A 56676-nucleotide genomic window follows, 5' to 3' on the forward strand; every position below is an offset into this window, starting at 1 on the left:
CCCGGTTTGGCGGGCGCGGCGTCCTCTATGCCTGCTTACTTAATGGACCTGCTGTCCACCAGCTCCTTGAGCTGCGCGGTGAACGCGTCCAGACTCATGACACCCAGATCACCGTCGACCCGGTGACGGACGGCCACCTGATGACTCTCGGCCTCCTTGTCGCCCAGAACCAGCATATAGGGAGCCTTTTCAAGCTGCGCCTCACGGATCTTCTTGCCGATTTTCTCGTTGCGCAGATCCAGCTCCACCCGGAAGCCCTGTGCGCCCAGCGCGGCGGCCACCTTCTTCGCGTACTCATCCGCACGCTCTGTGATGGTCAAAATTTTGACCTGTACGGGGCTGAGCCAAGTGGGGAACGCGCCGGCAAAATGCTCGGTAATGACGCCGATAAACCGCTCAATCGAACCAAACACCACGCGATGAATCATAACAGGGCAGTGCTTTTCGCCGTCGGTTCCGGTGTATTCCAGATTGAAACGGCCGGGCAGCTGATAGTCCAGCTGGATGGTACCGCACTGCCATGTCCGGCCCAGCGAATCCTGAATGTGGAAGTCCAGCTTCGGCCCGTAGAACGCGCCATCGCCCTCGTTGACCTCATAGGTCTTTCCGATGCTTGTGATGGCGTCTGCCAGCGCGGCTGTTGCGATATCCCAGTCTTCCTTGGAACCGATGTGATCATCCGGCATGGTGGAAAGCTCAATCTTGTAGGGCAGGCCGAAGAGCTTGTAAACCTCGTCGAATAGCTGGGCAATGCGGATAACCTCGCTCTTGATCTGGTCCTTGGCCAGCAAAATGTGAGCATCGTCCTGTGTGAAGCAGCGGACGCGGAACATACCGTGGAGCGCGCCGGACAACTCGTGGCGGTGAACCAGACCCAGCTCACCGTACCGCAGGGGCAGTTCCTTATAGGAGTGGGGCTCCAGATCATAAACCAGAATGCTGCCGGGGCAGTTCATGGGTTTGATGGCGAAGTCCTCTTCGTCGATGACGGTGGTGTACATATTCTGCTTGTAGTGATCCCAGTGACCGGAGGTCTCCCACAGGGTCCGCTTCATGATCTGCGGGGTAGAGATTTCCAGATAACCCCACTTCTTATGAACCTGACGCCAGTAATCAATCAGGGTATTTTTCAGCACCATGCCCTTGGGCAGGTAGAACGGGAAGCCGGGAGCCTCGTCCCGGAAAGCAAACAGGCCCAGTTCCTTGCCAAGCTTGCGGTGATCCCGCTTCTTGGCCTCTTCAATACGCTCCAGATAGGCGTCCAGCTCCTCCTTCTTGGGGAAGGCAATGCCATAGATGCGCTGAAGCGTCTGGCGGTTGGAATCGCCGCGCCAATAGGCGGCATTGCAGGCAGTCAGCTTGATGCCGTTGCCCTTGATGCGGCCGGTGGAGTCCAGATGGGGGCCGGCGCACAGGTCTGTGAACTCGCCCTGCTTATAAAAGGAGATGGTGACGCCCTCCGGAAGATCGTTAATCAGCTCCACCTTATACGGTTCGCCCTGATCCTGCATAAACTTGATGGCCTCGGACCGGGGCAGCTCGAACCGCTCCAGCTTCAGCTTCTCCTTGCAGATCTTCCGCATCTCGGCCTCTACTTCCTCCAGCACCTCCGGGGTAAAGGGGAAGGGGGAGTCCATATCATAGTAGAAGCCCTCGTCAATCGAGGGGCCGATGGCCAGCTTCACCTCCGGGTGCAGGCGCTTCATGGCCTGGGCCAGGACGTGGGAGCAAGTGTGCCAATAAGTTTTGCGGAATGCCGCGTTTTCAAACGTATACTGATTCTCTTCGGACATTTCTGTTCCTCCTTATATTGGGGGTGAGACGGGCGCGGCCCTCGAACAGTCGGAGATTTTTGGCAGCAAAAATCTCACCCCTGAAAAATCAGGGGTGAGATACGAATTCGTATTCCACGGTTCCACCCTGCTTGCGCCTCTTTTGAGACGCCGCTCGTGTCCTCTGTAACGGGAGGTCCCGTCCCGTTCTACTCAGGTCTCCCCTTTCGGCGGGCAGCTCCAAGGCGGTACCGCTTCGGTTCCGGCAAGAGCCGCTTGCAGCAAGCGCGGCCCCTCTCTGGTGTCTTTCCCGAACAGTGTCCTTTTCCAAGCCTTTTTGTGTGATTACTGTTAAGTGTAGCACCTTGGCGCAAGGCTGTCAAGAGCCGCAGCGCTGTTAATTTTTTGTCACGGACAGAACCGTCAGCCGCTGGCCGTCCACGCAAAATTTCACCTCTGTCCCGGCAAACCCGAAACCGTATACCCGCGACCGGTCATCCTGGTAAGCGGGCCGCGGGTCCTCAGCCAAAACACCCAGCAGCGCCGACCGGCTCTCCTCCGGCAGGACCTCCAGAAACTCCGCCGGGCAGTCCACCGTCAGTCTCCGCTCCGGCGCGGCGGGGGCGAAGCCGCCTTTTGCCTCAGGGTGCGCGTCAACATAGGGGAGGTACGGCTTGATGTCCAGAATCGGCGTACCGTCCATCAGGTCGGCTCCCGCCACCCGAAGAACCATCCCCAGCTCCCGGTCCTCCTCCACTTCCAGCAGCTTTACGCAGGAAAGACCGATGGGATTCGGCCGGAAGGGCGACCGGGTGGCGAACACGCCCATGCGGGCATTTCCGCCCAGCCGGGGAGGGCGTACCGTAGGGGACCACGCGGACCGCACGGCGCCGGAAAACTGCCAGATCAGCCACAGATGGGAAAAGCCCTCAATCCCCCTTAGAGCGTCCGGGTTCCGGTACTCCGGCTCGAAAATCACGCGGCTCTCCAGTTCCTCAACCAGGCCGCTCTGCCGGGGGATACCAAATTTTGTCTGAAAGTCGCTGTGAATACGGGCAATAAATTTCACAGAAAAGCCGTCGTCCATAGGACCACTTCCCCTTCATTCGTAAATTGTTTTTTCCCAATAGAGTATAGCGGACCCACGCCGGTTTTTCAATGGCTTTATCGCCGGTCCCGCCAGCTCAGCAGCCGTCCTGTCTCAATGGCCGTCAGTGCCCGGATGCCGTCAAAGTCCACATAGGGACTATACACCGCCTCTAAGGCATCGCGGGCAGTCTTCGCGTCTCGCAGGGCGGCCACAGCCTCCTCCCGCAGGGCGGCGGCCATCCGCCGCAGGAACCGCTCCCTCCCCGGCTCCCCCGTGTGGGTCAGCGCGTCCAGTCGGATGCGGCGGAATGGTTTTTTTCCGTATTCCATGCCGGGCCGGGAGGTGACGAAGCCCAGTCCCAGCCCGGGGATCAGCAAATGCTCCAGCCGCTCCGGCTCCTCCGGGGACGGACAGGCGATCACATCCCAGCCTCGGTCCACGGCATCCTTTCGCAGCCGTTCCAGCAGCGGCCCCGCCAGCTCCCAGCGGTCCGCCAGTTCATAAATTTTAGGACACAGGGAGTCTGCGCAGTCGAACCGCCAGACCGTCCCCCGGCAGGTAATTCCACCGAGAAACCGATAGGCTGTGCGGCCCGGCTCGCCGCCTTTTCTCCGCAGTTCCCGGGCGATGATGCCGTCCAGCCTCCGATTCGCCCGCTGAAAATTGAAAGCATTCTGATTTGCTGCCACCGTCTCCAGTTCCACTTGCCGCGCCGCCTTCAGGCAGCGATACGCGCGGGCGTTGGCATCCCGCTGCTTTTCTGTCAGCCCGATAATCTCATCCCGCGAAGCTTTTGCCGCCATCAGATCGTAAAACCGGCTCAGGTCCACAATCCGGTCCACCGCCGCCGGATAGTTCGGCTCCAGCACATGGGGCGCCGTCCCGTCCACGGCGGCGCAGGCCATGTCCGGCAGTGTCAAGCCATCCAGCGAGTCCGGGTCGCCGCTGCACCGCAGATACTCCACCCGCTCCCCCGCCTCCTCCATGGCCTTTCCCAGAGAGCTGAGAAACATGGTCTTTCCAACGCCGGGTCCGCCCTTCAAAATCATCAGGTCATATGTATGCTCTCCGGCCAGCCGGCCGAAAAGGCTTTGAAATCCATCTCCACTGTTGGCACCCAGAAAGAAATTAGTCACACTAGCCATGTCGTCTCCTCCAAATCTGTTCTCACCCACAGATTATGCGGAAACAGCCTGACCCGACACAAAATCAGCATGCGTCATTTGGTCGGAACGGAAAAGCAGATGCATGGACATGAAAAAGCCGAAGACCAGTGACCCGGACTTCGGCCGAGGCAGACGAAAAAGTCCTGCGGACCTGTTCGTCTGCCTGAACAATGCAACCATTCATTTTGCGAGCGGCACTTTAAAAACCCGTCTTACAAAAACAATCCAATCTCCGCCCTGCGGGTATAATTCGCCTCCAGCATGGCCTTGTGGGAAAGGAACGCCGGGTCGTCGAAATATTTCGCACCGGTGGGACACTTGACCACACATGCCTGGCACTTGATGCACACGCCCGGGACGCTGGCAACATCCGCCGGGTCGATGGACCCCACAGGGCAGACGGCGGCGCACAGCCCGCACTTTGTACACTTATCCAGATCGGTCAGCGGCTTTGCCTTCAGAAATTTTGCGGGTTGGCCGTCAACGCCCAAGGGCGTATAATAGGGTGCGGCAGGATCACCGGGGACCTGAATAGGGGTGGAAAGCTCCGTCAAAGTCTGTACCTTTTCAGCGACCTTCTCCGCAAAGCCCTCGGCCCGGACAATGTCCTCCGCGTCGGGCCGTCCGGGAGCCAGTTTGGAAGCAAAGGCATGCTGCCCCACGAAGGCGGCGGCAGCCACGGTATGGAACCCGTGGGACTCCAGCTCCGCACACAGCTCCGCCAGAGAGTTGTCAAAGCTCCGGTTGCCAAACAGCACCACCGGCACCGCCAGCGCGCCATTGCCCGTCAGTTTCGTCTGGAAATAGGGCAGCATCTTGTTTGGAACGCGCCCCGCATAGGTGGGCGTTCCAATCACCAGCAGATCCGTTGCTGTAAAGGAACGTTCCTTCTCGCGTTCTGCGGGCGCTGAAATATTCACCGTTTCCAGCGGCTTTCCAATCTTTCGAGCCAAGGTCTCAGCCACGGCCATTACCACCTTCTCGGTGGTGCCTGTTGCGCTGTAACAGACTGCCCAGACTTTTTCAATCTCCATATCCGCTTTCCCTCTATTTCTCTTTTTAGCCCGCTCTCAGAGCGAGAAATCCTCTTCCGTCAACCGCGCTGTCTCAAGGACCGCAGGCCGGGGCGGCACCCGCTTCAGCGGGTCATACCGAAAGCTGCGGCAGCAGCTCTCCACGGGCACGATTCCCCGCTTCACACAGGCCACCTCCCGCTCGTTGATCTGCGCGCCACGCTGACAGTAAGCGCACCGCGGGTCGATGCCTTTACGAAACAGCACGAAAGTCACCTTCCTTTACAATCCTTACAGAGTGTATATCTTTACCTGTTCGTTCTCTACCGTGGCCTGAATCTGGGAAACGGGATGCTCGTAGCTGTCGATCATCTGCGCAGCCATGGGATCCTCCAGCTCCTTCTGGATGGTGCGGCGCAGGTTCCGGGCACCGTAGGTCAGGGAATAGGACTTGTGGGTAAGATACGCCAGCAGTTCGTCGCCATAGGTCAGGGTCACGCCCTTCTCCTTCAAGGAAGCAGACAGCTCCTTCAGCATGATGCGGGCAATGGACTGGAAGTTCTCCTCGCTGAGCCGGTTAAAGCAAATCACCTCGTCCACGCGGTTAATGAACTCGGGACGAAGGAACTGCTCCAGACCCTTCATTGCCTTAGCCTTGTCCTGCTGCCCGGCGGTGCGGTCAAAGCCCACCATTCCCTCCTTGGTTGCGCTGCCGGCATTGGAGGTCATGACGATGACGGTGTTTTCAAAGTTGACCTTCCGGCCGTGGGAGTCCGTGATTTCACCGTCGTCCAGAATCTGCAAAAGAATATTCAGCACATCCGGGTGAGCCTTTTCAATCTCGTCGAACAGGATCACCGCGTAGGGCTTCCTGCGGATTTTCTCCGTCAACTGCCCCGCTTCGTCATAGCCCACGTAGCCGGGGGGAGACCCTACAATGCGTGAGACGGAGTGCTTTTCCATAAACTCGGACATATCCAGCCGGATCAAGGCGTCCGGCGTGTTGAACAGGTCCGTCGCCAGCTGCTTGACCAGCTCCGTCTTTCCAACGCCGGTGGGACCGACAAAGATGAAGCTGACGGGCTTGTGTTTGGGGCTGATGCCTACCCGGTTGCGCCGCACTGCGGCGGTGACGGCCTCCACGGCCTCGTCCTGACCCACGATGTGGGCTTTCAGGCGAGTATTCAGTTGGCTCAGGCGCTGGAATTCCTGTTCCCGGATGCGGGAAGCGGGAATTCTTGTCCACAGCTCGATAACATGCGCCAGATTCTCCATCGCAAGCTGAGGGTCGCCCTTTTCCACAAGGCCCCGCAGCTCGGTGTTCAGCTGAGCCCGCTTGCTCTTTAAAAACGCCATTCGCGCATAGTCCGGCTCCGCGCCGTCCTCTGCGGCCAGCTCCTCCAGCATGGCGTTTTCCTTTTCATAGTCGTCCAGCTCCCGCTGAATCTCCATGCGGCGGGAGATATCCGGGTCCTTCAGATTCAGATCGGAGCACGCTTCGTCAATCAGGTCAATGGCCTTGTCCGGGAGGAAGCGGTCGGTGATATACCGCTCGGAGAGCAGCACCGCCTGACGCAGGATGCCGTCGGAGAGCTTCACACCGTGGAACGCCTCATACTTTGAAGCCAGTCCCTTCAAGATCTGAATGGAGTCCTCAATAGACGGCTCGTTCACCGTCACCGGCTGAAAGCGCCGCTCCAGAGCGGTGTCCTTCTCAATGGACTTGCGGTACTCGGTAAAGGTGGTTGCGCCGATGACCTGAATCTCGCCCCGGGAGAGGGCGGGTTTCAGAATATTGGCGGCGTTCATGCTGCCCTCGGCGTCTCCTGCACCTACGATGGTGTGAACCTCGTCGATCATGAGGATGATGTTACCCAGCCGCTTCACCTCGTCGATGAGACCCTTCATCCGGGACTCGAACTGGCCCCGGAACTGGGTGCCCGCAACCAGAGCGGTCAGATCCAGCAGATAGACCTCCTTCTCCCGCAGCTTGAAGGGCACCTTTCCCTCGGAAATACGCTGGGCAAGCCCCTCGGCGATGGCAGTCTTGCCAACACCGGGCTCGCCGATCAGGCAGGGATTATTCTTCTGGCGGCGGTTCAGGATCTGAATTACCCGTTCGATCTCCTGTCCCCGGCCGATCACTGGGTCCAGCTTGCCGACCTTTGCCCGCTCCGTCAGGTTCAGGCAATAGCTCTCCAGATACTTACGTTTTTTATCGCCCTTGTGCTCCTTGTCCCGGTCCGCCCGGGCGGAACTGCCCTGGGACTGTTCGTCACTCCGGGAGGAAGAGTCTCCGTTGAACAGACGATTCAGGAACGGAAAGGTAGCGGTCTTGCCCTCTTCCTCATCCGGGTCGGAATTATTGTCCTCCTTAGACAAATCCTCCACGTTCTCCACGCCGTCAAATGCCTGCAGCATTTCGTTGTTCAGCGTATCCAGATCGTCATCGGAAATTCCCATCCGCTTCATCATATCATCCACCTGAGGAAGGCCCAGTTCCTTGGCGCACTTCAGGCACAGGCCCTCGTTCACGGTGTTGTCACCATCCAGCCGGGAAATAAAAACCACGGCCACATTTTTTTTGCATCTTGAGCAAAGTTTCGCTTGCATCGTATACCTCCAGAATTACAGTGGGCGTTGGGAACGCCGTGCCGGACGCTCCGGCTGTGCGGGAAAGCGCGCGGAATCAATAGAAAATCAAGTCCAACGGACTATGGCTTGTAAAAAAGCTCAGCAAATGGGTCTGTGCCACGGTTTCCGTGTTGAAAGAGATATGCAGACAGCGCAGCAGCCAAATTCCCAGAAACACCAGCAGCGCCCCCTGGATAAGTCCCACCAGCGCGCCGCCCAGTCCATTCAGAAAATGGATGCCCGGCAGCTTCATCGCAAGATCCAGCGCCTTCGCCACCAGATGGAGCAGCAGCATCAGCACCACAAAGGACAGAGTAAACAAAAGGATGTACACGAAGGATTCCATCACGCTGTCCACCACCGCCATGGCGAGGGAGACACCGGTTTCCTGAACCTTTTCCTCCGCCCTGTCCGCAAGGGACTTTGTCAGCGTGTCATCCCATCCCATCAGCTTCAGCAGTTCCCCCGCCTGCAGACGGGTCTGGGCGCCGTCCTTTGAGGAATCTCCGGATGAAACCGCCGCGCCTCCGTATGTGGATGCCGTCTGATCCTTCGAGGTGTCCGAGCCGGCCTGTGGCTTCACCGGGGTCACGCTGTCTCCGCTCTCTGCGGACGAGCCGTCTGTCTGAGAAGACGCACCGCCGCTGATCGCGTCATCCACCCTTTGTGTAATGGTGGTCTCAATGACCGGCCGGAGCAGCTTCGTGGTCATCGGGGTCAGCTCTCGCGCAGCAAACGTAGCTCCTGTCAATGCGAGAATCACCATCAGCAATCCCACAACCGCCCGGAACAGGCCGCGCCACGCGCCGTAGACCAGGAACCCAAACAGCACAGCCGCGACAATACAGTCTATTATAACAGCTGTTTTCATGTTTGCCTACCTCCCCGGTCGTAAATAATTTGTGAATTCATCTGAAATATCGTCCAAAAGTGCACATTCATGGCAGAAATCTTACTGCGTGTTCCGCCGCCAGCAGCAGGGCGGACCCGTCGTTTCCTACCAGCGCCTCCCGGGCGTAGTCCGTGCCGGTGAGGGAGGCATACTGCTCCAGCTGGGGCGTGTAGATCACCAGCTTGTCGGCATACAGCACCGCAATGTATCGCCCGGAGGCGGAGATGCTCAAAATCTCGTCGCTGACAGGCAGCGCGGCGATCTCCTGACCGTCGGTTCCTACCGTTACCAGACGGCCCACGCTGCCAGACCGATAGCGGTTCAGCAGCAGCACCGCGTAGTTCTCTCCATGAAGATCATACTCCCGCAGAAAAGACCCGTTATAAGAATATGTAGCCGACAGTTCCCGGGCAGACGAGCTGAAATACAGCCCATCGTCGCAGACCATGGCAAGACTTTGGCCCACCGTCCCCATGTCATAGCACATACCGTCGCCCACGGTCCAGGACGTCACCGGATCGGTGGCCGTCAGGGCATAGAGCACCTCGCTGGAGGCGAACGCCCCGCCGGACTGGCCCAGCGTTACCGCCGCGAGATACTTTCCGTCGTTGGTTACATAGGCATTGGAAACAAAGCGCTCCGACGAATTGAAGGTAAACAGTGGATTCCCCGCCGCGTCATAGGCGTAGACGGACGCCTTGTAGTTCTGCTTCCGGGCGGTCACCGCCAGCTCGCCGCCGCTGTTCAGCGTGGCGGCGATATACGGCTCCGTCTCGTCGGCGCTCTGCTGGTAGACGAGGCCCTTCTCGTCCAGTACGTACAGTTCCGTACCGCCCACGTCGTAGGCCACGGCCCGGTCCCCCGCCACGCTCAGCGCCGGCGCCACCATTTTCACAGAGGCAGACCAAACCGTTCCTCCGTTTCCGTCCACCAAGGACAGCGACGTATCCGAGAGGACCGCCAGCGTATTCCCCAGCTTTGCAAAGCGGTTGGTGGAAGATGCGTCGTAGACGTACCCCGTAGTCCCGTCGCCCTCGCTTTTGCCATAGGCAAAATAGCGCCGCAGGATGTCCAGCCCCGTGCCGTCCCTCCAGGCGGCGGCCAAAACCACCCCCAGAACCGCCAGCAGCAACAGGAAAAAGATCAGGAAGCTCCGCAGACGATGGCGCTTCAGAGGGAGGTTCTCCTCATCGTTGTCATTCCAGATGTCATTCGTTCTATCAGCCATTGAGCCGTTCATCCTCATACCAAAGTCTTGTCAGGTACAGCCCTCCCGGCGGTGCGGTGGGTCCCGCAGCGCTGCGGTCCCGGCTCGCCAGGATTGCGGGAATATCCTCCGGGGCAAATTTGCCCTCCGCCGCGTACAGCACCGTCCCGGTGATGGCACGCACCATATTATACAAAAAACCGTCTGCGCAGACCTTCAATTCCAAAAGGTCCCCGCTGCGGGACACATCGCAGTAATAGATCGTACGGACAGTGGACTTCGTCTCCGTCCCCACGCTCCGCACCGCCGCGAAATCGTGGGTCCCCACGAACATCCCTGCGGCGCGGTTCAGAAATTCCTCGTCCAGCTTCTTCGGGTAAAAGTACGCCCGATTCACATAGAACGGATTTTTAAAAACAGAATTGTAGATCCGGTAGGTATATTCCTTTTTGACGCAGGACCCAATGGCGTTAAAATCGGGGTCCACCTCCAGCGCCTCCTTCACGGCAATGTCCTCCGGCGTGTGGGTGTTGACGGCAAAGGGCAGTCGGTCCGTGGGGATGCGGCTGTCTGTGCGGAAATTCGCCACATACCGCTCGGCGTGAACGCCCGCGTCGGTGCGGCCGCAGCCGGTGAGATGGATCGGGCCGCCGCAGACCTCCGCCAGGGCTTTTTCCAGCGTTCCGCAGACGGAAACGGCGTTTTTCTGCACCTGCCACCCATGGTAGGAGGTGCCGTTGTACATCAGTTTCAGGGCAATATTTCGCATGGTAGTTCTCCTTCATCGGGCCGGAGCAAATCGGGCAGGCAAGCAACGCCGCACCGCCTCCCGGCGGGCGGAATCGTTTATGTCATGCAATGAATCCGCTTTCACGCCACAGCAGGGGGCATGAGCTTTAGCATCACATCCCCGCTATATTTCGTGATAGAGGCGGACTCCAGCTGAAATTCATAGGACCATCCGTCGTTGCCGATGCAAACAAAGGTGAGGGTCACCTCGTCCCCATTTCGGCACACCAGCGCGTTATCCCATTCCTGGGGGCCGTACAGATACCTCCCCGCCTCGTCCTCCACGGCGCTGAGTTGTTTCATCAGCTTACCGTTGCGGTAAAGCCGGAACGACGGGCTCCCAACGGCCACGGGCTTGCCTCCCTCCACCACAGAAAGGCGGCAGTCCGCGTTCATTCGCATCAGGCCCACTCCCGGCGCCGGAAGGGATTTACGCACATAGGTCATGCCGCCCTCTTTCAGATCAGCCCGAAGAGAAGCGGTCATAAAGCGTGTGTTGGGGTAGTCTCCCAGCCGCTCTTTCACGAAGGCGCCGTCCGCCTCCACCGTAACCGTCAGGGAGACACTTTGATCCCCTGCGCCCTGCTGCGCCGAAAGCGGCAGTGTCAGAAGAGTGGTATAGACGCCGGAATCACTCCGGGTCAGCGGGAGGGAGGACGACGCCCCACCCTGCGTCACCAGCAGTGTCACCGCCGCGCCGGGAAGGTCATCCCATAGCTCCAAGGACACGTCCGCCGATGCCGTCCCGCCAGCCTTATCAACGCCGGTTGGCGTCAGATCGAAGGACTTTGTCAAACGGGCGGAGCTTTCCACAGCACTTGGCGCAGACGTCCCCTGCTGCGCCGAGGAAGCCGGAACCGTCTGATCGGGAGCGCTCTGCTGCAAAGTCCTCAGTCTGCTTCCCTGCCAGATGACCACTCCCACCAGCGCGACGCACAGCGTCAGCACGATGGCCAGCACCCAAAGTGGCAGTTTCTTCGCTTTCATACAGCAGACCTCCCTTTCCCCGCCCCGGCGTTTTTCTTAAAACCCGAACCGCCCCAGCACAATGACGCCCGCGGTAATGACCGCACCACAGGCCAGCGCCCAATAATCTCTTGCCGCGTATTTAAGAGGATTCAGCTTTGTCCGCCCCTCGCCGCCGTGGTAACAGCGGCACTCCATAGCGACTGCCAGCTCGTCCGCCCGGCGGAACGCGCTGATGAACAGCGGCACCAGAATGGGAATGAGAGCTTTTGCCTTATGAAACAGGTTCCCGCTTTCAAAGTCCGCGCCCCGGGCCTTTTGAGCGGACATGATCTTGTCCGTCTCCTCGATCAGCGTCGGGATAAACCGCAGCGCAATGGACATCATCATCGCCAGCTCGTGGACCGGCACGCGGAGCTTTTTCAGTCCTCCCATCAGCTGTTCCAGCCCGTCTGTAAGCCGGATGGGACTGGTGGTGTAGGTCAGGAGGAACGTGCCCATAATCAGCAGCATGATGCGCAGCACCATCCGCACCGCCATCTCCAACCCCTGCCGGGAGATGTGAAGCACGCCTAGTTGATAAAGATAGTCGCCCGGGGTAAAGAATAAATTTAAAATGCCGGTGAACAGAATAATGAGCAGCACCGGTTTCAATCCCCGCACCAGCGCTCTTGCCCCCACTTTGGAGATGCGGGCACAGGTGAGAAACACGGCGGCCATGATCCCGTAAGTCAGCACGGAATCCGCACAGAACAGCCCCACGATATAGAGGACTACCAGCAGCAGCTTCGTTCTGGGGTCCAGTCGGTGGGCAATGGTATCGCCGGGAAAATACTGGCCAAGCGTGATATCCTTCAGCATCCCGCAGCCCCCTTCCGAAGCGTCAGGAGCTGCCGCTCCAAATCCTCGGCGGTGTAAACCGCGGGGTCCACATCAAGGCCCCGCTCCTTCAGAGCTATGGCGACGCGGGTGATCTGTGGCACGTCCAGTCCGGCGGAGAGCAACTCGTCCGCGCGGCTGAAGACCTCTCTCGGCGTCCCCTGCATCAGCACATGGGCGGATTTCAGAACCAGAATGCGATCCACATTCCCGGCCACTTCCTCCATACTGTGGCTGACCATAATGACCGTGCCGTTTTTATTCCGATGATAGTCACGGATGTTGGCCAGAAGGTTTTCCCGGCCCGCCGGATCCAATCCCGCCGTGGGCTCGTCCAGAATCAGCACCCTCGGTTCCATGGCCAGCACGCCCGCCAGGGCCACCCGCCGCTTTTGTCCGCCGGAGAGTTCAAAGGGCGATTTTTCCAGTTGGTCATCCCGGATACCCACAAGGCGCGCAGCCTCCCGAACGCAGCGGTCCAACTCGTCTCCTGTCTTTCCCATGTTGGCGGGACCGAAGGCGATGTCCTTATAGACCGTCTCCTCGAAAAGCTGATATTCCGGATACTGAAACACCAGTCCCACCCGGAACCGCACGTTCCGAATTTTCTTCGGCTCTGCCCAGATATTCTTTCCCTCCAGCAGGATCTTCCCGGAGGTGGGCTTCAAAAGGCCGTTCAGATGCTGAATCAGGGTGGATTTTCCAGAGCCGGTGTGACCGATAATCCCCAGAAATTCTCCGTCCGCCACGTCAAAGCTCATATCCTCCACGGCACTGCGCTCAAAGGGCGTGCCGATCCCGTAGGTATGTGTCAGGTGTACGACCTTTAAAATCGGTTCCAATGAATGATTCCCTTCCTGTCTCGTTTATCGAAGTGCCGCTGCCACCGCGTCCGCGCACTCGTCCACGGTGAGGGCGTCCAACGGCAGGTCCAGCCCGTCCCTGCGCAGGCGGTCCAGCAGATCCACGGTGTCAGGCACCGTCAGGCCAAGACTGCGCAGCTCCTCCACCTGAGCAAAAATTTCTCTGGGTGCGCCGTCCATGGCAATTTTTCCGTCGTCCATAACGACAACGCGGTCGGCGTCCTCCGCCTCGTTCATGTGGTGGGTGATGAGTATCACGGTGATGCCCTTTTCCCGATTCAGCCGGTGGGCAGTGGACAGAACCTCTCGCCGCCCCGTGGGGTCCAGCATAGCGGTGGCCTCGTCCAGAACGATACAGTCCGGCTCCATGGCGATGACGCCCGCGATGGCGATGCGTTGCTTCTGTCCGCCGGAGAGCAGATGCGGCGCGTGCTGGGCAAACTCCGCCATACCCACCGCTCCCAGTGCAAGGTCTACCCGCTGGCGAATTTCCGCCGTGGGGACGCCCAGATTCTCCGGAGCAAAAGCCACGTCCTCCTCCACCACATTGGACACGATCTGGTTATCCGGGTTCTGAAACACCATCCCCACCCTGCGGCGGATGTCCAGCAGACAGGACTCGTCGGCGGTGTTCATTCCCTCCACGCACACGCTGCCCGTAGAGGGCAGCAGGATCGCGTTAAAGGTCTTGGAAAGAGTGGATTTCCCGGACCCGTTATGGCCCAAAATCACCACGAAGGACCCTTTTTCAATTTTCAGATCCACGCCCCGCAAGGCCACCGTGGCTTGCTCCCCCTCCTCCACCGCCGGATAGAGGTATTGGAGGTTCTCCGTTTGAAGAATCGTTGACATCACTCTTTACTTCCCGTCGCTTATTCGCTGAACCAACGTCCCGTCGCACCGCAGGGCAGATATAATCCGGTCCGCGTCACCGGCAGGCCCAGCTCGTCCCAAGCGCACTTACCGCCGTACTTTTCCTTCACCAAAATACCCAGCAGATACCCCAGCACCGACGGGGCAAGGCCGGTGGTATAAGAGTTGATGAGCACGAACAGCGGCTTATCGGACAGAACGCCCGCGCAGAGTTTCACAAACTCATACAGGTTTTCCTCCAGCTTCCAGACCTCGCCGCCGGGACCCCGGCCATAGCTGGGGGGGTCCATGATAATGGCGTCATAGGTATTCCCCCGCCGGATTTCCCGCTCCACGAATTTCCCGCAGTCATCCACGATCCAGCGGATAGGCGCGTCCGTAAGCCCCGAGAGTTTCGCGTTCTCCTTCGCCCAGGCCACCATTCCCTTTGCCGCGTCCACATGGCACACGCTGGCCCCGGCCTTGGCGCAGGCCACCGTTGCCCCACCCGTATAGGCAAACAGATTCAAGACCCGGACAGGTCTTCCGGCGTTTTTGATCTTTTCCATGGCAAAGTCCCAGTTGACGGCCTGCTCTGGGAACAGGCCCGTGTGCTTGAAGTTCATGGGCTTTACCTGAAAAGTCAGCTCTCCGTAGCGCATCTTCCAGCTCTCCGGAAGCTGTCCCTTTTCCCAATGTCCGCCGCCGGTCTGAGAACGGAAATACCGTCCGTTGGCCCGCTTCCAGCCGGGATCGCCGTGATCCGTCTCCCAGATGGCCTGGGGGTCCGGGCGCACCAGGAGCTGCGAGGCCCAGCGCTCCAGTTTTTCGCCGCCGCCGCAGTCCAGCAATTCATAATCCCGCCAGTTCTCCGCGATCCACATGATGGTTCCTCCGTTTTCTCGTGATAATAAATCAATCGTAACATTATACTTCAAAAGGCGCCGCCCCGTCAATCAAGGATTTCGGGGGCCGCTTGCCGCAATTGTGCCGTTTCCCCCCTGCTGAATACCGTTTTTTTATCATTCATGGAAGTATACCACAAAAAACCACTTGACTTTTTAAAAAGCCATGCTAGAATGACAGCAATATGAAAAGGCAGTGACGGAGAGGGCGGGGACGCGGACCTTACAGAGAGCCGGCGGTTGGTGTGAGCCGGTGGGAAAACGCCTCCAATGCCTATGGCTCCCGAGCCGAAAGAGCGAACCCGTATTGGGATAGGTCTTTCCGTGTCGCCGCGTTAAGGCAGAGGGCTTGTTGGAGCCTGTGAGGAGGCGTGTCTTTGTACACGCAATTTGAGTGGTACCGCGGAAGTTATGTGACTTTCGTCTCAAAGGATGCTTTGAGGCGGAGGTCTTTTTCTTTTGCCTCAGAGTGTCAAACGGAAAGGAGTTCAAAATCATGAGCAATCAGAAAATCGAAACCATCTGTGTCCAGGGCGGCTACACTCCCGGCAACGGCGAGCCCCGTCAGATCCCCATCGTGCAGTCTACCACCTTCAAGTACAACACCTCCGAGGACATGGGTAAGCTGTTCGACCTGGAGGCCAACGGCTATTTTTACACCCGCCTCCAAAATCCCACCAACGACTATGTGGCGGCGAAGATCGCCGCGCTGGAGGGCGGTACGGCAGCGATGCTCACCTCTTCCGGTCAGGCGGCCAACTTCTTCGCCCTGTTTAATATCGCCTCCTGCGGCGACCACATCGTGGCCTCCTCCAGCATTTACGGCGGCACCTTCAACCTGATCTCCGTCACCATGGCGAAGATGGGCGTTGAATGCACCTTTGTCGCCCCGGACTGCACGGATGCGGAGCTGAGCGCCGCCTTCCGGCCCAACACCAAGTGCGTCTTCGGCGAGACCATCGCAAACCCCGCCCTCACGGTGCTGGACATTGAAAAATTTGCGCAGGCGGCCCATGGCCACGGCGTACCCCTGATCGTGGATAACACGTTCCCGACCCCCATCAACTGCCGCCCCTTTGAATGGGGCGCGGACATCGTCACCCACTCCACCACCAAATATATGGACGGCCACGGCGTCGCCGTAGGCGGGGCCATCGTGGACTCCGGCAAATTCGACTGGCTGGCTCACGCCGAGAAGTTTCCCGGCCTGTGCACGCCGGATGACAGCTACCACGGAATCACCTACGCGGAGAAGTTCGGCAAAGAGGGCGCGTTTATCACGAAATGCACCGCTCAGCTGATGAGGGACTTCGGCTCCATCCAGTCCCCCCAGCACGCATTCTACCTGAATCTGGGTCTGGAGAGCCTCCATGTCCGTATGGCCCGCCACTGCGAGAACGGTCAGGCCGTGGCGGAATTTCTGGCGGCGCACCCGAAGGTCGCGTCCGTCAGCTACTGCGGCCTAAGCGGCGACAAGTATCACGCCGCGGCGGAGAAATACCTGCCCCACGGGTCCTGCGGCGTGGTTTCCTTCGAGTTGAAGGGTGGGCGCGAGGCCGCCGGAGCGTTCATGAAACATCTGAAGCTGGCCGCCATCGAGACACACGTGGCGGACGCCCGGACCTGCTGTCTCAACCCCGCCAGCTCCACCCACCGCCAGATGTCCGACGAGCAGCTGAAGGCCGCCGGCATCCCCGCTGGTCTTGTCCGGCTGAGCTGCGGCCTTGAGAGCAAGGCCGACCTGATCGGTGACATCTCTCAGGCGCTGGATCTGGTGAGGGACTGACGCGGTCGGGCGCTCATCCATTCAAAATTGTCCGCTTTCCAACGGATGATTCGTATGAGTGCCGGTCTGCCGATTTTCCCACCACGGCGCTGTGAAAGGAGAAGCCAGCTTTGCCTATCAAAATTCCAAATCAGCTGCCAGCCACAGGTACGCTGACCCGCGAAAACATTTTCGTTATGACCGAGACCCGCGCCATGACTCAGGATATCCGTCCTCTGCAAATTCTCCTGCTGAACCTGATGCCCACCAAGGCCGACACAGAAACGCAGCTGGCCCGGGTTCTGGGTAACACGCCGCTTCAAATCGAGCTGGAGCTGATTGCTCCAACCGGCCACGTGTCCAAAAACACTTCACAAGAGCACATGCTGGCTTTTTACAAAACCTTTGAAGAGGTAAAGGACCGAACCTTTGACGGACTGGTCATCACCGGCGCACCCGTGGAAAATCTGCCCTTTGAAGAGGTGGACTACTGGCCCGAGCTGTGCGAGATCATGGAGTGGAGCAAGACCCACGTTCACTCCACCCTCCACATCTGCTGGGGCGCACAGGCAGGACTTTACTATCATTACGGTATCCCGAAGCGAGCTCTTCCGGAAAAGCTGTTCGGCGTATTTCTCCACACGGTGGAAGATCCCAACTTCATCCTCTTCCGCGGCTTTGACGACCAATTCTGGGTTCCTCATTCCCGCCACACCACGGTGTACCGGGAGGATATTGAGGCTGTGCCGGAGCTCAAGATTCTGGCCGCTTCACAGGAGGCGGGGGTCTACGCCGTGAAGACCGATGGAGGCCATCAGATCTTTTTGATGGGCCATGCGGAGTATGACTGGGACACCCTGAAGATGGAGTATGACCGGGATGTGGCCGCCGGAGCCGCCATCCGGCTGCCGAAGCACTACTTTCCAAACGATGACCCCACCCAAACGCCGGTGGTCACCTGGCGCTCCTGCGGGAATCTGCTGTATTCCAACTGGCTGAACTACAACGTATACCAGACCGTTCCCTACGATATCCGGGACATCCGGCTGGGCAAGCGAACGGAGGAACCGTGAAACCGCCTGTCGGAAGCTCTTTTTGCAGACAAAAACTGTCCCGCCGCATATTCATGCGGCGGGACGGTTTCTTTATTTGACGACCACATTCTCCTCGCCCAGCGTCTCTCTGGCCTCCTGTAAAAGCGCCTGATGGAGCAGCAGCTGAGCACCGAACACCTTTCGGGTGTCCGCCATCACCAGCTTCACCGGCGTACTGCCGGGAAACATTTGAAACACCAGCTTCATGTGACGCAGCTCCGGGCTGTCCTTTCCGGGAAACTTCAAGTAGAGGACGCTGCCCTCCGCCAGCTTCTTTTCGCCTGCTTCCGGAACCGGGGCCGGCAGCGGCGCGCCGCCGCCCAGAGGAACCGCGGAATCGCACATGATCTGAGGGGCCTTTTCATCCCGGACGGAGAGCTTTCCCTTCACCACCACCGCCTGATTTTCCTGCAGACACGCGCCGCAGGCATCCAGCGTCCGGGAAAAGCACAAAAGCTCGATGGCGGCGGTGTCGTCCTCCACCGTGACATAGGCCATTAAGGTATTGTTTTTCGTGGTCTTCGTCTTGCTGGAGGTCACGACCCCGGCGATTGTCACCCGCTGCCCGTCGGCAAATTGGGTAGGGCCGCCCTCCTGCCCGAAATCATTCAGAATGGAGGCGATAGCGGGTGCGTTCAGCCGCTTTACCTCGGCCCGATACTGGTCCATGGGATGACCCGAGAGGTAGAGTCCGGTGGTCTCCTTCTCCATATTCATCAGCTCCTGCTGGGAAAACTCCGGGATGTCCGGAAGGTCCGCCTCCCTAGGCGGCTCCTGCTCCGCCGTGTCACCTGCCGCCATGGAGAAGAAGTCGATCTGCCCTTCCACGTTCTGGCGGCTGGCGCTGGCAACCGAGTCCATTACCGTCTCGAAAACCTTGATGAGCTGGGACCTCTTTGCTCCAAAGCCGTCAAACGCACCGGAGCGGATCAGGTTTTCCATCGCCCGCTTGTTCATCTCGCCGCCGTTCATCCGCACGCAGAAGTCGTTGAGGGAGGAAAAAGGTCGATCTTCCCGATCCCGCATCACGGCCTGGATAAACCCGCGCCCGATGTTCTTGACGGCAGCCAGTCCAAACCGGATACCGTCTTCCTCCACCGTGAAGGTATCGCAGGAACGGTTGATATCCGGCGGAAGCAGCTTAATGCCCCAGTCGCGGCACTCCGTGATGTATCCCGCGATCTTGGCGGAGTTATCCAGTACGCTGGTGAGCAGCGCCGCCATATACTCCTTTGTAAAATGGCGCTTAAAGTAGGCGGTCTGATAGGCCACCACGGCGTAGGCAACGGAGTGTGCCTTGTTGAACGCATAGTTGGCAAAGTCATAGATGTCCTGATAGATGGCCTCGGCCGTCGCCTCTGGGATGCCATTTGCAACGCAGCCGGAGATGCCGCGCTCCGTATCGCCGCGGATAAACGCGTCCTTTTCCCTCGCGATCTGAGAGGCCTTTTTTTTGGAGATGGCCCGGCGCACCATGTCCGCCTGGCCCAGAGAATACCCCGCCAGCCGGCGGAAGATCTCGATGACCTGCTCCTGATACAAAATGCACCCATAGGTAATGGACAGGATCGGCTCCAGAGACGGGTGAAGATAGGAGATCAGCTTCGGATTTTGGGCGCAGGCGATGAACTTAGGGATGGAGTCCATGGGGCCGGGGCGGTACAGTGCGATGATGGAGGAGATATCCTCCATGCTGCGGGGCTTCAGCCCCACGCACACGCCGGTCATTCCGGTGGATTCCATTTGGAACACACCGATGGTCTTCCCCTGGCCCAGCATCTCGTACGTGGGCGCGTCGTCCTCCGGTATGTCCTCCAGCCGGAAGCCGGGCCGCTCCGCCTGCACCATTTTCACCGCGTCATCCAGCACCGTCAGGTTCCGCAGGCCCAGGAAATCCATTTTCAAAAGGCCCAGTTCCTCCAGCGTGGTCATAATATACTGGCAGACCACCGCGTCGTCGTTTTTCGCCAGCGGTACATATTCGTACACCGGCTTTTTTGTGATAACGACGCCTGCGGCGTGGGTGGAGGCGTTGCGGGGCATTCCCTCAAGCTTACGGGCCGTGTCAATCAGGGTCTTCACGTTTTCGTCGCCCTCGTAGAGATCGCTGAGGGGCTTTGAAAGCCGCAGCGCGTCGCTGAGGGTAATATGCTGGGTGTTGGGTACCTGCTTGGCGATGGCGTCCACCTCCGCGTAGGGCAGCCCCATCACCCGGCCGACGTCCCGGATGACGCCTCGGGCCGCCATGGTACCGAAGGTCACGATCTGGGCCACGTGGTCGTCTCCGTACTTCCGGCGAACGTAGTCCACCACCTCGCCCCGGCGGACGTCGCCAAAATCCATGTCAATATCCGGCATACTGACTCGCTCCGGATTCAGGAACCGTTCAAAATAGAGGCCGAACCGCATCGGCTCCACATCCGTGATATACAGGCAGTAGCTCACCATGCTTCCGGCGGCGCTACCGCGCCCCGGGCCCACGGGAATGCCCGTGCTTCTGGCGTAGCGCACGAAGTCGGAGACAATGAGAAAATAGTCCGTAAAGCCCATCTTCCCGATCATTTCCAGCTCATAGGTGAGCTGTTTCCGATATTCCGGATGCGCATCCCCATACCGCTCCCCAAAGCCCCGGTCGCACAGCTCTTTCAGATAGGTATAGGCGTCGTAGCCCTCAGGCAGCTTGAATTCCGGCAGCTGATATTTGCCGAAGACAAACTCCACGTTGCATCGCTCCGCGATTTTCCCGGTGTTGTCCACCGCGTCCTCGTAGCCCTCGAACAGGGTGCGCATCTCCTCCTCGGAACGGAGGTAGAAATTTCGCGGTTCGTAGCGCATCCGGTTTTCGTCCGCCAAGAGCTTTCCCGTCTGGATGCACAGCAGCACGTCGTGGGCCTCCGCGTCCTCTTTGCGGAGGTAGTGGGCGTCATTGGTGCAGACCATGGGAAGGCCCGTCTCCTGATGAAGCTTCAAAATTCCCCGGTTCACCTTCTGCTGGTCGGGAATACCGTGGTCCTGAAGCTCCAGATAGAAGCGGTCCGGCCCGAAAATGTCCGCCAGTTCCAGCGCCACGGTTTTGGCGGTTTCATATTCCCCGCTGCGCAGCCGCCGGGGAATTTCCCCCGCCAGACAGGCAGACAGAGCAATCAGCCCCCGATGGTGTTCCCGCAACAGCTCCATATCCACCCGGGGCTTGATGTAAAATCCATCGGTCCACGCCGTGGAAACCATGTATGTGAGGTTTCGATACCCCTCCTCGTTTTCACATAGCAGCACCAGATGGCGGCTCTCTGCGTCGAACTCGTGCTGCTTGTGAAATCGTGTCCGTCCTCTGGGCGCAACATAGACCTCGCAGCCGATGATGGGCTTGACGCCCGCGTCCTTGCAGGCACGGTAAAAGTCAATCACGCCGTACATGACCCCGTGGTCCGTGATAGCGCAGGCGGTCTGGCCCATCTCCTTCAGGACTCCCGGCAGTTCCTTGATGCGGCACGCGCCGTCCAGCAGGCTGAACTCCGTATGAACGTGTAAATGGGCAAAGGCCATATGACACTCCTATTCTTCTACATCTGTTCTTCCGCCGAAGCCGCCGCCGATGGCCAAAAAGGTGTCGTCGATGCTCAGGCGCTTTACGCCGCACTCATGCCGTCCGCTCCCCAAGCATCTCTTCAACGATCTCCACCGCCGTGACAATCATGATGGCACAGTGGTTCGACAATTGCATCCGTTTTGCGGCGGGAGTGGCGTCGTCCGGCTGATACTTTTTCGGCAGCAGCTCCGCACAGCGCAGGCAACCGAATCTCTCCGAAAACCGCTTTTGAAACTCTTTGGAAAGTCCCACAGCCCGCTTCTTTCCGGACACGGGGTCCTCGATGGTGGCGGGAAAAATTTGGGACAGCGTCATCACAGCCCCGGTAATAGCGCCGCACAGTTCTCCCGTCCCGGCACCGCTTCCAAAGCCGCCGCCAATGGCCAAACTCTCCGCCTCGCTCAGGCCAGTCACGTCCGAAAAGGCCGCCAACACCGCCTGACAGCAGTTGCAGCCCCGATTATGATAATTGTTTGCAAGCTCACAGCGATCCATTGTACAAATTCTTCTTTCTGTCATTTTTTACCGGGCCTTGGAAACCCGTTTTTCCAGCTCCTGATAAAATTTTCCCAGATGGATTCCGTCCACCAGCGCATGATGGGCCAGCACCGTCACCGGTAAACTCGTCCTTCCGTTTTCCGTCACGCACCGGCCCCAGGTCAGCCGCACATTGCTGTACGCCGGTCGGGGAATCGGCTGGGTCATAGACGTATAGTGGAGCCATGGGACGCAGGAGGCGAAGAAGTATTCCCCGCAGTCTCCGTCCTCATGGATCGTTCCGCCGTTCCGGGCCGCTTCCAAAGCCTTGCGTCCATCCGCAAGAAAAGCTTCCCACGGGAGCACCCCGTCCAGCGTGCAATAGGCATAGGCCCCGTCGGGTTTTGCCACGGTGCAGGAGCAGCGGCAGCTGCTGTACTCCACCACCCGGTCTCCCTCGATCCGCCGCCGCAGCTCTGGAACGGCGTTGGCCGCCGCCAAAACCTCATAGGTAAACGAGAGGAAAAACGGTGCGCCGCTGATCCGGAGTTTCTCCGTCAGGGCGGTAACATCCACCTCGCAGGTCACGCCCACATAGGGGTCGGCCATCGATCGGAAGTAGTCAAACTGCTCGCGGCGGGGGTCCTGGGACATATCGACAATCTGTTTTTCCATATTCGCTTCCTCTATTTGTCATCAAGCAAGGCACGTACGCTCATTTCTTCGGCGGCGCGGCCTTGCATGCGCGCCGGTAAGCGGACGGCCGTCGGTATTCCCGGATTTTTCATTTGGGTGCTTTGCCCTTCAGTTCCCTCGCCAGATTGATCAGCTTACGCAGGCGGTGGTTCAGGCAGGATTTGGTGACGGGAGGGTCAAAACTGTCCACCAGTTCTGAAAGACTCAGCTCCGGGTTTTCAAGCCGGATCGCCGCCGTCTCCTGAAGTTTGTCGGGGAGCTGTTCCATCAGCCCCGCGTCCATCAGCTGCCGGATCGCCTCCGTCTGTTCCAGCGCCGCGTCCACCGCCTTGTCCAGATTCGCGTTATCGCAGTTGAGACGGCGGTTCACGCTGTTTCTAAGGTCCTTTTCCATTTTCGCGCTCATGACGCTCATGGCCGCTACCGGCGCGCCCACCAGGGTCAAAAAGTCCTCGATCTGGTCGCTCTGCTTGAAGTAGGTGATATAGCTTCCGTTCCGGCTCAGCCCCTTTGGGGGAAAGCCGTTGTCCCGCAGAAGGGCCTCCAGCTCCCGGCTCACCTGCAAATGCGACGTCGCCAGCTCCAGATGATACCGCTTCAGCGGGTCGGTAACGCTTCCTCCGGCGAAAAACACGCCCCGCAGAAACGAGGCCCGGCAGCACTCCTCCTCCAACAGTCCGAAGTTGATGTGCAGCACAAGGTTCTGCGCCGGAGCATAGCCCAGCGCGTCGATCATGCCGTCCAGCTTCCTCCGGTCGGTAATCTGGAACACCAGCTTCCCGGGCGTCTCCGGCTCCGGTCTGCGGTCAAAGCGGATGTGGAACGCCCGATAAAAGAGCCGTGGAAGCCTTTCGGCAAAGTTTGGGTTCTCCGTGACGATACGGACCTCGCCGGAGTTGAACGTGTTGCAGTAGAGCAGGATGCCGTAAGCCTCCGCACGGGCGCAGCAGTGCCTCTGCACATCCAGCCGGCACAGTTCGTTTTTTGCGTCGTAGGAAAAGGACATCCCACTCACCTCCTCATCGTTTTGAATCCTCCACGCGGTAAAAATCCTTGTCAAAGGTGAACCTGTCCCCCGCGATGCGGACACTGCGCTCCGCGTGAAGCAGGATCAACTCCCGAGCCAGATGGCCGGGCTCGTGGCGGACAAATCCGTTTTCCACCGTGGCAATGGGCCGGTTGATGATCTCAACGCCCAGTTCTCCGCACCGCTCCCGATCACAGCGGATCAGCTCCGCGCCCTCCTCCGCGTACCGGGCGGCAACGCCCTTTGGAATGGGAGAGGAATTAGCCAGACACAGGTCGAACAGCTTTGGCACGGAGTGCTTGAACAGCGCCGCGATGTGGTCGGCGGCGGTATACCCCTCCGTCTCTCCCTCCTGCGTCATGACGTTGCAGACGTAAACTTTCAGCCCGTCGCATTCCCGGATGGCGTCCACGATGCCCTCCACCAGCAGATTGGGGATAATGCTGGTATACAGACTCCCGGGTCCCAGCACCACCATGTCCGCGTCTTGTATCGCCTTCACCGCCGCACTCAGCGCCTTCGGGCGCTCCGGCAGCAGACGGATCTGTCGGATGCGGCAGTCCTGCTCCTTTTTGCAGTAGGAGATTTTGGACTCTCCCACCACCCGTACGCCGTTCTCAAACTCCGCCTCCAGCTGGACGTTGGCATTGGTGACAGGCAACACCCGGCCGGTGATTGCCAAGACCTCGCTCATTCGGCTCACCGCCGCGTCAAAGGAGGGAGAGATCCCGTTCAGCGCCGCCAGAAACAGATTGCCGAAGCTCTGCCCCATAAGCGTTCCCTCGGAAAAGCGATAGTGCAGCAACTCCGCCATCAGCGGCTCCGTGTTAGCCAGGGCCTCCAGACAGTTTCGGATGTCCCCCGGAGGGGGCATTTGAAGATCGTGGCGCAGCATTCCCGAACCGCCGCCGTCGTCCGCCACTGTAACGATGGCGGTCAAATTTTCTGTATACTGCTTCAGCCCCCGCAGCATTGTGGAAAGGCCGTGTCCCCCGCCGATGGCGGCGATCCGCGGCCCATGCGCTCTGGGAAGGCGATAGGACGCCCGCTGATTTTCCATAGATTCCCCTTTCCGTGTAATTGGGCATTTCAGCCTGTGGGCATGTCCCGGTGATACTCCGTCACGGGGTAGCCCATTCCCTGGACAAATCCGGTCAGAGCATGAGCGATGGCCACGGAGCGGTGCTGTCCGCCGGTACAACCCACCGCAATGGTCAGACTGGTCTTTCCCTCCTCGGCATACAGCGGCAGCGTCAGCGTCAGCAGATCCTCCAGCTTGGAGAGAAAATCCCTGGTCTGCTGAAAGGAAAACACATAGTCGGACACCGCCTTGTCAAGGCCCGTCTTAAGCCGCAGCGCTTCCATATAGAATGGGTTCGGCATGAACCGTACATCCAGTACCAGATCGGCCTCCAGCGGCAGTCCGTACTTGAACCCGAAGGACGTCACCGCCACCGTCATGCCGGTTTTTTCGTCCTTGCCGCTGAAAATGCGCAGCAGCTCCGCGCGCAGCTGGGCGGTGGCCAGATTGCTGGTGTCGATCACATAATCCGCCTGTTCCTTGACCGGGCGCATGACCTCGATTTCCCGTCGAACAGCCTCTTCCAGCGTGTCTGTCCCGCTACTGAGAGGGTGGCGGCGCCGGGTCTCCTTATACCGCTTGATCACGGTCTCCGGAGACGCCTGCAAAAACAGCATCCGGCATACGCCGCCCATGCCCCGCAGCTTATCCAGCACATCGAACAGCTCCGTGAAGGAATCCGACGTCCGTACATCGTACACCAGCGCCACCCGGTCGTACCGTCCGTTGCCCCCCGCGCAGAACTCCGCGAATTTCAGAATCATCGCCGCGGGCATATTGTCCACAATATAAAAACCCATGTCTTCCAAAAAAGAGGCGGCTTTGCTCTTTCCGGCTCCAGACAGGCCGGAAATAATCAGAATCTCCATGAAATCACCTGTTTCTCTCTCCCTGGCGCGGCTTTTACCGCACAATTTTGACTTCCGGCTCCAGTCGAACGCCGGTGGCCGCAAGCACTCTCTCCTGTACCTGCTCGATCAGTCCCACCACGTCGGCAAAGGTGGCCCCGCCGCGATTGATGATAAACCCCGCATGCTTCTCACTGACCTGGGCGCCGCCCACCGTCAGCCCCTTCAACCCGCACTGGTCGATGAGCGTTCCAGCGAAATGGCCCGCCGGCCGCTTGAAGGTACTGCCCGCGCTGGGCCATTCCAGAGGCTGGCTGGCCCTTCGCTTCGCCATCAGCGCCTCCATATTCGCCCGAATCTCCGCCGGGTCGCCGGGCGTCAGGCGGAACACCGCAGATAAAACCACCCGGTCCGGGTGGTCAGTCAAAATACTGCGGCGGTATCCGAACTCCATTTCTTCCCGGGAAAGCGTCTTTACGCCGCTCGCCACGTCCAGCAGCGACACGGTCTCCGTGACCTGTTCCATCTCCCCGCCGTAGGCTCCGGCGTTCATGCACATGGCGCCGCCCACCGTACCGGGGATACCGTGGGCAAATTCCAAGCCCCCAAGCCCCTGCTTGCGGGCAAAATCCGCCAGCCGCGCCAGAGGAACTCCGGCCTCCGCCATCACAAGGTTCTCCGCCCCGCCTGTTTCCAGACGGTTCAAACCTTCGGAGGTGTCGATCACCAACCGGTCAAGTCCTTCGTCGGGCGCCAGCAGATTCGTGCCGTTGCCGATCACCAGCGGCCGCGCGCCGCATTTTTCGGCGAAGTCCGCCAGCAGCACCATCTGTGCCCCGCTGTTTGGAAACGCCATTCTCCGTGCCGGGCCGCCGATTCGGAAGGAGGTGTGGCGGCTCATTGCCTCGTCGGTTTTGATCGCAAGGTCCGGCAGATAGTCCGCTGCCCATTTGTCCAGTTCTTCAGCCCAGTCCATACAGGTCCTCCCAAACCTCAAATTGCCCGCTTGAGCAGCGCCGCGCCGATGATGCCCGCGTCGTTGCCAAGCTCTGCCTTGACCACCGTGGCTTTCCCGCCGCAATGGGCGGCGTAGCTCTCCTGATTTACAATCTCCCGCAGAGGCGTCAGCAGCAGTTCGTCCTCCGCCTCGCTGACACCGCCGCCGATGGCAAGCACCTCCGGCTGCAAAATGTTCAGCAGGTTCACAATGCCCGCCGCCAGATATTCCACATACGTCCTGCACAGCGCCCGCGCCGTCTCATCCCCCCGCATGGCCGCGGCGAAAGACGTCCGGCCCGAAACAACCTTTCCGTCTTTGGATTCTTCCCAGAGCAGGCTCTCCCGATCCCGTTCCATGGCTTCCTTCGTCATGCGGATCAACCCGGTGGCCGAGGCATATGCCTCCCAGCAGCCGCGCCGCCCGCAGTTGCAGAGTACGCCGCCTTTTTCCACCACCATGTGTCCCACCTCACCGGCCATGCCGCTGGCGGCATAGAGTTTGCCGCCCAGAATAAATCCGCCGCCGATTCCGGTACCCAGAGTCACCACGGCAAAGTTCTTCGTCCCCCGTCCCGCACCGCCGAAATATTCACCCACGGCGGCGCAGTTGGCGTCGTTTTCAAGCAGTACCGGAACGTCCAGATATTGGCTGAACAGTCTGCCGATGGGGACATTTTGCAGTGGGATGTTGCAGGTGTAAAGAACATCCCCCTCCGCTACCGCGCCGGGGATGCCCATACCCACGTATTTCAGCTCTCCGGGAACCACGCCGCCGTCCCGCGAGACCTGCGCCGTCAGCTCCGCCAGCTTCCGGACGAAGTACTCTTCACCCTGAAACATGCCCAGAGGAATTTTTCGCGTTGCCAACAGGCGGCCCGCCTCGTCCACGAGGCCTGCTTTCAGATTCGTGCCGCCCACGTCGATCCCTACGTACATCGTCTCCGCTCCTCTTTCAGTCCTTTTTGCCGCTGCCCAGATCCGCCCGTTCATCCACCCGCCGGGCCAGCTCCTCCGCCGCGTTGAAGCCGAAACGCCGGTGGCGGTTGTTCATGGCCGCCACCTCCACGATGCTGGCCAGGTTTCGCCCGGGCCGGACCGGAATCGTGACGCAGGGTACCTGTAAATCCAAAATCTCCGTAAAGTGGTCCTCAATACCCAGCCGGTCGTAAAACTTGTTATCGTCCCACTGCTCCAGCTGCACCACCAGGTCGATCTGGGACTCTATCTTGATGGCCCGCATTCCAAACAGCTGCCGCACGTCGATCACGCCAATGCCCCGCAGCTCAATATAATGCCGGATCATCTCCGGCGATGTGCCAAGCAGCTGATTGGATACCCTCCGGATATCCACGGAATCGTCCGCAACCAGCCGGTGGCCCCGCATGATCAGCTCAATGGCGGTCTCGCTCTTGCCGATGCCTGAGTCTCCGGTGAGCATCACTCCCTCGCCGTACACATCCATCAGCACACCGTGCCGCCCGATACAGGGCGCCAGCTTGCGATTCAAAAATTCGATGGTATGGGCAGTGAAGTCCACAGTGGTCTCTGTGGTGCGCAGCAGGGTCCGTTCATGCTCCTGAGCGCTTTGCAGACACTCCGGGAAGCAGTCCAGATCCCGGGCGATTACCAGCGCCGGTATATCATAGAGGAACAGGTCGTCAAACGCCTTTTTCCGCTCTTGGGATGTCAGCCCCTTCAGGTACATGACCTCCGCCTTGCCGATCACCTGTAGCCGGCGGGGATCGAAATAATCGTAAAAGCCCAGAAATTGGAGGCCGGGCCGGTTCACATCTGTGATGGAGAGGACCGCCTCCTCGTAATCATTTCCGCGATTGAGGATCTGCAGGTCAAATGAAGCCGCAAAATCCTTCATCTTCAGTCCGTTGCACGACATAAGCGCCCGTCTCCTTTTTTGCGGCGGCACAAAAGCCGCCGCTCCCACTTTTTGTTCTGTAGGCGCACAAGTCAAAGCTTTTTCCCGCAGTCCGCGCGTCAAATGCCGCCGCACGGACCATCCAACAGATACGCCTGTATTAATATGCTTTATTATAACGTATGAGTCGATTTTTCGCAACTGTTTCACCTGCGCGGCCCGTTTTTTATATTTTAAATTTTTTTGAAATTTCCCCTTGCTTTTTATGTTTTTTTCTGCTATTATATCAGCTGTGCCTGTGAAAAATGGGTGTAATTCCGAAACAGCAAGGAGGTGCAACGGATGGCTAAGTGCGAGTTTTGCGATAAGGGTATCACCTTCGGTATCAAGGTGTCTCACTCCCACAGACGTGCCAATCGTCCCTGGAAGCCCAATGTGAAGCGTGTCAAGGCAATCGTCAATGGTACGCCGCGCCATGTGTATGTTTGTACCCGGTGTCTGCGTTCCGGTAAAGTCACCAGAGCGGTCTGATAAGACGAATCAACTCCCGAACCTTTTGGTTCGGGAGTTTTTTTGTCCTGCGGCATGTGCGCAGCGCCGCCCCCGTCCGGGAAGCGGCGCTTTCCTGAAACAGCCGGTCACATCCAGTCGTAACCCAGCTCGTCTTTTTTGGAGCGGGTCATCAGCTCCGTCACCACGTCCCGAACCTGTCTGCCCTGATAGAGCACCTGATAGGCGCAGGTGCAGATCGGCATTTCCACTTCGGCTCTTTGGCCCAGCTGATAGACGCTCTCGGCGGCATAGTAACCCTCCACCACCGCGCCCACCTCGTCCATGGCCTCCCGGGCCGTCTTGCCCTGACCGATCAAAATACCTGCCCGACGGTTTCGGGAATGCATGGAGGTGCAGGTGACGATCAGGTCACCCATTCCGGCAAGTCCGGCAAAGGTCTGGCGCTGTCCGCCCAGCGTCTCGCCCAGACGGGCGATCTCTCCCATGGCGCGGGTCATCAGCAGGGCCTTTGTATTGTCCTGAAAGCCCATGCCATCGCAGATGCCACAGCTGAGGGCCACTACGTTTTTCAGCGCGCCGCCCAGCTCTACGCCCACAATATCCGGACTGGTATAGACCCGGAAATTGCGGTTCATAAATGCGTCCTGCACCAGCTTCACAGCCTCGCCGCTCTCTCCCGCCGCCACACAGCCGGTGGGCAGGCGAACGCTCACTTCTTCCGCATGGGAGGGGCCAGACAGCGCCGTCACGGGGAAACGCCCGCCCGTTTCCTCCTCCACCAGCTGGCTCATGCGCAGGTTCGTATCCCGCTCAATGCCCTTGGAGACGCTGACCAGCACCGCCCCCTCCTTTAAAAACGGCGCGGCCAGCCGGATATTGCTCCGAACGGCATAGGACGGGGAGGCGGAAACCACAATCTCCGCGCCCTGCACACATTTCGGGTCACCGCTGAACTTCAATGCCGCGGGCAGCTCCACATTCGGCAGGAGGGGATTTACCCGGGTCTGCGCCATCAGCGCCGCCTTCTCTTTGCTGTGAGACCAGAGGGTCACGTCGTGCCCGTTGTCGCAAAGGACCATGGCCAGAGCCGTTCCCCAGCCGCCGCTGCCTAAAACTACCGTCTTCATATCCAAATCCCGCTTTCTCTGGAAATTTTCCGGGCGAGCCGTTCCACCGGGGCGGCGCCGCCTTTAAGTACCCGTTACTTTTTGTGGTGGAAGCTGAACTTGCTCTCCTCACCCTTCAAAAGCCGTCGGATGTTGGCCCGGTGGCCCCATACCAGCAGAGCGCCATAGCAGCCGGATAAAAACGCCAGCACCAGACTGTGCATTACAAAATAGGTAGCAAATGGGAACATCGTTCCGGCATAGATAGAACCAAGTGAAACATAACGCGTGAAAATTACCAGCAGCAGGAAGCCGCCCCAGACGATCAGCGCCACACGCCAGTCCAGCATAATTGCCACGATGCCGCCGGATAGAACGCCTTTTCCACCCTTGAAGTGGAACATGCAGGGGAACATATGCCCAATCATGCAAAACAGTCCGGCAAACAGTTTTCCAGAGGCGGCGGCACCCATAAAATGTCCGAAAACCGCCATGCCGATCAGCACGGCGAATATCGCCTTGAGCACATCCGTGAGGATCACCACAAAGGTCAGCGGCCCGCCGAAGGTGCGGTAAAAATTCGTCAGGCCCGCGTTACCGCTGCCATGGGTACGGATATCATCCTTCAAAATATACTTGGAGACGATCACCGCCCCGTTGAAGCAGCCCAGCAGGTATGCAGCCAGCGCCGTCAACACGCCAAGTCCGATCACTGCGGGCAGCGGCGAGGCCTGATAAATTGGACCCATATCCTTATTCCTCCTTGTCGCCCTTTTGCCGGATAGAGAGGATGATAGGCGTCCCCGTCAATCCGAATACAGCGCGGATCTGATTTTCGAGATACCGCTGATAGGAGAAGTGGAACAGCCCCGCGTCGTTGCAGAACACCACGAAATGAGGCGGGCGGATGCCCACCTGCGTCATATAATAGATCTTCAGCCGGCGGCCCTTGTCGGAGGGGGGCTGAACGCGGGTCTGCGCGTCGGAGAGGACGTTGTTCAGCATACCCGTGGTAATGCGCAAAGACGCCTGATTGCTCACGGCCACAATCAGCTCAAAGAGCTTTTCGACACGCTGCCCCGTCAGGGCGGAGATGAACAGCACCGGGGCGTAGGTCATGAATCCAAGGTCACGCCGAATATCGGCGGTGAGACGGTCCATGGTCTTTTCGTCCTTGTCCACCAGATCCCACTTGTTCACCACGATGACGGACGCTTTGCCCGCCTCGTGGGCAAGGCCGGCCACCTTGGTGTCCTGCTCGGTCACGCCGTCCCGCCCGTCGATCAGGATGAGGCACACGTCGCTGCGCTCAATGGCCATGGTGGCCCGGAGAACGCTGTATTTTTCAATATCCTCTTCCACCTTGGACTTCTTGCGCATTCCCGCAGTGTCGATAAACAGGAATTTTCCCTGCTTGTTCTCAAAGGGAGAGTCGATGGCGTCTCGGGTGGTGCCTGCCACATCGCTGACGATGCTCCGCTCCTCCCCTAAAATTCGGTTCAAGAGAGAGGACTTGCCCACGTTGGGCTTTCCGATCAGCGCCACCTTGATGGTGTCTTGGCCTTCTTCCGTTTCCTCCTCCGGCGGGAAAAACTTCACGCAGGCATCCAGCAGATCGCCGGTGCCGTGCCCATGGACGGCGGAAACGGCGATCGGATCCCCCAGGCCCAGATTGTAAAACTCGTAAAAATCCGGATTCATCGCACCGGTGGAATCCATTTTGTTCACCGCCAAAACGATGGGCTTGCCGCTTCTCAGCAGCATATTGGCCACCTCGTGGTCGGAGGCGGTAAGGCCGGTCTTCACATCGGTCAGAAAGATAATAACCGTGGCGTGGTCAATGGCCAGCTGCGCCTGCTGACGCATGAAGGTCAGGATCTGATCGTCCGTCCGGGGCTCGATGCCGCCGGTGTCGATCAGGGTAAACGCGCGACCGCTCCAGTCCGTCTCCCCGTAAATTCGGTCACGGGTGACGCCCGGCGTATCCTCCACGATGGAGAGCCGCCGGCCAATCAGCTTATTGAACAGCATGGACTTGCCCACATTGGGCCGGCCTACAATGGCAACAATGGGTTTCATGGGTTTCCTCCCGTTTCTCTATATTCAAGGCTCCCGCCGGGACGCCTGTCCGCTTCTGTCTCTCATTATACCCGGAAGGCACGGAATTGCAACCGCACAGCCGGGAAATTTATCGAACACAAAACAAGGAGGAAAGAGCGGACTCTTTCCTCCTCATTATGATGCAAAAAAACTTATTTTGCAGCGTTAGCGGCCACGGACTTGACGACTTTAATCGTCCGACCGTTGTAAGTACCGCACTCCTTGCACATTCTGTGAGGCAGGTGCAGCGCACCGCATTTGGGGCAAGCCACGAGACCGGGAGTCGCCAGCTTCCAGGTGGAGCTGCGGCGCTTGTCACGTCTTGCTTTGGATACTTTTGCCTTGGGTACTGCCATGATGACACCTCCTTCAGATCAGCGGCAGGCTCTTCGCCTTTCCGCTCTGGTTCCGTTTTATAAATTGTTCTCTAAAAGTTTTGCAAGGGCCGCAAGGCGCGGGTCCGCGTCCTTCTTGCAGCCGCAAGGGCCGAGGTTCAGATCGGCGCCGCAGCGGGGGCAGAGTCCTTTGCAATCTTCTGAACACAAAAACTTGGCGTCCATTTCAAGGATGAACGCAGTGCGGGCCAGATCGCCCACATCCAATTCGCCGTCCTCCAGCAAAACGATCTCGTCGTTTTCCTCGCTCTCCAACTCCTCCGCAAGCAAGCAGTGGAATTCCACTTCCTTGGGAATCCGGATCGGCTTTGCGCAACGGTCACACACGGCATCCAGCGTTGTGGATGCCGCCATGGAAAGCTCCAGCAATCCGGCGGTGTTCCGCACAGAACCCCGGACCGAAATCGGCTCCTGGGCAGGATACTGGCCGTTCAGCTCCGTGTCGGACAAATCCAGCGTAAACTGAAAATCCAACGACTTGCCGGGGAAATTCAAAATAGGTTTTACGTCGAAACGCATAGTACACCTCGCAATGACACGAGTAGTATTATAAGTGATAATTCCCGGCTTGTCAAACACTTTTTCTGAATTCCTTGCATTTTTTCAAAAATCGGATACAATGTTCGTATATCTATCTTTCTGGAGGGTTCTATGCGGGAATTCACCATCAACAAAAACGACGCCGGACAGCGGCTGGACCGGTTTGTGGCGAAAGCCACGCCGCTGCTGCCCCCCGCTCTGGTGCAGAAATACATCCGGCTGAAGCGGGTGAAGGTCAACGGCAAGGGCTCCAAGCGGGAGACCCGACTGGAGCCCGGCGACGCTGTGCAAATGTATATCAACGACGAATTTTTTCAGGAGCCGGATGAGAAGGAAGACAAATTTCTCTCTGCGTTTCACGCCCAGCTGGACATTCTATATGAGGATGAAAACCTGCTGCTGGTCAACAAGCGCCCGGGTCTGGTGGTCCACGCCGACGAGACGGAGAAGGTGAACACCCTGGTCCACCACATCCAGGCCTATCTGTATCAGAAAAAGGAATGGGACCCGGCAGCGGAGAACTCCTTTGCCCCGGCGCTTTGCAACCGCATTGACCGCAACACCGGCGGCATCGTCATCGCCGCGAAAAACGCGGAGACTCTGCGTATTGTCAACGATAAGATCCGCACTCACGAGCTGCGCAAGGCCTATCTGTGCGTGGCGGTGGGCAGGCCGAAGCCCCCCGCCGGAAAAATCGAGGGCTTCCTCCTGAAGGATGAAAAGGAAAAGCAGGTCTCCTTCTACCACCACCCCGTCCCCGGTGGGCGCAGCGCCGTCACCTACTATCAAACGCTTCAAACCAGGGGAGAGCTGTCTTTGGTGGAGTGTGAGCTTCTGACGGGCCGGACCCACCAGATTCGTGTCTCCATGACCGAGATCGGCTGCCCCCTGCTGGGGGACGGGAAATACGGCCGGGGCGAGGTAAATCGGAGCTATCACGAGCAAAAGCAGTGCCTGTGGTCGTACCGATTGGCCTTTGATTTCAAGTCCGATGCCGGGCTCCTGGAATATTTGCGGGGCAAAGTCTTCCAAGTGGAAAATATTCCATTCAAAATTCGCTATTTTTCTTGACTTTTCAATGGGTTTTCGATATAGTCTTTAGTTGCCGAATTTCAACGAGAAAGGTTCCCCCTCAACAGAGAAAAGAGGCGCTTCTATTATTGTATAAATTATAGAAACGGGGGAGGATACATGTCCAAAGAGTTGATTCGTCTGCGGGATCTCTGCATGGCGTTTGACGACGAGCTGGTTCTCGATCATTTAAATCTTTACATCAATGACAAAGAATTCCTCACACTGCTTGGCCCCAGCGGCTGTGGCAAGACCACAACGCTTCGGATCATCGGGGGTTTCACGACGCCAATGTCGGGAGACATCCTGTTCGACGGTGTGAGGATTAATGGCGTTCCGCCCTATCAGCGGCAGATCAACACCGTATTTCAGAAGTATGCGCTGTTTCCCAACATGAATGTTTTTGAAAACGTGGCCTTCGGCCTGCGGATGAAGCGCATTCCCGACCCCGCCGACCCCAGCGGAAAGCGGATGGTGAAGCTGTCGGAAGCAGAGATTGAAAAGCAGGTTCTTGAGATGCTGGAAACCGTCAGTCTCAGGGGCTTTGAGCTTCGCAAGCCGGACGCCCTCTCCGGCGGTCAGCAGCAGCGGGTGGCCATTGCCCGGGCGCTGGTAAACCGACCCAAGGTGTTGCTGCTGGACGAGCCATTGGGCGCGCTGGATCTGAAGCTCCGAAAGGATATGCAGCTCGAACTGAAAAAGATTCAGCAGCAAGTGGGCATCACCTTCGTCTATGTCACCCACGATCAGGAGGAGGCCCTCACCATGTCCGACACCATCGTTGTGATGGACAAGGGCTCCATCCAGCAGATCGGTACGCCGGAGGATATCTATAACGAGCCTAAAAATGCTTTCGTGGCGGATTTCATCGGAGAGTCCAACATCATCGACGGACTCATGGTTCAGGATCGTCTTGTGAAACTGTACGGCAAGACCTTTCCCTGCGTGGACGAGGGCTTCGCCCAGGGCGAGCCGGTGGACGTGGTGGTCCGCCCCGAGGACATTGACATTGTCCCCGTGGAGCAGGGTCAACTGGTGGGCACCGTCACCAACGTGACCTTCAAGGGAATGCAGTATGACATCATCGTGGATTTCCGGGGCTTCAAGTGGCTCATCCAGACCACGGACCACTCCCCTGTCGGTGCAAAAATCGGGGTTAAAATTGACCCCGACGGCTTCCACATCATGAAAAAGAGCGCGTATTCCGGAAAATTCGGAGATTACAGCTCTTATAGTGAAGAATACGACGAACTCTCCGACGCGGAGGCACTGGACGAGGAGGAGGATTCTCCAGAGGGCAGCGGCAATGAAGAATAAGGGCCTTGCCGTGCCGTACGTCGTCTGGATGGCGATTTTCGTGGTTGCGCCGCTATTTCTGGTGGTGATATACGCTTTCCACGACGGCAGCCGCTTTACGCTGGACAATTTTCGCGTCATGGGGACCTACGCCGCCGTGTTCGGACGGTCCTTCCTGCTGGCTGCCATCGCAACGCTGGTGTGTATTCTGATCGGCTACCCCGTGGCCTGGTTTCTGGCCAGAGAGGGTCCCGGTATGCGGCGCATCGCCACCATCCTGATCATGCTGCCCATGTGGATGAACTTTTTGCTGCGGACCTACTCCTGGATGTCCATTCTGGAAAACACCGGACTTTTGAATTCCCTGTTCCAGAAAATCGGCCTGATTTCTCTGGTCAACCATGTTTTCGGGACAAATTTTGCCTACTTTCCCATGATCAACACGCAGGGAGCCATTGTGCTGGGCATGGTATACAACTATCTGCCCTTTATGATCCTGCCCATCTTCACGGTCATTGAAAAGATCGATCCCTTGCTGATTGAGGCGGCTCAGGATCTTGGGGCCAACAGCGCCGTGGTCTTCCGCAAGCTGATCTTCCCCCTGTCCGTCCCCGGCATTCTCTCCGGCATCACGATGGTATTCGTTCCCTCCGTGGCCACCTTCGCCATCTCCCGGTTGCTTGGCGGCGGTATGGTGACACTTCTGGGCGACCTGATCGAGACCCAGTTTCTGGGCGGGGCGTATAACCCCTATCTCGGCTCCGCCATCTCTTTGGTAATGATGGTCATTGTGTTGGTGTGCATGGCCGTGATGAACCGCTTTGGCGAGGGCGAGGAGGAGGCGATGCTGCTGTGAAAAAGAACAATTTCGCCAACCGGGTATTTCTGGCGCTGATCTTCCTGTTCCTCTACGCGCCCATTTTCGTCCTGATTATTTTTTCCTTCAACGCGACGAAAAGCCGGACCGTCTGGGGCGGTTTTTCCCTGCAGTGGTACGGGCGTCTGTTTCAGGACAGCGCCATCCTGAGCGCCCTGCAAACCACGCTGCTGGTCAGTGTTTTGGCGTCCCTGATCGCCATGCTTGCGGGCACCGCCGCCGCCATCGGCTTTGCCGCTTTGAAGCGACGCAGCCGCCATGCGCTGATGTCCGTCAACAACATCCCCCTGACCAACGCGGATATCGTCACCGGCGTCTCGTTGTCGCTGCTGTTCATGCTGGCCATCAACGCTTTTAACAGCACGCTTGGCAGGGCGCTGGATATCACGCTGGTCAAGGGCTTCGGCACCATGCTCATCGCCCACATCACCTTCGATATTCCCTATGTGATTCTCTCCGTCATGCCCCGCCTGCGGCAGCTGGACCCCCACATCTATGAGGCGGCGCAGGACTTGGGAGCCCGCGGCTTCTACGCTTTCCGCAAGGTCATCCTCCCCGATCTGATGCCCGGCATCGTCAACGGTGTGATCATCGCTTTTACCATGTCGGTGGACGATTTCGTTATCTCCTATTTTACCGCGGGCAACAAGGTCTCCACTCTGGCGATGGAGGTCTATTCCATGGCAAGGCGCCGCATCAGTCCGGAGATCAATGCCATTTCAACGCTTTTATTTGTCGCAGTGCTGGCAATGCTGGTGATCGTGAACCTCCGCCAGGCGCGGCAGGACTCCGCAGCCCGACGCCAGAAAGCCACCCTGACGCCAAAGAAATAAAGCTCTGGCGCGGTGCGCCGTTGATATAGTCAAATCTTAATTTCGTAAAGGAGAACATAAAGAATTGAAAAAGGTCCTTTCTTTGGTTCTGGCAGTCCTTCTGGTCTGCCCTCTGCTGACCGCTTGCGGCGGCAGCTCCAGCAGTCAATATCCCAACGGCGAGGTAAATGTTCTGAACTGGGGAGAGTATATCTCCGACGGACAGGACGGAACCATGGATGTCATCGCCAAGTTTCAGAAGGAAACCGGCATCAAGGTCAACTACAATGTCTGTCCCGACAACGAGACGCTGTATGCCAATTTGAAGCAGGGGGATTCCTACGATGTGATTATCCCCTCCGACTATATGATCTCCCGTCTGATCGACGAAGGGATGTTGACTCCGCTGAATTTTGACAACATTCCAAACGCGGCGGATGTGGACCCCAAATTTTTGAATCCGGCCTATGACCCGAACAGCGCCTATTCCGTCCCCTATATGTGGGGTACCGTGGGCATCATCTACAACACCACCATGGTGGATCAGGCCGTCACCAGCTGGGATTCCCTGTTTGATAAGAAATACGCCGGGCAGGTGCTAATGATCAACAACTCCCGGGACGCCATCGGCGTGGCGCTGAAGGACCTTGGCTACTCCTACAATACCACGGATCAGTCCCAGATCACCGCGGCGGTGAACCTTCTGATTCAGCAGAAGAAGGATGGCATCGTTCAGGCCTACGTCATGGACGAGATCTTTGACAAGCTTGAGGGCGGCGAGGCCGCCATGGGCGTGTATTACGCCGGGGACTATCTCACCATGCACGAGAACAATCCGGATTTGGCCTTTGTGATTCCATCCGAGGGGTCCAATATCTTCACCGACGCCATGTGCATCCCCGCCGGAGCCGCCAATCAATCGAACGCGGAGAAGTTTATCAACTTTATGTGCTCCACGGATGTGGGTGTTGCCAACTGTGAGGCCATCGGCTACTCTACCCCGCTGATGAGCGTCACGAAAGCTTTGGATCCGACCATTACCTCCAACCCGGTGGCTTACCCCTCCGACGATGTTATGGCCTCCTGCGAGGCATTTTTGAACCTGCCGGATGCCACCCTGAAGTTCTACGACTCCGAGTGGCTGCGGCTGAAAGCCTGAGCAAACGCCTTTGAAATGACGGCGGGAAACCGATTTGCGGTTCCCCGCCGTTTCGTCTTTTCGTCCTTTTTCAGGATCAGCGCTCTTTGCATTTTCTGGAGGTTGCATATAAAAAGCAAATCTGCAAAAAATGAAAGCGAGGTGATGATTTATGCCGAAAGACAGTCAGCTTGACCCCAAGTCCGTCCGTGAAGAGAAGGCGAAGGGCGGACCAACCTTTGCTCAAAGCGCGCTTGATGGCGAGGGCCGTAATGACAAAAAGCAGTCGGGAAACCGCTACAAACCCGGGGATGACAAAAAATAATAGTTGCAGTCATAGATGCAAAGCAAGTAGCCTCGCCTGAAATTTTCTCACATCAAATGCCTCTCTGGAATAAAATGTTCTGTGCGATCATTCAGATGGGAGGCACGTACCATGGAAGCAGCCTTGAATACAACTATTTGTGCAATGGTCCGGCAGGTCCACCCACGCAGTCTGCTGGTCTACGACCAAAGCACAGCTCAGGAGATACTGGTCCATACGGCAAACGCCTGCCGCTTTTCCATTGGAGACTGCGTATGCATTCATTTCAGCGGGATCATGACCATGAGCATCCCGCCCCAGATCTCCGCCACCCGCATTTGCCGGGCTAACTGCTGCTGATTCGCGGGCCCTGCCTTTTATGGCAGGGCCTGTTTGTTGCAACTATTTACATCTGTATCAGCCGCTCAGTCCTGGATCGGCCCGACCGACTCTCATTTTAAATTTTTTCCATATTTTTTTGTTGACATTTTCAAATATGTAGAATATAGTTATACTATCGTCAACATGGCGAACTAAAATTAAAGAGGTATCTCATGTATCAAGACAAAACACTCGTGTGCAAAGACTGCGGTCAGGAATTCACCTTTTCCGCCAGCGAGCAGGAATTTTTTGCTGAAAAAGGCTTTACAAACGAACCCCAGCGCTGCAAAGCGTGCCGCAATGCCCGCAAGCAGAATTCTCGTGGAGACCGCGGAGAGCGTCAGATGTATGATGCTGTTTGCTCTGAGTGCGGTAGACCCTGCAAGATTCCTTTCCAGCCCCGTGAAGACCGTCCCGTCTACTGCAGCGAGTGCTTCGGAAGAAGATAAGCAAAATTGTTTACCCTCTGGCCGCCCCTATTGGGGCGGCCTTTTTTTGTCCTTAACCGATCTTCTGTCCGAGGGATTTCCGCGTGCAAGAGGCTGCAGTCCGCATAAATATCACATGCATGCAAAAACTTTTGAAATCCGGCAAAGGACGGAGGCGGCATGTAAGTGATGAAAAATGGGCATGTTCTTCAAAAAGTGTGCGCAGCACTTTTTGCCCTGGCCTTTTTGTCTGTCTGGCTGTGTGGCATACGATTATGTCAGCCGCTCAAAAAGGCAAAGAACTGCGAAGTTGAAATCGTGGCACACCGGGGGGATTCTTTCCGTTTTCCGGAAAACACAATGGCTGCCTTTTGGGGCGCGGCAGAGGAAGGGGCCGATTGCGCCGAGTTAGATGTGCGCCAGACTAAGGACGGAGTCCCGGTAGTCATGCATGACAGTAATCTGATGCGCACCGCCGGAGTGAATCGAGAAATCTGTGAGGTTACTTATGACGAACTGCGTAGTCTGAAAGTAAAGAAAAACGGGGGCCTCTGGTCAGACCGAGAATCGATTCCCACTCTGCAGGAAGTATTGCGATTCCTCAAAGGAAGCGGTCTGATGCTGAACATTGAACTCAAACCGTGCCGGGGAGCCAGCTGCGAAAAAACCGTCGTGGATTTAATTTTGAAGGAAGATTTACAGGATCAATGCCTGATTGCCTCCAGCGATTGTGGAATTCTTCAGCGCGTGAAAAGCTATGCCCCCGAAATCAAAACCGTATATGTGGGCTGTGATTTTAAAAGCTGTCTTCTTCGGCTGCGGTGTGTGGATGCCATCAGTCTGAAAGCGGACTACGTGAGTGCATCGGTTGTGCAGTCTATTCATGCGGCGGGCAAACAAATTTATGTGTGGACCATTGATACAAAGCAGCTGCTGGATGAAGCGATTGCTTTAGGGGTGGACGGCGTCATCACCAACAATCCGGTGCTGGCGGTGCAGAGAACCTATTTTATTGAAAAACAGCCTGCGGTTAAGAAAGGCGATAAAGCTCTCCCAGTGCTTAATAACTGTCAGACCGCGATTCAGTGAACCGCCCGTTGTGAGAGGTCTATCCTTGTGATGATCGCGGCCGTTTCAGCGCGGGTTATGCTGTTTTGCGGACGGAAGCTTCCGTTGGCGTATCCGTTCAGGATGCCTTGCGTTTCAAGCGCGCTGATGGCGCCGTACGCCCAGGAATATTCGGTTTTCGAAACATCCGTGAACGTCTGTGCGGTACTGCTGTAACCGAGTATATTGTTGAGCATCACGGCCATTTCCGCGCGTGTAACCGGTCTGTCCGGCTTAAAGCAGTTCCCTCCGGTACCCGATACAATGCCGTATTTTCTCGCTGTATCAATATATCCCTGCGCCCAATGTCCGCCGCAGTCGGCGAAGGTAAAACTGCTTTTGGCGGGCGTCAGGCCGATCAGCCTCACGAGAATGGCCGCCGCCTGGGCGCGGGTAAGCGAGGCATAGGGGGAGAAGACGGTGGAGGAGACACCCTCCATCCAGCCGTTTACATGGGCCGTCAGAATGGCGTCTCGAGCCCAGATGCTCTGGACGTCGGAGAAGGTACAGCCGTTGAGCCAAAGCTTGTAGTAATCCCATGTCTGCGCTGTTTCCTGTCCAAGGCTCCAGCTGCCGGTGCCCTTAAGGTCATATTTCGTCACAAGGGCCAGTTCTGCCTTGAGAGCCTGCTCATTTGCGTACCAGATGACATAAGTGCCGGCGGAAAGTGTTAGGCCGTAGATCACGGGCTTTGTATCGGAAGCTTTCACCGTGATCGTTGCGCAGGCTGTCTGACTGACCTTGTCGAATGTCACCGTCCCGCCATATTTTACAATCAGTGTTTCTACCATCTCGTTGCTGACGCCGTTGCCATTCACAGAGCCGCCTCCAATTGACCAGATACGTCCGTAGAAAGGAAGGCCCAGAACGATCTTTTCCTTTGGTACTTGGCCCAGTGCGTATTTGATAGACCTCTCAACAAAGGACATGCTTGCGACCGGTCCCGGCTTGCTTCCGTAGTAGCTCTCGTCATAGGCCATGAGCATGAGATAGTCACAGTATTTGGCGAGTCCGGCGTAATCATAAGACCCGGCCCAGCCCGTCGTTGATCCATAGGGATTGGCTGGAACCGCGGCAATGATGCGTTTTCCGGCGGGGAGCTTGTCCCGCAGCAAGCGGGCAAATGCAACATAATCGCTCCGCTGGGCATCGGTCACATTTTCAATATCTATATTGACCCCGTCAAGCTTGTATTTCAAGACGGCCGCGGCGAGGTCGGCTGCCAGTGCATCCTTATTCTTCAGCGCAGCAATGCCTGTATCCCGGACCCAGTCGTTCGTGAGGTAAGGTACGACAAGAATTCCCTTTTCGTGCATTTTCGTAACAAAGTCGGTGCTCACCGCGGGTGTCAGCACGAGCTTTCCCTGTGTGTCCAGTGTAAAGTAGGCGGGCGCCACTTCGTTCAATGAGTTCTGCGTTCTGCTCACAAGCTTTGCATAATCCGAAGAATTCCCGAAGTATATGTACGACATGTTGAATTTATAATCCAGGGCGCCGGCCGGAAGTATAAATGCCAGGGTCAGCACCAGGACCAGTACGGAGCATACTCCTCTTTTTATCATATTTACCCCCTCTTATTAACAGTACTGCTAACACTGTACCGTTTCTGACAGGGTATTTCCATGTAAAGTATTTGACAGTATACCCAGAATCTTACAAATATTAAAATCTCATACACACCTGTTATTTTAGGTGCATCTTCCCCATGCACGCGGTATAAATATTGAATCTTCGGATTTTGCATTAGAGAGTGCTGTACAGATGCCGGAGGATTTCCCAACCGTTGTCAATTAACTGTCATCTGTAAGCGCGCAGCCCAAAATAAGCAAACGAGCCATTTGTTCAACAGTATCAGCAGATGGGCGGTAATCCTACTTTTGTGGGAAAACGGACGCTAATCACCGTGACAGCAGGAGCGGACCGCAATCTTCCGGACTGTATACCGTTTAACGCGCGTTGGTGCGAGGAACTTGAGTGTTGTGGACTTGCAGATGATCATTCCGTTGACTTTTTGTATAATTAGCCAGAACAATTGGGGCTATATCCACATGCGCTAAAGATATATTTTCACGAGGACCATGACGATCTACTGTTTGGGACAGGACGGGATCCGGAACCTGATATTGAGCAAATTCCGTCAAGTTTGCGAGAAACACGGAAGAAACCCGACAAGATTTGATCATTGAGCAAAAAAGGCCGCCGTTCTAAAGAACGGCGGCCTTTTTGTCCGCTTTTTTGACCATATGATTGGTGTTTGTAATGCCCCTCTCAGCCGTAAGGCTGTACCCGGTAGGAAGCATGTTTGTAAAATAGTAAAAATATGGTGCCCTGCTCCTCACATTCCGATCAATAGGATAAAATTCACGATTCATGATCAGGCTCCATTTCTTCTCCGGTAGTCTGCGCTCTCCAATAGCGGGAGCCGTCTCGTTCGCGGCTCAAAAGGCCGTGATCGACGAGTTCTCGCCGAAGGAGAAAGTAATCCCCAAAGGTGTGCCACAGGCTGCAGATACCGTTGACTTCACGTTCGGAATACGTGCGGCCCGGCTCAAATTTTTCGATCAGATATTCCAGCAGGGCGCGTCTCATTTTCTGTTTTTGTGGCAGCTGCGTGATTTTCCCGGAACCGTCAAGAAACTGTTTGATTTTAATGATCTGTTCCATGCGAGACTCCTTCCTGCCGATATTTTTCAAGCCATATTTCAAGGAGGGTCTTAATATCCTCCGAAAACTCATGTTCTGTCTGGGTTTCCTTCTGTTTCAGTTCCTCGAGAATGGCAAACGAGAACGATTGCGCCCCATATTCCCTCCACTCCGTCTGCACGGCCGGTTCCAGGCAGGAATTGGTTGACATGGAAAATGCGAACCTGTTTTTCTGGCCCGCCAAATTCGTTGTGGATTTTACCCATACGCGGCCATTACCGCTGCACTGGATGCGGTAGACACCGCCAATGGCAGCTTTCTCTTTATAGGCGTTTTTCAGTTCCTTCCGCCTCACAGAATCCATGGGGCAGCACCTCTTTTCCCTTTCCTTGATGTTTTTATAAGACATATAATCCGTGTCTGCTACAGCAGTAATAAAACCTTGTGCTGTATTTGTGCAGTAGCGGGCCCATTTTGGGCAGCCTTACAGAAGCTTCCTGTTCCGGGTAGAGTTTTACCAACAGGAGCTTTTCATTTGTGACAAATGCAACAAATGAGATATAGTGGTCTTTTTCCATTTCGTGTTGAAACGTAACGTAGAATTCTCCGTCTGTATCTTCTACCTTTGCCCGGTGCCCGCTGTCAGCGGTTTTAGCGGCAAGTGGCGACAGCCTGCGCCCACAGCAGGAGATCTCCGCATTGCCGGTATTTGTGATCACGTTCCCGCAAGTGGGACAGATGTAGAATTTCAGGCGCCTGAAGTTACCGGAATCGAGAGTATTCGGTTCCAGATTCCCATTCAGAATCTTTTCAATATTAACCTCGAACAGGTTGGAAAGCTCGCCCAGCAGGTTTACGTCGGGACAACCCAGGCCGCGCTCCCATTTTGAAATCGTTTTATCGCTGAGATTCATGCGATCGGCTAGCTGCTTTTGTGTCAAGCCCTTTTCTTTCCGCAAGTGAAAAAGCAAGGTACCTACTTTACTGCAATCCAATTTGATTCCCCCATCAAACATAGTGTAAGCGATTGCCGGAAAATAATCAATCAACGCTCCGTAGAGTTTTCGACGAGAGTTTAGCAAATTCCGTCACTCGGTTTTGCTTTCGAGTGTAATTAATGTCAACTGAACAAACCGCATTTTTCTTTTGTGAATAAAAGCGCTGACAAAAGCGAAAGCAGTTTAACAATGGCGCGCTGAATCTTTCTGAGATTCAGTACCAAAATGGACATGGCGACACTGTGGACGATAGTCTCTCGCAGTTTGGTCACAATCAGTCCCAGCCCACACTTGCGCTTGACCAGACTGAATCGCCGCTCTACTTCTACGCGCTCACATTCATCCAGAAAATCCTGCGTCTTGTTTCGGACTTCGTCCTTCTTCGGTCTGCCCAGCGCGGGACCGGAGAGCCGAATGCCGTGCTCCTTACAGAATCGCAGGTTCTCTCGGTTCCGGTAAATCTTGTCCGCTATCTTTTCAGTGTTTTCCCGCGATTCATTCAGCAGCGACGCATCCTGCAGGTAACAAATATTGGAGGGTGCACAAGCGGCGTCCACGATCATCGTACCGTCGTTGCCGCTATCTCCATGGTCGTCATCATCGTGTTTTTCAAACTCAACGGTGCTGAGAATTATCTCGTTAATTTCACCCAGAACCTCCGTCGTCAGGCGCTTGCGGAAATACACCATCAGGGACGGGTCAAAGGGCAGATGCCCATCGTCATAGCTGGGATAGCCGCAGAAGTACTGCAAATACGGGTTTTCCTGAATCGGTTGCGCATCCTCGGGCATCCGGCCAAAGTTCGCATCTTATCCAGCCAGATGTGGCATGACATCCGGCCGGCAGTGACAGCCGGGTTTGTGTAGTGACTCCGTTTCGTTTTTTTGCAGTATAGCACGGTCATTCGGCTGTGTCACCAGTGGGATGCAATTTTTCAGAATCGATGCGCATGGTCGGGCCGCTCAGTTCGAAGCGGAAGGAATCGGTGATGAGTCGGTCCATGATGGCGTCGGCGATGGCCTTGTCGGAAAACGTGCCGTACCACATGCTGACCGGAAGCTGTGCCGAGATTGCAATCGCCTGCTTCTGCGCCCGCCGTTCATCCACGACTTCATACAAGTCCAGGCAATGCAGAGGCTGCAGCGTTTCAAGCCCGAAATCGCCCAGGATCAAAAGATCTGGCCTTTTTTGATCGTCGATCAGCTTTTCACAGCTGCCGTCGCCGCGCCCGACAGACAGGTTCAAGAGCCGCCTGCTCATCTTGTAGCATCGGACGGTCATACCCGCCCGGCAGGCTTCCCACCCGAAGACGCTGACCAGATAGGTCTTTCCTGCGCCGGTAGGACCGGTAACCAGCAGATTCCGCCCATCCCAGATCCATTGCAGATTGGAAAGCCGCGCCACCTGGTTCTTGTCCAGCATTCGCTCCGGCCTGTAGGAAAGGTCGGAGGGCGTCGCCGCCGGGTCGCGCAGGTTTGCTGCGTGAAGCAGCCGTTTTAGCCGGGCATTCTGCCGAGAGAGCCACTGAACGTCCACAATCATGGCAAGATGTTCTTCAAAGGTCAGCTCGCTTATCCCGCTAGTTTCAATCTGACGGCGGAATTCGGCAACCATAGCCGCCTGTTTCATGGTCTGGGGTTGGCTTTGCCGGTGAAATGCTGCCGGTATCCCGTCCGTTCTTCAGAATGTTCCGGATGGTGGTGTAGCTCACCGCGTGCATACCAAGCACCATGCCGCAGGCATCTTCGAGACGTTCATTCCCGTAAGTCTGACTCATCTGGAGGATACACATACGGGAACGATACGCCTGTTCTTCGACGACTTGCTGTTTCAAGAGCCTGTCTATGACAGCGGTGGTGTTTTCTCCGATCTTATTGGCCCAATCGGTATATCTGCGGCCGTCGAACCCGTTGAATTTGGCCTGATGCCGGTGATTGGGCGGCATAACGTAAATCTCTCTTTACACAAAAAAACGGGATACGAAAAAACAGCAAATTGAAATATAGCAAAAATAATAAGAACAGAACGATAAACAAATTGACAAAATGTGTCGATGAAGCCGCTGTCCGGTTATGACATCAAAAAGCTTTTCAATATGTCAGCGGCATATTTCTGGCCTGCGGATCAGGCGCAAATATATCGGACACTTAAAAAGCTTGAGAGTGATGGCCTGATCGAGGTGAGCGGTTTCGAACAGAATGCCGGATCAAGCAAAACGCTTTATACGATAACGGAACAGGGACGGGAGATCATGCGAAGCTGGCTTCTCAACCCCAAACCGTCTGATTTCGTTGCGCGTTTGCCTTTTTTGGTACAGCTTTTCTTTTCAGGGGCTCTGAGCCGTGAAGAACTCCTCGAATTCATTGACGCGCAAGTGGAGCTGAACAACTCCCTGCATAAAAAGCTGAGTGAAAACTATGTCGAGAACGAAAGCGCCTTTGCCGAAACCGCAGGACTCGACAAGGACGACCCACGTTATTTATCGGCGGTGTGGGCATGCAGATGGAGCGTTTTGAGCTGCGAGACATATACAAAGCTGCTTACTGACATAAAAGCGGAAATTCTGACGGGTACGGATAGTCAAAATTCGGATGAATAAGTGATAAGAGGGGGATACAAAAAGGCAGAGATAATACGAAGAAAATCCAAGGCAATCGTTCTGGCGCTGGCTATGGTGGTCAGCCTGCTGCCGGCAATGACGCTTCCGACGAAAGCGGCTGATGTCACGACATCATTTAACGGAACATTAACCACGGTCAACAGCTTTTATCGTCCGAGTCTTAATACTACTAACGGCGTAGCCGGTACGGTTGTTGTAGTTGGCCCGCAGGTTGATTCTAACTATCGGTTAGACGGCGGTGCCATATATGCAACCGAAAACAGTTTGTATAACTACTTTACAATTAACTTTACCCCGGCCGAGACAGGCAATTACACCTTCACGGTGACCTCAACCACACTTTCGACGGTCTCTGGCGGCGCAACCGACGATACGACGATGTTTATTTACTTGGCAAACGAATTCGATCCCGCTGGGACTATTACTAAAGATGCAAATGGTAACGTGTCGGATGCCAGCGGCCCATTGAGCGGACTTATGTACGCGCAGGATGATATTGCATATATTGCTCCTAACGATGTCTCAAACAACCTCAAGTCGCGGATCGCCAGCGGCGACAATACGGCAGAAACAGGTTACAAGGTGGGTCAGTTCGATGCCGGCACGACCTATACGCTTGTTCTCACCAGCTATCAGTCAGATGTAACCGGAACTATAAATGTCGATATAACCGGTCCCGGTTCGGTTACCATTTCGAAAAAAAATTACACCTCAGGTTACGCTCCATTGCCGACGGTGACGACGCAGGCGGCAAGCAGTGTTTCTTCCACCGCAGCGACGCTGAACGGTACGATAAACGCCAACGGTGTCAGCACGACTGTAACCTTTGAATACGGCACAACTATGAGCTACGGCTCAGCCGTTGCTGCAACGCCAAGCCCCGTCACAGGGACTGACGTAACAGCAGTAAGCTGCGCCCTATCGGGCTTGACACCAAATACCACATATCATTACAGAGTCGTTGGAACTTACGAAGGCGGAACAGAAAATGGCTCTGACTTAACGTTTTCGACCGACGTAACTCCGCCGACGATCTCCAGCGCATCAAGAGACAGCGACACGCAGATTACAGTGACGCTGAGCGAAGCGTGCCAGAACCTCGCCAAGCCGAACAACGGCGGCTTCACGGTAACCAAGACCGGCACGGCGACGACCTACGCGGTAAGCGCGACGGCGCAGGGTACGGATAGCAGCCATGTTGTGCTGACAGTGGCCGACATGGGCACGGCGGCGGGTGCAGGTGTCACGGTCACCTATGCCACCGATACGAACGGGACCATCGCCGACGCGGTGGGCAACGCCCTTGCGACTAACAGCATTGGAAAAGCTATAACAGCATGGGCAACTTCAGGGGGAGGAACAAGTTCCTCCGGCTCCACCACCAATAACGGCGCGGCGGTTATCGTCAACGGTGAGACAAAAACCGCGGGAACCGCACAAACAGCGACCAATTCCAGCGGCCAGACCACTACGACCGTAACCGTGGATACGAGTAAGCTTGAGAACATTCTTGCCAGTCAGGGTACCGGTGCGACCGTGACCATCCCAATTACGGGCAATTCCGACGTAGCGGCAGGTACTCTTACCGGCGCAATGGTCAAGAATATGGAAACCAAAGATGCGACGCTGGTTGTGCAGACGCATTCCGGTACTTACACGCTCCCCGCTTCTGAGATTAACATCAATGCGGTTTCACAGCAGCTCGGAACAAGCGTGGCTCTTTCGGATATCAAGGTAACCGTCAGCATATCCGTGCCGTCGGCTTCGATGACAAAGGTGATTGAAAGTGCCGCTCAAGACGGTGGCTTCACGATCATGGTTCCGGCAGTGGACTATACCATTACCTGTGCACACGGCAGCCAGACAGTGAACGTCAGCAGTTTCAACGCTTATGTGGAGCGAACGATAGCCATACCATACGGTGTTGACCCAACGAAAATTACCACTGGCGTCGCTGTCGACCCAGATGGAACCACACATCATGTCCCGACTAAAGTAACAGTCATAAACGGCAAATACTACGCAGTCATCAATAGCCTGACCAACAGCACCTACTCCGTTGTGTGGAATCCCGTTGAATTTTCCGATGTGACCAACCACTGGGCAAAGACCGCCATCAATGACATGGGTTCCAGAATGGTTGTGAACGGTGTTGGAAACAACAATTACGCCCCGGATAGGAATATGACGCGCGCGGAGTTCGCGGCCATTATGACCAGGGCACTGGGATTGGAGCCGGGAACGGGCGCGAGCGGCTTCGGCGACGTTGCTTCCACAGACTGGTGCTGCGGCTACATAAAAACAGCGGCGGCCTATGGTATCATCAAGGGCTATGATAACAGGAACTTTAGACCAAATGATACAATCACCCGCGAACAGACAATGGCCATGATTGCGAGAGCCATGACGATTACAAAACTGAGCGCCGGACTGACCGACAGTGAAATCAACCAGCTTCTGAGTACCTTCTCAGATCGGGAATCTGCTTCCACATATGCAAAAGGAAGCATAGCAGCCTGCCTCAAGGCCGGAATCATATCAGGTACAGGCGCGACAACGATTTCACCGAAGGCCAATATTACACGCGCTGAAGTCGCGGTCATGGTCGCAAGGTTACTGCAAAAATCAAATCTAATATAAACGCTTATGATAGACAGGAACAAGGCGTATCGCTCGGATGGCGATACGCCTTGTTCCTGTTACATTCTGTGCGAACCTAACGAGAGACCGATAAATGAAATGACATATGCCTACTTGTAATTTGGAACACAAATAGATTGATGGATTTTAGTAAACATTATTTCTTTCCAATTTTTTGCTTGAGTATTGAGATTCCAGAGTACACTCCGATCAGCACAATGAAAATTTCCAGACGTCCAAGTATCATTCCGAACATTTCCACGATCAGCGTCGCCGTACCGGTGGTGGGTGTGGTAAGGCCGATGGACAAACCCACAGTTCCCAGCGCTGACGCAAACTCAAACATCGCCTCGGTCAGTGAGCAGCCGGCAGTTACGGTGAGGAGCAATGCGCCAAGGATAAAAAGGCTGAGATAACATGCCACAAAGCCGGTTGTATCCACCGCCAGTGTTGCGTCAATCGTAGTTTTCCCCTGTGCTCTGATGTAATAGGGCGTTTCGACATTCCTGGGCGGCAAAAGCCGCTTCCGTATGTTCTGCATGGTGATACGCAGCATGAGGTAAACGCGGGAAATCTTGATGCCGCCGGCTGTCGATCCGATCCCGCCGCCAACGAGCATCATCAAAATCAAAACGCCGATTGCAAGCGGAGGCCAAGAAGTATAGCTCATACTGGAATAGCCCGTTGTGGAAAGCGCCGATGAAACATCAAACAAGGCCCGACGAAACCCTTCTCCAAATCCCATATCAAGCCCGCTGATCAGTGAAATTGCGGTAACTGGGACAAAGATGAGAAGCAGAAGGAACATAAATTTCACTTCACTGACCCGAATGGCCTGCCGCCATTTCCTTCTTACCAGCAAAAGCAAGACTGCAAAGTTTGTTGTGCCGATTAACATCAGAACGATGGTTATGATCTCAATGGGAAAGCTGTTATACTCTCCGATACTGTTCAGCTTCGTTGAAAAACCGCCGGTTGACAGCGCGCACATCGTATGGTTGATCGAATCAAACAAGCCCATCCCGGCGATTATGTAAGCCACCGTGCCGACAAGCAGAAATCCGTTATACATCAGGCAAATTGTCTGTGCCGTTTTTTTCAGGTTGGGCATAAGCTTATCGGGATGGCCTTCCGCGTTGTACAGATTCATGGACTGCTTATCCTGCACCAGCATGACCATCATCATCACAAACCCCAGGCCGCCGCAGAATTGCATAAAACTCCGATGGAACAGGAAAATGTGCGGGGTTACCGACACGTCCATCACGGAAAGACCGGTGGTCGTCCATCCGCTGACCGCTTCAAACAGCGCCTGTACAAATGTGAGCTGTCCACTCATGACAAAGGGGAGGGCTCCAACCAGGACGCCCCAGCCCCATGCAAAAAGGACGGTCAGGCTGCCGCGCTGCATGGAAGAGCGCCATTCAAATTTTGAGTCATCCTTTCTCCCAACCAAGCAGGCAATTGCGCCTATTGCAGCGGAACTGAGGGAAGGAATTATAAACGAAAGCCCGTAAGACCTATCCTGGGGGTAAAACGGAAGAATGATCAGCGGCACAGCTACAAGCAGACCAATCATCAGCATGAGCTTTCCAATATTGTTGCGATTTGAAAAATTGCGAATCAAGTTGCTCACCGTCCTGTCAATTCCTTAATGGCCGCCATTTCCTGCTTGTCGGAAGAGATCAGAACAAGCATATCTCCGGCCAGAATACGGGTGTCCCCTCTTGGCACCATGGTCGTATCGCCGCGGAGAATGCAGCCGATAATCACCTGTTTCGGAAGATTGATCTCCCACAGTTTTTTTCCAACAGCCGGTGCGGTACCGGGAATGGGGACCTCGGCGATACTGACACGCCCCTCCCCGATCGGAACCAAGGTGGCGATTTTATCCACAAAAGCCTGCTGCTCAATGATGCCGGTAATGGCCGTAATCGCGCAGACAACGCTGTCTATCCCCATCCTGTAAAAAAAGTCTGTCTTTTTCGGGTCCGTCAAAAGAGCGACGGTCTTCTTTACATGGAACTTCTTTTTGCAAAGCTCACAAATGACCAGATTGTCCTCGTCTTTGGAGGTCAATGCAATCGCAATATCCGCGTCGCCTGTACTCGCGTCCTCCAAGACAAATGGCCTTGTGCCGTCTCCGTTAATAACGGTAAGCCTGTCAATCTCAGCCAACTTCAAACAATCCTCGTATGTATCATTGATAACTGTCACCTGATATCCTTTTTTTATGAGCGAAGCTGCAAGAGATTTAGCCTTGCTTCTTCCTCCAACCAGTAACACCTTTGTTTTCATTTCTTTTCCTCCTGGGAACCTTCCTCTGACAAGCCTGTTTCAGATAAGATTTTATCGATTTCCTTTGCGGATAATATAGCGGGGCAGATCGTATCAATTCCAAACTCGCGGTAAACGCACTCCCTTTCAGGATCGTAAAGTCTGGCAATCACGCGCTTTATCTGATACAATTCGCGGGCGATCTGGGCCACCATGATGTTTGCGTTATCGCTGTTTGTCACGGCGACAACGACGCTTGCTTTATGAATCTGTGCGTCCTGCAAAACTTCCAGATCTGTGGCGTCACCGGCCACAGAAAGCCCTCCAAAAGAGGGCGACAGCTTGCGGAAAGCATCTTTGTTTTTATCGATAATCAGAACATTTCCGCCCTCATCGGAAAGCGTGTTCGCGAGATTGGCTCCCAGTCTACCGCAGCCAATCACGATGGTATAATTTTCATCTGCTTTTTTATCCATGAGTAATTCCATATTTAGTCCCTCCTGACGAAATGACCGACTCCGTGCGCGTCGTATTCGACTTCATAGTTGTTTTGTTCTCCGGCCTTCTCTTCTACTTCACAATCGCTCTCATCGTATGCGCACTTGCCGCTGGAGTAAAATGTACCATAGCAGTCAAGATTTTGCCGTGCTGGTATGTAAGTAGGATCAAGTGCCCAGGCGGCGCGAAAATGCTTCATGGCTGTCAAGTGATCCCCCTTTTTTTCGAGCAGTATGCCGATCAGGTTATGCAGCTCCGGTGCATGAAGATGTTTTCCCATGGCACTGCGGATCAAGCTTTCGCATTTCTCATAGTCCTGTAAACGGATAAGTTCTCTTACTGTCACGCAGAGTTTGCTCAGTTCCTCCGCTTTTTCAGATAGTTCCTTCTGTTCCATTGCTCTATGCCTCCTTTGAAGCTGGTGGTTTTCTTTGCAGGATGATCATAGCAAGAAGACTGTGAGCGTGGTGTGAGAGGTCGCCAGTACCTGTGAGAAAGCTGTGAGGATGCAAAGAGGCCGCTTCGGAAATTCCGAAGCGGCCTCTTTTAAATCATTCTATTCGTCTGCGAGCCGGTATCCGACACCAATTTCCGTCAGAATGTATCGCGGCTTTGCGGGATTCTTTTCGATTTTGCGCCGAAGGGAGGCCATCAGCGTCCGAAGCGCCTGGGTGTCCGTACCATATCCGGCTCCATAAATCTCTTTGACGATATACTTTGTTGTCAACACCTTGCCGATATTCCGGAAAAACAAGACAAGCAGGTTATACTCCATCGGCGTTGTGTGCAGTTCGGCATCGTCAAGATACACCAAATGCTTATCGAAATCGATCCTGAGCCCGCCTACCGCAAGGCTTGTCTGTTGTTTAATTCCACCCGCTCTATGCAGGTGACGGATGGCAACTCGAATACGTGCCAAGAGCTCCGTGGCTGAAAAGGGCTTTGTCAAATAATCGTCGGCTCCACTGTCCAGCGCCGCAGCCTTTTCTTTGTCCTGATCACGAGCGGAAACGACAATGATCGGCATTTCCGACCACTCGCGAACTTTTTTGATGACCTCCATGCCGTCAAAATCCGGCAGGCCGAGGTCAAGCAGCATTAGGTCAATCTGTTCCGAAACGAGTGTGGACAGCGCGCCCTGAGCTGTCCCGGTGGTCAAATAGGGAAAACCCGCCTGCTTTAGGGAATAGCTGATAAAGTTTCTGATCTGCGAATCATCCTCGACAATCAGGATCTTTTCATTCCTGTTCTCCATGATTTAAGTCCTCCATCGGCAGCGTAAAGATAAACTCAGCGCCCTGCCCATCGGTACGGTTACGGCCCTCGATTGTGCCGCCGTGCGCCTTAACAATCGCCTCACAGATTGTCAGTCCCAAGCCCACGCCCCGCTGCGCATCCACTCCCCCCGAGCGGGTTGTGTAAAACATTTGAAAAATATTCGGCAATTCCGATACGGCAATTCCGCATCCGCGGTCGGCAACGGAAAACGCAGCGGAGTGTTTTTCTTCGCTTGCAGAAACGATGATTTCACAATCCGGCGGTGTATGCTTGATTGCATTGTCAAGTAAGTTAATCAGGACCTGTTCGATCAGCTTCGCATCCATGGGCACGATCAGTACTTCTTCGGGGACACTGACCATGATTTCGTATTCCGGGTACCGCTTCATAACGTGGCTGACCGCTCCGCCTATGACTTCCTCCGCAGCTTCGGGCTGCTTGGTAATCGTCAGCCTGCCGTCCTGCAAGCGGGTAAGACTTAAAATGTTCTCAACCAGCGAATGAAGCCAGTCCGCATCCTTGTGGATTCCCTGTGCCAATGAGTACCTTGGATCGGTATTGTCGGTCATATCCATGAGCATTTCAGCCGTGCCCATAATGCCAGATAGAGGCGTGCGAAGATCATGGGAAATTGCACGCAATAGATTGCCGCGGTATCGTTCCTGTTCTGTTTCCTCTCTGGATTTTTGCTGCTCCTGTGCGCTGCGAAAACGATCCATGGCAAGCGCCGCGCTTTCAATCATGGAACGTAGAAGACGCTTCAGCGGCTCGCTCATGGAAACAGCAGTTTCCCTGGGTATCCTCAGCACTCCTAAAATGGACTCTCTGCCATAGATCGGCCAATCGTAAAACTCTTCGCCCGCATCAAAAGCCGTCCGCAATCCCTCTATACGGTGCCTTATTTCAGAGGTATCGCTAACCTTGCGTCGAACCTGGTTCCCTGCGTTTTGCTGCTGGATAAAGCTTTGTTCCGGTTGGCCGTTTTCGTCAAAACACAGACAGGCGGCGCGGCAATTCATGATGCCGCTGATGGTATCCGTCGTAATGCTGGCAATATCGGATATGTCGGCAGCATCTGTCAGACGGTTTGTGAGTTGAAACAGGGCACTTGTTTCCGCTTCTTTTTCTTGGGCTTCCAAAGCGTTCTGCTTTACTTTTGAGGTCAGGGCACTGGTGATAAAAGCGGTAACCGTCATAATCGCAAAGGTAATCAGATACGACGGATCGTTGACGGAAAGCGTAAAGTATGGTTTTGTAAAGAAATAGTTAAACGCGCAGGTTGCAACGACGGATGCTGCGATTCCATAAACGTATCCCCGCGTCAATCTGGCAGTCATCAGGATGGAAAGGAGATAAACAATAACGATGTTTGCTTCAGGAAAACCGATCATTCGGAATATCCAGCCAATACTACTGGCGGCGGCAATCATCGCCACTGTTATCATTACATAACGGAAAACATTTTTACGTTCTTTGCTTTTTAAGATTGTCATTGCTCCTGCCTCCCTGTGTACGGCCACCGATCGGTTTATCCGCATTACTTGGAATCAGCCAAAGGTTTCCCTTTTTTACTGTACCGGCAATTCTCCCCGCAGCGCAATAATAATTTACCGTCCGGCTCGTGATGTTCAATCACCCCATGTGTGTTTTGCCTATTATATTTCATTATCTTAAAATATACAAATGCCTTTTCGACTAAAAAGCTGTCTGCCACGATATTTCCCAAGCACCCTTGAACAGCATTACCGCCCGGATGATGAATTACCCATGCTCCTCTATTATACATCGGTCCGCTGGCATGAGCAACCAACCCAGCATGCCAATCAACATTAATACCAAACGAGCCAACACCATCACGATAAAGGGCATTTCCAAGTCGATTTGTGGCACTTCTTGCGATACCAGAAGCAGTCAGTAAATCTTCAACATACGCTTCAAGCATATCATTGGAGACGCGAGCATTTTCATTGATGTAATTCACAAGCTTGAAAGCAGCACTTCTCTTAGTTCATACACTGCATTTGCGGCACTTGGGGTACCAACTTCCAAAAGCGCCTGTACACAGGTAATTTTCAGGGATTCGCTTTGGGTGTCCTGAAGAATTCCCTCAATAATAGAAACAACGTTTTCTGCCGTCAAAGAATTCACTTCTCCAATCAGTCGAGGCAAGAAATTTACTGCCGCGTCATAAAGAGCAGTTTCTTCCGCTTGATTCTGCAAAATCTGATTAACAACCGTATATGCATCGTTTGCATACTGATTGCAAAGCAATTTTGGAGAGATCACTTGCTCTCCATCACTTCCGTCTTCGATTAGTGTTTTTAGCTGATCCTCTACCCCTGCGGATGGATTTGAAAGGGATGACATTGCAATAATTGAAAGTCCACTATCAGGGTTAATTAGAGCCGACAGCGCCTCATCGACCTCTGCGGAATCGATGCTCCTAGCTCAGTCCTTTTTGCCGGTCGCTTCGGATATCCATCCAGTTTGCTCCTTCCATTTTGACACCATTTCCGCCTCCTCTACGGCAGGCAGATTCGAGTGTACCATATTGCATTCCTCTCCGCTGAAAACCTACATTTTTTGGCCGGCGTTTTCTTGCATTTTATCACTGGCGCTGACACCTTTCCGTTTGGTAAACAGGGCGACATAACGCTCCTCAATCTCCAGCCAGGGGATGGTCTGTGCCTTCTTCACCCAGCGGTTTTACTCCTTCAGATGCATCCCCACCGGCTGCCTGAAATCTACCAGACTGATCTGTCCCTTGCTGTATTCGTACATTCCCATCACACCCTTGTGCAAGTTTTTGGCCCATTCAGGCTGTTTCCTTTGCACCTATTATACCATATATAGGGCGCAAAATCTTGCGCTGCAAGCGGCATTGAATTATTCAGGAGACATTAAGCAAACAATTCTATTAAGGCAAAATCCCCCGTGAGAACCGCACTGGCTCCCACGGGGGGCGTTTTATTCTGAGGCAACAAGTAACCGCCTCTATCCACTGCCATTATGTAATACTTGTATGAGGACTTGCTCCGTTCTGCATTATCGCATTTGGCAGGTCCAAGTGAGATTATTTTACGGAATTCCGGTCCGTCGGAAGTTCTTCGTACCTTGCCTGCTCAGAGCCGGTAATTCGCTTATAGGCAACGCCGTTTTCAGGCGTAACGCCTTTTTGCT

59 protein-coding genes (1 of these 59 cut by a window edge) are annotated in these 56676 nt (G+C 55.7%); 14 read left to right on the forward strand and 45 right to left on the reverse strand.

Going from position 1 to position 56676, the window contains the following annotated elements; translation table 11 throughout:
• Positions 1–35: 35 nt before the first annotated feature.
• The 14 genes from thrS to ABWQ15_RS06405 all read right to left on the reverse strand — a co-directional run bounded on the left by thrS (position 36) and on the right by ABWQ15_RS06405 (position 15007).
• Positions 36–1793, reverse strand: coding sequence for a threonine--tRNA ligase (gene thrS, locus ABWQ15_RS06340; protein ID WP_353907917.1), 1758 nt, complete (start codon positions 1791–1793; stop codon positions 36–38).
• A gap of 376 nt (positions 1794–2169) precedes the next feature.
• Positions 2170–2859 carry a tRNA (N6-threonylcarbamoyladenosine(37)-N6)-methyltransferase TrmO gene (gene tsaA / locus ABWQ15_RS06345; RefSeq protein WP_353907918.1) on the reverse strand — a complete coding sequence of 230 codons (690 nt, stop codon included), beginning with the start codon at positions 2857–2859 and terminating at the stop codon, positions 2170–2172.
• Between the two features lie 77 nt (positions 2860–2936).
• A complete protein-coding gene (locus ABWQ15_RS06350) occupies positions 2937–4007 on the reverse strand; it encodes a hypothetical protein (protein WP_353907919.1) in 1071 nt (356 codons plus the stop codon).
• 233 nt (positions 4008–4240) lie between these two features.
• On the reverse strand, positions 4241–5062 hold the full coding sequence (locus tag ABWQ15_RS06355) for an EFR1 family ferrodoxin (RefSeq protein WP_353907920.1): 822 nt from the start codon (positions 5060–5062) through the stop codon (positions 4241–4243).
• A 36-nt stretch (positions 5063–5098) separates the two neighbouring features.
• Complete coding sequence (locus ABWQ15_RS06360) at positions 5099–5308, reverse strand: hypothetical protein (protein WP_353907921.1); 210 nt, start codon at positions 5306–5308, stop codon at positions 5099–5101.
• A gap of 24 nt (positions 5309–5332) precedes the next feature.
• Positions 5333–7654 (reverse strand): ATP-dependent Clp protease ATP-binding subunit, encoded by a 2322-nt coding sequence (locus ABWQ15_RS06365; protein ID WP_353907922.1) that lies wholly within the window; start codon positions 7652–7654, stop codon positions 5333–5335.
• Positions 7655–7730: 76 nt separating this feature from the next.
• Positions 7731–8546 (reverse strand): CvpA family protein, encoded by an 816-nt coding sequence (locus ABWQ15_RS06370; protein ID WP_353907923.1) that lies wholly within the window; start codon positions 8544–8546, stop codon positions 7731–7733.
• 67 nt (positions 8547–8613) lie between these two features.
• Positions 8614–9795: a DUF5711 family protein gene (locus ABWQ15_RS06375; protein ID WP_353907924.1), complete on the reverse strand. Its 1182-nt coding sequence runs from the start codon at positions 9793–9795 to the stop codon at positions 8614–8616.
• Positions 9788–10543: a tRNA pseudouridine(38-40) synthase TruA gene (gene truA, locus ABWQ15_RS06380; RefSeq protein ID WP_353907925.1), complete on the reverse strand. Its 756-nt coding sequence runs from the start codon at positions 10541–10543 to the stop codon at positions 9788–9790. Before truA ends, ABWQ15_RS06375 begins: the two co-directional genes overlap by 8 nt.
• Positions 10544–10644: 101 nt before the next feature.
• Positions 10645–11550 (reverse strand): hypothetical protein, encoded by a 906-nt coding sequence (locus ABWQ15_RS06385; protein ID WP_353907926.1) that lies wholly within the window; start codon positions 11548–11550, stop codon positions 10645–10647.
• A gap of 36 nt (positions 11551–11586) precedes the next feature.
• Positions 11587–12390, reverse strand: a complete 804-nt coding sequence (locus tag ABWQ15_RS06390; RefSeq protein WP_353907927.1) for an energy-coupling factor transporter transmembrane component T family protein — start codon at positions 12388–12390, stop codon at positions 11587–11589.
• Positions 12384–13250, reverse strand: a complete 867-nt coding sequence (locus ABWQ15_RS06395; protein WP_353907928.1) for an energy-coupling factor transporter ATPase — start codon at positions 13248–13250, stop codon at positions 12384–12386. The genes ABWQ15_RS06390 and ABWQ15_RS06395 overlap by 7 nt, the downstream gene beginning before the upstream one ends.
• Before the next feature lie 24 nt (positions 13251–13274).
• Positions 13275–14123 carry an energy-coupling factor transporter ATPase gene (locus ABWQ15_RS06400; protein WP_353907929.1) on the reverse strand — a complete coding sequence of 283 codons (849 nt, stop codon included), beginning with the start codon at positions 14121–14123 and terminating at the stop codon, positions 13275–13277.
• A gap of 20 nt (positions 14124–14143) precedes the next feature.
• Entirely contained in the window at positions 14144–15007 is an 864-nt protein-coding gene (locus ABWQ15_RS06405) for a class I SAM-dependent methyltransferase (RefSeq protein ID WP_353907930.1), read from the reverse strand.
• Positions 15008–15524: 517 nt separating this feature from the next.
• On the opposite strand from ABWQ15_RS06405, the gene ABWQ15_RS06410 reads away from it, so the two are divergent.
• Together ABWQ15_RS06410 and metA are read left to right on the forward strand one after the other, a co-directional pair.
• Positions 15525–16814, forward strand: a complete 1290-nt coding sequence (locus tag ABWQ15_RS06410) for an O-acetylhomoserine aminocarboxypropyltransferase/cysteine synthase family protein (protein ID WP_353907931.1) — start codon at positions 15525–15527, stop codon at positions 16812–16814.
• A 110-nt stretch (positions 16815–16924) separates the two neighbouring features.
• A complete protein-coding gene (gene metA / locus ABWQ15_RS06415; RefSeq protein ID WP_353907932.1) occupies positions 16925–17866 on the forward strand; it encodes a homoserine O-acetyltransferase MetA in 942 nt (313 codons plus the stop codon).
• A 72-nt stretch (positions 17867–17938) separates the two neighbouring features.
• Here metA and ABWQ15_RS06420 read toward each other — a convergent pair whose 3' ends face one another.
• The 9 genes from ABWQ15_RS06420 to hprK all read right to left on the reverse strand — a co-directional run bounded on the left by ABWQ15_RS06420 (position 17939) and on the right by hprK (position 28495).
• Positions 17939–21430, reverse strand: coding sequence for a DNA polymerase III subunit alpha (locus ABWQ15_RS06420; RefSeq protein WP_353907933.1), 3492 nt, complete (start codon positions 21428–21430; stop codon positions 17939–17941).
• 94 nt (positions 21431–21524) lie between these two features.
• Positions 21525–21968, reverse strand: a complete 444-nt coding sequence (locus tag ABWQ15_RS06425; protein ID WP_353907934.1) for a C-GCAxxG-C-C family protein — start codon at positions 21966–21968, stop codon at positions 21525–21527.
• A gap of 27 nt (positions 21969–21995) precedes the next feature.
• Positions 21996–22625 carry a CatA-like O-acetyltransferase gene (locus tag ABWQ15_RS06430; RefSeq protein ID WP_353907935.1) on the reverse strand — a complete coding sequence of 210 codons (630 nt, stop codon included), beginning with the start codon at positions 22623–22625 and terminating at the stop codon, positions 21996–21998.
• Positions 22626–22734: 109 nt separating this feature from the next.
• Entirely contained in the window at positions 22735–23652 is a 918-nt protein-coding gene (gene whiA, locus ABWQ15_RS06435; protein ID WP_353907936.1) for a DNA-binding protein WhiA, read from the reverse strand.
• Positions 23653–23665: 13 nt separating this feature from the next.
• Positions 23666–24733 carry a gluconeogenesis factor YvcK family protein gene (locus ABWQ15_RS06440; RefSeq protein WP_353907937.1) on the reverse strand — a complete coding sequence of 356 codons (1068 nt, stop codon included), beginning with the start codon at positions 24731–24733 and terminating at the stop codon, positions 23666–23668.
• Between the two features lie 29 nt (positions 24734–24762).
• Positions 24763–25623 (reverse strand): RNase adapter RapZ, encoded by an 861-nt coding sequence (gene rapZ, locus ABWQ15_RS06445; protein WP_353907938.1) that lies wholly within the window; start codon positions 25621–25623, stop codon positions 24763–24765.
• 34 nt (positions 25624–25657) lie between these two features.
• Positions 25658–26578: a UDP-N-acetylmuramate dehydrogenase gene (murB, locus tag ABWQ15_RS06450; RefSeq protein WP_353907939.1), complete on the reverse strand. Its 921-nt coding sequence runs from the start codon at positions 26576–26578 to the stop codon at positions 25658–25660.
• Between the two features lie 17 nt (positions 26579–26595).
• Positions 26596–27537 (reverse strand): ROK family protein, encoded by a 942-nt coding sequence (locus ABWQ15_RS06455; protein ID WP_353907940.1) that lies wholly within the window; start codon positions 27535–27537, stop codon positions 26596–26598.
• 16 nt (positions 27538–27553) lie between these two features.
• The gene (gene hprK / locus ABWQ15_RS06460; protein ID WP_353907941.1) at positions 27554–28495 is read right to left on the reverse strand and encodes an HPr(Ser) kinase/phosphatase; all 942 of its coding nucleotides are present in this window, start codon (positions 28493–28495) and stop codon (positions 27554–27556) included.
• A 321-nt stretch (positions 28496–28816) separates the two neighbouring features.
• Between hprK and rpmB the strand changes: the two genes are divergently transcribed.
• Positions 28817–29005: a 50S ribosomal protein L28 gene (rpmB, locus tag ABWQ15_RS06465; protein WP_014117937.1), complete on the forward strand. Its 189-nt coding sequence runs from the start codon at positions 28817–28819 to the stop codon at positions 29003–29005.
• A gap of 107 nt (positions 29006–29112) precedes the next feature.
• Here rpmB and ABWQ15_RS06470 read toward each other — a convergent pair whose 3' ends face one another.
• The 5 genes from ABWQ15_RS06470 to ABWQ15_RS06490 all read right to left on the reverse strand — a co-directional run bounded on the left by ABWQ15_RS06470 (position 29113) and on the right by ABWQ15_RS06490 (position 33107).
• Entirely contained in the window at positions 29113–30114 is a 1002-nt protein-coding gene (locus ABWQ15_RS06470) for an NAD(P)H-dependent glycerol-3-phosphate dehydrogenase (protein WP_353907942.1), read from the reverse strand.
• A gap of 74 nt (positions 30115–30188) precedes the next feature.
• Positions 30189–30842 carry a glycerol-3-phosphate acyltransferase gene (locus ABWQ15_RS06475; protein ID WP_353907943.1) on the reverse strand — a complete coding sequence of 218 codons (654 nt, stop codon included), beginning with the start codon at positions 30840–30842 and terminating at the stop codon, positions 30189–30191.
• A gap of 4 nt (positions 30843–30846) precedes the next feature.
• On the reverse strand, positions 30847–32172 hold the full coding sequence (gene der / locus ABWQ15_RS06480; RefSeq protein WP_353907944.1) for a ribosome biogenesis GTPase Der: 1326 nt from the start codon (positions 32170–32172) through the stop codon (positions 30847–30849).
• A 173-nt stretch (positions 32173–32345) separates the two neighbouring features.
• Positions 32346–32549, reverse strand: a complete 204-nt coding sequence (rpmF, locus tag ABWQ15_RS06485) for a 50S ribosomal protein L32 (RefSeq protein WP_353907945.1) — start codon at positions 32547–32549, stop codon at positions 32346–32348.
• Positions 32550–32606: 57 nt separating this feature from the next.
• Positions 32607–33107: a YceD family protein gene (locus ABWQ15_RS06490; RefSeq protein ID WP_353907946.1), complete on the reverse strand. Its 501-nt coding sequence runs from the start codon at positions 33105–33107 to the stop codon at positions 32607–32609.
• Between the two features lie 132 nt (positions 33108–33239).
• Here ABWQ15_RS06490 and ABWQ15_RS06495 point away from each other — a divergent pair, with 132 nt between their 5' ends.
• The 9 genes from ABWQ15_RS06495 (at position 33240) to ABWQ15_RS06535 (ending at position 40524) form a co-directional block, all read left to right on the forward strand.
• Positions 33240–34199: an RluA family pseudouridine synthase gene (locus ABWQ15_RS06495; protein WP_353907947.1), complete on the forward strand. Its 960-nt coding sequence runs from the start codon at positions 33240–33242 to the stop codon at positions 34197–34199.
• Between the two features lie 120 nt (positions 34200–34319).
• Positions 34320–35516, forward strand: coding sequence for an ABC transporter ATP-binding protein (locus tag ABWQ15_RS06500; RefSeq protein ID WP_353907948.1), 1197 nt, complete (start codon positions 34320–34322; stop codon positions 35514–35516).
• Complete coding sequence (locus ABWQ15_RS06505; RefSeq protein ID WP_353907949.1) at positions 35506–36351, forward strand: ABC transporter permease; 846 nt, start codon at positions 35506–35508, stop codon at positions 36349–36351. Before ABWQ15_RS06500 ends, ABWQ15_RS06505 begins: the two co-directional genes overlap by 11 nt.
• Positions 36348–37205, forward strand: a complete 858-nt coding sequence (locus ABWQ15_RS06510) for an ABC transporter permease (RefSeq protein ID WP_353907950.1) — start codon at positions 36348–36350, stop codon at positions 37203–37205. The genes ABWQ15_RS06505 and ABWQ15_RS06510 overlap by 4 nt, the downstream gene beginning before the upstream one ends.
• 64 nt (positions 37206–37269) lie before the next feature.
• Positions 37270–38343 carry an ABC transporter substrate-binding protein gene (locus ABWQ15_RS06515; RefSeq protein ID WP_353907951.1) on the forward strand — a complete coding sequence of 358 codons (1074 nt, stop codon included), beginning with the start codon at positions 37270–37272 and terminating at the stop codon, positions 38341–38343.
• Between the two features lie 151 nt (positions 38344–38494).
• Positions 38495–38647 carry a hypothetical protein gene (locus tag ABWQ15_RS06520; RefSeq protein ID WP_353907952.1) on the forward strand — a complete coding sequence of 51 codons (153 nt, stop codon included), beginning with the start codon at positions 38495–38497 and terminating at the stop codon, positions 38645–38647.
• A 111-nt stretch (positions 38648–38758) separates the two neighbouring features.
• Positions 38759–38986, forward strand: a complete 228-nt coding sequence (locus ABWQ15_RS06525) for a hypothetical protein (RefSeq protein ID WP_353907953.1) — start codon at positions 38759–38761, stop codon at positions 38984–38986.
• 194 nt (positions 38987–39180) lie between these two features.
• Positions 39181–39456: a zinc-ribbon domain containing protein gene (locus ABWQ15_RS06530; RefSeq protein WP_353907954.1), complete on the forward strand. Its 276-nt coding sequence runs from the start codon at positions 39181–39183 to the stop codon at positions 39454–39456.
• 168 nt (positions 39457–39624) lie between these two features.
• On the forward strand, positions 39625–40524 hold the full coding sequence (locus ABWQ15_RS06535) for a glycerophosphodiester phosphodiesterase (RefSeq protein ID WP_353907990.1): 900 nt from the start codon (positions 39625–39627) through the stop codon (positions 40522–40524).
• Here ABWQ15_RS06535 and ABWQ15_RS06540 read toward each other — a convergent pair.
• The 7 genes from ABWQ15_RS06540 to ABWQ15_RS06570 all read right to left on the reverse strand — a co-directional run bounded on the left by ABWQ15_RS06540 (position 40518) and on the right by ABWQ15_RS06570 (position 46128).
• Complete coding sequence (locus ABWQ15_RS06540) at positions 40518–42104, reverse strand: S-layer homology domain-containing protein (protein ID WP_353907955.1); 1587 nt, start codon at positions 42102–42104, stop codon at positions 40518–40520. The genes ABWQ15_RS06535 and ABWQ15_RS06540 overlap by 7 nt on opposite strands.
• A 799-nt stretch (positions 42105–42903) precedes the next feature.
• Positions 42904–43206 (reverse strand): DUF2087 domain-containing protein, encoded by a 303-nt coding sequence (locus ABWQ15_RS06545; protein WP_353907956.1) that lies wholly within the window; start codon positions 43204–43206, stop codon positions 42904–42906.
• Positions 43190–43549: a GIY-YIG nuclease family protein gene (locus tag ABWQ15_RS06550; protein ID WP_353907957.1), complete on the reverse strand. Its 360-nt coding sequence runs from the start codon at positions 43547–43549 to the stop codon at positions 43190–43192. The genes ABWQ15_RS06545 and ABWQ15_RS06550 overlap by 17 nt, the downstream gene beginning before the upstream one ends.
• A gap of 34 nt (positions 43550–43583) precedes the next feature.
• Complete coding sequence (locus ABWQ15_RS06555; RefSeq protein WP_353907958.1) at positions 43584–44180, reverse strand: helix-turn-helix domain-containing protein; 597 nt, start codon at positions 44178–44180, stop codon at positions 43584–43586.
• Between the two features lie 125 nt (positions 44181–44305).
• A complete protein-coding gene (locus ABWQ15_RS06560) occupies positions 44306–44974 on the reverse strand; it encodes a transposase (RefSeq protein ID WP_353907959.1) in 669 nt (222 codons plus the stop codon).
• Positions 44975–45083: 109 nt separating this feature from the next.
• Positions 45084–45797 (reverse strand): ATP-binding protein, encoded by a 714-nt coding sequence (locus ABWQ15_RS06565; RefSeq protein WP_353907960.1) that lies wholly within the window; start codon positions 45795–45797, stop codon positions 45084–45086.
• A complete protein-coding gene (locus ABWQ15_RS06570) occupies positions 45769–46128 on the reverse strand; it encodes a hypothetical protein (RefSeq protein WP_353907961.1) in 360 nt (119 codons plus the stop codon). Before ABWQ15_RS06570 ends, ABWQ15_RS06565 begins: the two co-directional genes overlap by 29 nt.
• A 108-nt stretch (positions 46129–46236) precedes the next feature.
• On the opposite strand from ABWQ15_RS06570, the gene ABWQ15_RS06575 reads away from it, so the two are divergent.
• Together ABWQ15_RS06575 and ABWQ15_RS06580 are read left to right on the forward strand one after the other, a co-directional pair.
• The gene (locus ABWQ15_RS06575) at positions 46237–46782 is read left to right on the forward strand and encodes a PadR family transcriptional regulator (protein ID WP_353907962.1); all 546 of its coding nucleotides are present in this window, start codon (positions 46237–46239) and stop codon (positions 46780–46782) included.
• 72 nt (positions 46783–46854) lie between these two features.
• A complete protein-coding gene (locus tag ABWQ15_RS06580) occupies positions 46855–49443 on the forward strand; it encodes an S-layer homology domain-containing protein (protein WP_353907963.1) in 2589 nt (862 codons plus the stop codon).
• 157 nt (positions 49444–49600) lie between these two features.
• On the opposite strand, the gene ABWQ15_RS06585 is transcribed toward ABWQ15_RS06580, so the two are convergent.
• From ABWQ15_RS06585 to ABWQ15_RS06630, 10 genes are all read right to left on the reverse strand, one after another.
• A complete protein-coding gene (locus tag ABWQ15_RS06585; protein WP_353907964.1) occupies positions 49601–50854 on the reverse strand; it encodes a TrkH family potassium uptake protein in 1254 nt (417 codons plus the stop codon).
• Positions 50855–51075: 221 nt separating this feature from the next.
• Positions 51076–51741 carry a potassium channel family protein gene (locus ABWQ15_RS06590; RefSeq protein WP_353907965.1) on the reverse strand — a complete coding sequence of 222 codons (666 nt, stop codon included), beginning with the start codon at positions 51739–51741 and terminating at the stop codon, positions 51076–51078.
• Entirely contained in the window at positions 51738–52208 is a 471-nt protein-coding gene (locus ABWQ15_RS06595; protein WP_353907966.1) for a potassium channel family protein, read from the reverse strand. The genes ABWQ15_RS06590 and ABWQ15_RS06595 overlap by 4 nt, the downstream gene beginning before the upstream one ends.
• A 2-nt stretch (positions 52209–52210) precedes the next feature.
• The gene (locus tag ABWQ15_RS06600; RefSeq protein ID WP_353907967.1) at positions 52211–52615 is read right to left on the reverse strand and encodes a hypothetical protein; all 405 of its coding nucleotides are present in this window, start codon (positions 52613–52615) and stop codon (positions 52211–52213) included.
• Positions 52616–52774: 159 nt separating this feature from the next.
• Complete coding sequence (locus tag ABWQ15_RS06605) at positions 52775–53473, reverse strand: response regulator (protein ID WP_353907968.1); 699 nt, start codon at positions 53471–53473, stop codon at positions 52775–52777.
• Positions 53457–54989 (reverse strand): sensor histidine kinase, encoded by a 1533-nt coding sequence (locus ABWQ15_RS06610; protein ID WP_353907969.1) that lies wholly within the window; start codon positions 54987–54989, stop codon positions 53457–53459. Before ABWQ15_RS06610 ends, ABWQ15_RS06605 begins: the two co-directional genes overlap by 17 nt.
• Positions 54990–55033: 44 nt before the next feature.
• On the reverse strand, positions 55034–55477 hold the full coding sequence (locus ABWQ15_RS14120; RefSeq protein ID WP_502919109.1) for a hypothetical protein: 444 nt from the start codon (positions 55475–55477) through the stop codon (positions 55034–55036).
• Positions 55474–55782 carry a hypothetical protein gene (locus ABWQ15_RS06620; protein ID WP_353907971.1) on the reverse strand — a complete coding sequence of 103 codons (309 nt, stop codon included), beginning with the start codon at positions 55780–55782 and terminating at the stop codon, positions 55474–55476. The genes ABWQ15_RS14120 and ABWQ15_RS06620 overlap by 4 nt, the downstream gene beginning before the upstream one ends.
• A gap of 288 nt (positions 55783–56070) precedes the next feature.
• A complete protein-coding gene (locus ABWQ15_RS06625; protein ID WP_353907972.1) occupies positions 56071–56193 on the reverse strand; it encodes a hypothetical protein in 123 nt (40 codons plus the stop codon).
• A 376-nt stretch (positions 56194–56569) separates the two neighbouring features.
• Positions 56570–56676, reverse strand: the final stretch of a protein-coding gene (locus ABWQ15_RS06630) for a polysaccharide deacetylase family protein (protein ID WP_353907973.1). It continues 658 nt past the right edge of the window; the window shows 107 of its 765 coding nt (coding positions 659–765); its start codon lies beyond the right edge, outside the window; its stop codon occupies positions 56570–56572.

Source organism: Oscillibacter sp., from assembly GCF_040505565.1.
In the GTDB taxonomy this organism is placed as follows: domain Bacteria; phylum Bacillota; class Clostridia; order Oscillospirales; family Oscillospiraceae; genus Oscillibacter.

Coding starts and splice junctions, on each gene's coding strand:
- ABWQ15_RS06530 (WP_353907954.1), top strand. CDS start 39,181: ATGTATCAAGACAAAACACTCGTGTGCAAAGACTGCGGTCAGGAATTC.
- ABWQ15_RS06365 (WP_353907922.1), bottom strand. CDS start 7,654: ATGCAAGCGAAACTTTGCTCAAGATGCAAAAAAAATGTGGCCGTGGTT.
- ABWQ15_RS06425 (WP_353907934.1), bottom strand. CDS start 21,968: ATGGATCGCTGTGAGCTTGCAAACAATTATCATAATCGGGGCTGCAAC.
- rpmF (WP_353907945.1), bottom strand. CDS start 32,549: ATGGCAGTACCCAAGGCAAAAGTATCCAAAGCAAGACGTGACAAGCGC.
- ABWQ15_RS06455 (WP_353907940.1), bottom strand. CDS start 27,537: ATGTACGTAGGGATCGACGTGGGCGGCACGAATCTGAAAGCAGGCCTC.
- ABWQ15_RS06540 (WP_353907955.1), bottom strand. CDS start 42,104: ATGATAAAAAGAGGAGTATGCTCCGTACTGGTCCTGGTGCTGACCCTG.
- ABWQ15_RS06430 (WP_353907935.1), bottom strand. CDS start 22,625: ATGGAAAAACAGATTGTCGATATGTCCCAGGACCCCCGCCGCGAGCAG.
- rpmB (WP_014117937.1), top strand. CDS start 28,817: ATGGCTAAGTGCGAGTTTTGCGATAAGGGTATCACCTTCGGTATCAAG.
- whiA (WP_353907936.1), bottom strand. CDS start 23,652: ATGTCCTTTTCCTACGACGCAAAAAACGAACTGTGCCGGCTGGATGTG.
- ABWQ15_RS06420 (WP_353907933.1), bottom strand. CDS start 21,430: ATGGCCTTTGCCCATTTACACGTTCATACGGAGTTCAGCCTGCTGGAC.
- der (WP_353907944.1), bottom strand. CDS start 32,172: ATGAAACCCATTGTTGCCATTGTAGGCCGGCCCAATGTGGGCAAGTCC.
- ABWQ15_RS06545 (WP_353907956.1), bottom strand. CDS start 43,206: ATGGAACAGATCATTAAAATCAAACAGTTTCTTGACGGTTCCGGGAAA.
- ABWQ15_RS06440 (WP_353907937.1), bottom strand. CDS start 24,733: ATGGAAAATCAGCGGGCGTCCTATCGCCTTCCCAGAGCGCATGGGCCG.
- ABWQ15_RS06600 (WP_353907967.1), bottom strand. CDS start 52,615: ATGGAACAGAAGGAACTATCTGAAAAAGCGGAGGAACTGAGCAAACTC.
- ABWQ15_RS06350 (WP_353907919.1), bottom strand. CDS start 4,007: ATGGCTAGTGTGACTAATTTCTTTCTGGGTGCCAACAGTGGAGATGGA.
- tsaA (WP_353907918.1), bottom strand. CDS start 2,859: ATGGACGACGGCTTTTCTGTGAAATTTATTGCCCGTATTCACAGCGAC.
- ABWQ15_RS06580 (WP_353907963.1), top strand. CDS start 46,855: ATGGTGGTCAGCCTGCTGCCGGCAATGACGCTTCCGACGAAAGCGGCT.
- ABWQ15_RS06470 (WP_353907942.1), bottom strand. CDS start 30,114: ATGAAGACGGTAGTTTTAGGCAGCGGCGGCTGGGGAACGGCTCTGGCC.
- truA (WP_353907925.1), bottom strand. CDS start 10,543: ATGCGAAATATTGCCCTGAAACTGATGTACAACGGCACCTCCTACCAT.
- ABWQ15_RS06550 (WP_353907957.1), bottom strand. CDS start 43,549: ATGGATTCTGTGAGGCGGAAGGAACTGAAAAACGCCTATAAAGAGAAA.
- rapZ (WP_353907938.1), bottom strand. CDS start 25,623: ATGGAGATTCTGATTATTTCCGGCCTGTCTGGAGCCGGAAAGAGCAAA.
- ABWQ15_RS06490 (WP_353907946.1), bottom strand. CDS start 33,107: ATGCGTTTCGACGTAAAACCTATTTTGAATTTCCCCGGCAAGTCGTTG.
- thrS (WP_353907917.1), bottom strand. CDS start 1,793: ATGTCCGAAGAGAATCAGTATACGTTTGAAAACGCGGCATTCCGCAAA.
- ABWQ15_RS06475 (WP_353907943.1), bottom strand. CDS start 30,842: ATGGGTCCAATTTATCAGGCCTCGCCGCTGCCCGCAGTGATCGGACTT.
- ABWQ15_RS06495 (WP_353907947.1), top strand. CDS start 33,240: ATGCGGGAATTCACCATCAACAAAAACGACGCCGGACAGCGGCTGGAC.
- ABWQ15_RS06500 (WP_353907948.1), top strand. CDS start 34,320: ATGTCCAAAGAGTTGATTCGTCTGCGGGATCTCTGCATGGCGTTTGAC.
- ABWQ15_RS06605 (WP_353907968.1), bottom strand. CDS start 53,473: ATGGAGAACAGGAATGAAAAGATCCTGATTGTCGAGGATGATTCGCAG.
- ABWQ15_RS06590 (WP_353907965.1), bottom strand. CDS start 51,741: ATGAAAACAAAGGTGTTACTGGTTGGAGGAAGAAGCAAGGCTAAATCT.
- ABWQ15_RS06525 (WP_353907953.1), top strand. CDS start 38,759: ATGGAAGCAGCCTTGAATACAACTATTTGTGCAATGGTCCGGCAGGTC.
- ABWQ15_RS06375 (WP_353907924.1), bottom strand. CDS start 9,795: ATGGCTGATAGAACGAATGACATCTGGAATGACAACGATGAGGAGAAC.
- ABWQ15_RS06400 (WP_353907929.1), bottom strand. CDS start 14,123: ATGTCAACGATTCTTCAAACGGAGAACCTCCAATACCTCTATCCGGCG.
- ABWQ15_RS06575 (WP_353907962.1), top strand. CDS start 46,237: ATGAAGCCGCTGTCCGGTTATGACATCAAAAAGCTTTTCAATATGTCA.
- hprK (WP_353907941.1), bottom strand. CDS start 28,495: ATGTCGTGCAACGGACTGAAGATGAAGGATTTTGCGGCTTCATTTGAC.
- ABWQ15_RS06390 (WP_353907927.1), bottom strand. CDS start 12,390: ATGCTGAAGGATATCACGCTTGGCCAGTATTTTCCCGGCGATACCATT.
- ABWQ15_RS06520 (WP_353907952.1), top strand. CDS start 38,495: ATGCCGAAAGACAGTCAGCTTGACCCCAAGTCCGTCCGTGAAGAGAAG.
- ABWQ15_RS06355 (WP_353907920.1), bottom strand. CDS start 5,062: ATGGAGATTGAAAAAGTCTGGGCAGTCTGTTACAGCGCAACAGGCACC.
- ABWQ15_RS06570 (WP_353907961.1), bottom strand. CDS start 46,128: ATGCCGCCCAATCACCGGCATCAGGCCAAATTCAACGGGTTCGACGGC.
- ABWQ15_RS06565 (WP_353907960.1), bottom strand. CDS start 45,797: ATGGTTGCCGAATTCCGCCGTCAGATTGAAACTAGCGGGATAAGCGAG.
- ABWQ15_RS06535 (WP_353907990.1), top strand. CDS start 39,625: ATGAAAAATGGGCATGTTCTTCAAAAAGTGTGCGCAGCACTTTTTGCC.
- ABWQ15_RS06370 (WP_353907923.1), bottom strand. CDS start 8,546: ATGAAAACAGCTGTTATAATAGACTGTATTGTCGCGGCTGTGCTGTTT.
- ABWQ15_RS06560 (WP_353907959.1), bottom strand. CDS start 44,974: ATGCCCGAGGATGCGCAACCGATTCAGGAAAACCCGTATTTGCAGTAC.
- ABWQ15_RS06585 (WP_353907964.1), bottom strand. CDS start 50,854: ATGCAGCGCGGCAGCCTGACCGTCCTTTTTGCATGGGGCTGGGGCGTC.
- ABWQ15_RS06505 (WP_353907949.1), top strand. CDS start 35,506: ATGAAGAATAAGGGCCTTGCCGTGCCGTACGTCGTCTGGATGGCGATT.
- ABWQ15_RS06595 (WP_353907966.1), bottom strand. CDS start 52,208: ATGGAATTACTCATGGATAAAAAAGCAGATGAAAATTATACCATCGTG.
- ABWQ15_RS06410 (WP_353907931.1), top strand. CDS start 15,525: ATGAGCAATCAGAAAATCGAAACCATCTGTGTCCAGGGCGGCTACACT.
- ABWQ15_RS06610 (WP_353907969.1), bottom strand. CDS start 54,989: ATGACAATCTTAAAAAGCAAAGAACGTAAAAATGTTTTCCGTTATGTA.
- murB (WP_353907939.1), bottom strand. CDS start 26,578: ATGGACTGGGCTGAAGAACTGGACAAATGGGCAGCGGACTATCTGCCG.
- ABWQ15_RS06405 (WP_353907930.1), bottom strand. CDS start 15,007: ATGTGGATCGCGGAGAACTGGCGGGATTATGAATTGCTGGACTGCGGC.
- ABWQ15_RS06385 (WP_353907926.1), bottom strand. CDS start 11,550: ATGAAAGCGAAGAAACTGCCACTTTGGGTGCTGGCCATCGTGCTGACG.